The 51,483-nt window shown below is 30.5% G+C and carries 41 protein-coding genes, 1 other RNA gene and 1 pseudogene (1 of these 43 running past the window's edge); 19 read left to right on the forward strand and 24 right to left on the reverse strand.

Annotation, left to right across the window (positions count from 1 at the left end):
- From Q1A46_RS10740 to thrC, 12 genes are all read left to right on the forward strand, one after another.
- On the forward strand, positions 1-502 hold the 3' portion of the coding sequence (locus tag Q1A46_RS10740; protein ID WP_299677989.1) for a hypothetical protein. Its footprint begins 284 nt before the window's first position; 502 of the gene's 786 nt are visible here — the last part of the coding sequence; the start codon falls outside the window, past its left edge; it ends in the stop codon at positions 500-502.
- A 109-nt stretch (positions 503-611) separates the two neighbouring features.
- Positions 612-1,376 carry a hypothetical protein gene (locus Q1A46_RS10745; RefSeq protein ID WP_299677992.1) on the forward strand — a complete coding sequence of 255 codons (765 nt, stop codon included), beginning with the start codon at positions 612-614 and terminating at the stop codon, positions 1,374-1,376.
- A gap of 3 nt (positions 1,377-1,379) precedes the next feature.
- Positions 1,380-2,177: a hypothetical protein gene (locus Q1A46_RS10750; RefSeq protein ID WP_299677995.1), complete on the forward strand. Its 798-nt coding sequence runs from the start codon at positions 1,380-1,382 to the stop codon at positions 2,175-2,177.
- A gap of 89 nt (positions 2,178-2,266) precedes the next feature.
- Positions 2,267-3,058 carry a hypothetical protein gene (locus Q1A46_RS10755; protein ID WP_299677998.1) on the forward strand — a complete coding sequence of 264 codons (792 nt, stop codon included), beginning with the start codon at positions 2,267-2,269 and terminating at the stop codon, positions 3,056-3,058.
- 56 nt (positions 3,059-3,114) lie between these two features.
- Entirely contained in the window at positions 3,115-3,606 is a 492-nt protein-coding gene (locus Q1A46_RS10760) for a DUF6702 family protein (protein ID WP_299678001.1), read from the forward strand.
- A gap of 59 nt (positions 3,607-3,665) precedes the next feature.
- Positions 3,666-5,804, forward strand: a complete 2,139-nt coding sequence (locus Q1A46_RS10765) for a M1 family metallopeptidase (protein ID WP_299678004.1) — start codon at positions 3,666-3,668, stop codon at positions 5,802-5,804.
- A gap of 132 nt (positions 5,805-5,936) precedes the next feature.
- Positions 5,937-8,171 carry a M1 family metallopeptidase gene (locus Q1A46_RS10770; RefSeq protein WP_299678007.1) on the forward strand — a complete coding sequence of 745 codons (2,235 nt, stop codon included), beginning with the start codon at positions 5,937-5,939 and terminating at the stop codon, positions 8,169-8,171.
- Positions 8,172-8,245: 74 nt separating this feature from the next.
- Positions 8,246-8,812: a Crp/Fnr family transcriptional regulator gene (locus tag Q1A46_RS10775; RefSeq protein ID WP_299678010.1), complete on the forward strand. Its 567-nt coding sequence runs from the start codon at positions 8,246-8,248 to the stop codon at positions 8,810-8,812.
- A 57-nt stretch (positions 8,813-8,869) separates the two neighbouring features.
- On the forward strand, positions 8,870-9,868 hold the full coding sequence (locus Q1A46_RS10780) for an NAD-dependent epimerase/dehydratase family protein (protein WP_299678014.1): 999 nt from the start codon (positions 8,870-8,872) through the stop codon (positions 9,866-9,868).
- 413 nt (positions 9,869-10,281) lie between these two features.
- On the forward strand, positions 10,282-12,723 hold the full coding sequence (gene thrA, locus Q1A46_RS10785) for a bifunctional aspartate kinase/homoserine dehydrogenase I (RefSeq protein ID WP_299678017.1): 2,442 nt from the start codon (positions 10,282-10,284) through the stop codon (positions 12,721-12,723).
- Between the two features lie 52 nt (positions 12,724-12,775).
- Complete coding sequence (locus tag Q1A46_RS10790) at positions 12,776-13,705, forward strand: homoserine kinase (protein ID WP_299678020.1); 930 nt, start codon at positions 12,776-12,778, stop codon at positions 13,703-13,705.
- A 2-nt stretch (positions 13,706-13,707) separates the two neighbouring features.
- Positions 13,708-14,991: a threonine synthase gene (thrC, locus tag Q1A46_RS10795; RefSeq protein ID WP_299678023.1), complete on the forward strand. Its 1,284-nt coding sequence runs from the start codon at positions 13,708-13,710 to the stop codon at positions 14,989-14,991.
- A 56-nt stretch (positions 14,992-15,047) separates the two neighbouring features.
- On the opposite strand, the gene Q1A46_RS10800 is transcribed toward thrC, so the two are convergent.
- A complete protein-coding gene (locus Q1A46_RS10800) occupies positions 15,048-15,494 on the reverse strand; it encodes a hypothetical protein (protein ID WP_299678026.1) in 447 nt (148 codons plus the stop codon).
- Positions 15,495-15,601: 107 nt separating this feature from the next.
- Between Q1A46_RS10800 and Q1A46_RS10805 the strand changes: the two genes are divergently transcribed.
- Both Q1A46_RS10805 and Q1A46_RS10810 read left to right on the forward strand, forming a co-directional pair.
- Entirely contained in the window at positions 15,602-17,923 is a 2,322-nt protein-coding gene (locus tag Q1A46_RS10805; protein WP_299678029.1) for a type IA DNA topoisomerase, read from the forward strand.
- A 288-nt stretch (positions 17,924-18,211) separates the two neighbouring features.
- Positions 18,212-19,255 (forward strand): T9SS type A sorting domain-containing protein, encoded by a 1,044-nt coding sequence (locus tag Q1A46_RS10810; protein WP_299678032.1) that lies wholly within the window; start codon positions 18,212-18,214, stop codon positions 19,253-19,255.
- Positions 19,256-19,533: 278 nt separating this feature from the next.
- On the opposite strand, the gene Q1A46_RS10815 is transcribed toward Q1A46_RS10810, so the two are convergent.
- From Q1A46_RS10815 to Q1A46_RS10875, 13 genes are all read right to left on the reverse strand, one after another.
- Positions 19,534-20,202, reverse strand: a complete 669-nt coding sequence (locus Q1A46_RS10815; RefSeq protein WP_299678035.1) for a bifunctional 4-hydroxy-2-oxoglutarate aldolase/2-dehydro-3-deoxy-phosphogluconate aldolase — start codon at positions 20,200-20,202, stop codon at positions 19,534-19,536.
- A gap of 15 nt (positions 20,203-20,217) precedes the next feature.
- Positions 20,218-21,240: a sugar kinase gene (locus tag Q1A46_RS10820; RefSeq protein ID WP_299678038.1), complete on the reverse strand. Its 1,023-nt coding sequence runs from the start codon at positions 21,238-21,240 to the stop codon at positions 20,218-20,220.
- A 36-nt stretch (positions 21,241-21,276) separates the two neighbouring features.
- Entirely contained in the window at positions 21,277-22,029 is a 753-nt protein-coding gene (locus Q1A46_RS10825) for an SDR family NAD(P)-dependent oxidoreductase (protein ID WP_299678041.1), read from the reverse strand.
- Positions 22,030-22,071: 42 nt separating this feature from the next.
- Positions 22,072-23,373: an MFS transporter gene (locus tag Q1A46_RS10830; protein ID WP_299678044.1), complete on the reverse strand. Its 1,302-nt coding sequence runs from the start codon at positions 23,371-23,373 to the stop codon at positions 22,072-22,074.
- 178 nt (positions 23,374-23,551) lie between these two features.
- On the reverse strand, positions 23,552-24,265 hold the full coding sequence (locus tag Q1A46_RS10835) for a FadR/GntR family transcriptional regulator (protein WP_299678047.1): 714 nt from the start codon (positions 24,263-24,265) through the stop codon (positions 23,552-23,554).
- A 105-nt stretch (positions 24,266-24,370) separates the two neighbouring features.
- Positions 24,371-25,282: a polysaccharide lyase family 7 protein gene (locus Q1A46_RS10840; protein WP_299678050.1), complete on the reverse strand. Its 912-nt coding sequence runs from the start codon at positions 25,280-25,282 to the stop codon at positions 24,371-24,373.
- A 7-nt stretch (positions 25,283-25,289) separates the two neighbouring features.
- Positions 25,290-26,291, reverse strand: coding sequence for a PKD domain-containing protein (locus tag Q1A46_RS10845; RefSeq protein ID WP_299678053.1), 1,002 nt, complete (start codon positions 26,289-26,291; stop codon positions 25,290-25,292).
- A gap of 16 nt (positions 26,292-26,307) precedes the next feature.
- Positions 26,308-27,735 carry a RagB/SusD family nutrient uptake outer membrane protein gene (locus Q1A46_RS10850; protein ID WP_299678056.1) on the reverse strand — a complete coding sequence of 476 codons (1,428 nt, stop codon included), beginning with the start codon at positions 27,733-27,735 and terminating at the stop codon, positions 26,308-26,310.
- A 9-nt stretch (positions 27,736-27,744) separates the two neighbouring features.
- Positions 27,745-30,828 carry a TonB-dependent receptor gene (locus Q1A46_RS10855; RefSeq protein ID WP_299678059.1) on the reverse strand — a complete coding sequence of 1,028 codons (3,084 nt, stop codon included), beginning with the start codon at positions 30,826-30,828 and terminating at the stop codon, positions 27,745-27,747.
- Positions 30,829-31,078: 250 nt separating this feature from the next.
- Positions 31,079-31,438, reverse strand: a complete 360-nt coding sequence (locus tag Q1A46_RS10860) for a cupin domain-containing protein (protein WP_299678062.1) — start codon at positions 31,436-31,438, stop codon at positions 31,079-31,081.
- A gap of 11 nt (positions 31,439-31,449) precedes the next feature.
- Entirely contained in the window at positions 31,450-33,723 is a 2,274-nt protein-coding gene (locus Q1A46_RS10865) for a heparinase II/III family protein (RefSeq protein WP_299678065.1), read from the reverse strand.
- Positions 33,724-33,727: 4 nt separating this feature from the next.
- Complete coding sequence (locus Q1A46_RS10870; protein WP_299678068.1) at positions 33,728-36,049, reverse strand: chondroitinase-B domain-containing protein; 2,322 nt, start codon at positions 36,047-36,049, stop codon at positions 33,728-33,730.
- A 414-nt stretch (positions 36,050-36,463) separates the two neighbouring features.
- Complete coding sequence (locus Q1A46_RS10875; protein ID WP_299678071.1) at positions 36,464-37,132, reverse strand: RNA methyltransferase; 669 nt, start codon at positions 37,130-37,132, stop codon at positions 36,464-36,466.
- 34 nt (positions 37,133-37,166) lie between these two features.
- On the opposite strand from Q1A46_RS10875, the gene Q1A46_RS10880 reads away from it, so the two are divergent.
- Positions 37,167-37,859, forward strand: coding sequence for an NAD-dependent deacylase (locus Q1A46_RS10880; RefSeq protein WP_299678074.1), 693 nt, complete (start codon positions 37,167-37,169; stop codon positions 37,857-37,859).
- On the opposite strand, the gene Q1A46_RS10885 is transcribed toward Q1A46_RS10880, so the two are convergent.
- The 9 genes from Q1A46_RS10885 to Q1A46_RS10925 form a co-directional block, all read right to left on the reverse strand.
- A complete protein-coding gene (locus tag Q1A46_RS10885) occupies positions 37,836-38,213 on the reverse strand; it encodes a lipocalin family protein (protein WP_095072539.1) in 378 nt (125 codons plus the stop codon). The two genes, Q1A46_RS10880 and Q1A46_RS10885, sit on opposite strands and share 24 nt — an antisense overlap.
- A gap of 65 nt (positions 38,214-38,278) precedes the next feature.
- Positions 38,279-38,746 carry a DUF6495 family protein gene (locus Q1A46_RS10890; RefSeq protein WP_299678080.1) on the reverse strand — a complete coding sequence of 156 codons (468 nt, stop codon included), beginning with the start codon at positions 38,744-38,746 and terminating at the stop codon, positions 38,279-38,281.
- Entirely contained in the window at positions 38,736-39,419 is a 684-nt protein-coding gene (locus Q1A46_RS10895; RefSeq protein ID WP_299678083.1) for a peptidoglycan DD-metalloendopeptidase family protein, read from the reverse strand. Before Q1A46_RS10895 ends, Q1A46_RS10890 begins: the two co-directional genes overlap by 11 nt.
- 63 nt (positions 39,420-39,482) lie before the next feature.
- Positions 39,483-40,694: an anti-sigma factor gene (locus tag Q1A46_RS10900; RefSeq protein WP_299678086.1), complete on the reverse strand. Its 1,212-nt coding sequence runs from the start codon at positions 40,692-40,694 to the stop codon at positions 39,483-39,485.
- Positions 40,695-40,812: 118 nt separating this feature from the next.
- On the reverse strand, positions 40,813-43,080 hold the full coding sequence (locus Q1A46_RS10905; RefSeq protein WP_299678089.1) for an aconitate hydratase: 2,268 nt from the start codon (positions 43,078-43,080) through the stop codon (positions 40,813-40,815).
- 152 nt (positions 43,081-43,232) lie between these two features.
- A complete protein-coding gene (locus tag Q1A46_RS10910) occupies positions 43,233-46,007 on the reverse strand; it encodes a bifunctional aconitate hydratase 2/2-methylisocitrate dehydratase (protein ID WP_299678092.1) in 2,775 nt (924 codons plus the stop codon).
- A 412-nt stretch (positions 46,008-46,419) separates the two neighbouring features.
- An RNA gene (gene rnpB / locus Q1A46_RS10915) (RNase P RNA component class A) lies at positions 46,420-46,735 on the reverse strand.
- A gap of 160 nt (positions 46,736-46,895) precedes the next feature.
- Positions 46,896-48,020, reverse strand: a complete 1,125-nt coding sequence (gene dnaJ, locus Q1A46_RS10920) for a molecular chaperone DnaJ (protein ID WP_299678095.1) — start codon at positions 48,018-48,020, stop codon at positions 46,896-46,898.
- A 78-nt stretch (positions 48,021-48,098) separates the two neighbouring features.
- Positions 48,099-48,683, reverse strand: a complete 585-nt coding sequence (locus tag Q1A46_RS10925; protein WP_299678098.1) for a nucleotide exchange factor GrpE — start codon at positions 48,681-48,683, stop codon at positions 48,099-48,101.
- A gap of 155 nt (positions 48,684-48,838) precedes the next feature.
- Between Q1A46_RS10925 and Q1A46_RS10930 the strand changes: the two genes are divergently transcribed.
- Entirely contained in the window at positions 48,839-49,348 is a 510-nt protein-coding gene (locus tag Q1A46_RS10930) for a hypothetical protein (RefSeq protein WP_299678101.1), read from the forward strand.
- A 65-nt stretch (positions 49,349-49,413) separates the two neighbouring features.
- Here Q1A46_RS10930 and Q1A46_RS10935 read toward each other — a convergent pair whose 3' ends face one another.
- Complete coding sequence (locus tag Q1A46_RS10935) at positions 49,414-50,169, reverse strand: heat-shock protein Hsp90 (RefSeq protein WP_299678104.1); 756 nt, start codon at positions 50,167-50,169, stop codon at positions 49,414-49,416.
- Positions 50,170-50,327: 158 nt separating this feature from the next.
- On the opposite strand from Q1A46_RS10935, the gene Q1A46_RS10940 reads away from it, so the two are divergent.
- The 3 genes and pseudogenes from Q1A46_RS10940 to Q1A46_RS10950 all read left to right on the forward strand — a co-directional run.
- Positions 50,328-50,519, forward strand: coding sequence for a hypothetical protein (locus tag Q1A46_RS10940; protein ID WP_299678107.1), 192 nt, complete (start codon positions 50,328-50,330; stop codon positions 50,517-50,519).
- An 86-nt stretch (positions 50,520-50,605) separates the two neighbouring features.
- On the forward strand, positions 50,606-50,992 hold the full coding sequence (locus Q1A46_RS10945) for a helix-turn-helix domain-containing protein (protein ID WP_299678110.1): 387 nt from the start codon (positions 50,606-50,608) through the stop codon (positions 50,990-50,992).
- 8 nt (positions 50,993-51,000) lie between these two features.
- Positions 51,001-51,483: pseudogene (locus Q1A46_RS10950) on the forward strand (IS3 family transposase); the annotation flags it as partial.

The following is a 51,483-nucleotide window of genomic DNA, read 5'->3' on the forward strand; positions in this document are numbered from 1 at the left end:
TTTATTTCTTAAAGATTATCTCTTAGAAGAGGTTGAAGTAAAAAAGACTTACTTAAGCGGTCATCTTGGAACAGATTCTAAAGGAATAAAAAAGAGTGATAAGCAAGCTGTAATGGAAAATCTTGGTTTTAATCCGTTTCCTAAAAAACTATCTAGAATTGAACGAGAAATCAAAACAGCATATGCTGGTGGTATGCAGTTCGGTTTAGCAACAACAGTTTCTTTAGATTATATTATTAACTCTGCTTCTGGGAGAATAGATATGCTAGAACAACAAAAAGAACTTTTAGATAATGAAAGCAGATTGCAAGAGTTAAAAGCTACTTATAAAAACTACATTATTAATAATTTAAAAATAGATTCTACGCAACTTTCTAGATTTTTATACTTTTCTCATTTTGATAATGAGTTTAAAATAGTTTATAAAAAAGGAGGTGTAGAATTAATTGAGTTCTTAAAAAAACAAGCTCAATTATTTAAAGCTTTACAAGAAAAAAAATGATTAATCTTAAATTTCATTGAATTTAAAGCTTTCTATTTAACATATATTTACAGAGTCCTTAAAACTTTTTAAGAAGTTTAGTCCTTTAATTTGCATATCAACTAATTATATGCAAAAACTATTACTTTATCTCATTTTATTATCATCTCTATTATCATATTCTCAAAATAAAAGAATAGAGATTTCAGGTACACTTTCCGATAGCGCTGGAAAAGTTGTAAATGCACATATTATAAATACGACTTCTAAACAAGGAACGTTTTCTGATGAAGCTGGTAATTTTATTATCCCTGTTAAACTAGGAGACGAATTAAAAATTACTTCTATACAACACAAAGAAGAAAACTTAATAATTGCCAATGTTATTCTTAAAAACAAACGTTTAGATTTAACCTTATTTCTTAAAGATTACTTATTGGAAGAAGTAGAAGTGAAAAAAAACTATTTAAGCGGACAAATGGGAATTGACGCTAAGATTATTAAGAAAAGTGAAGAACAAAAATTAATGGAAAAACTTGGTTTTAATCCTTTTCCTAAGAAACTTTCGCAAATAGATCGTGAAATATATGCAGCTTCAAGTGGTGGAAGTTTAGTTCCTTTAGATTTAATTATAAATACACTTTCTGGTCGATTAAAAATGCTTAAAAAGAAAAGAGAATTACTTGAAAATGAAAAAAGAATGATTGCTGTAGAAGCTAAATACAAAGCAATGCTTATTAGTCAATTAAAAATAGATTCTACCGAAGTGTCTCGTTTTCTATACTTCTGTCATTTCGATAAAGACTTTAAAGAAGTTTATTATAAAAGTGAATTTGAAATGATTGAATTTCTTCAAAGACAAGCTAAATTATTCAAAAAATCTAAAGAAAAATAAATCGTGCGTACGCTATTAACCTTACTTTTTTTCATAATTCCCGCTATAACAATTGTAGCTCAAGAAACAATTACATTAGAAGGAATAATAAAAGATACTACAGGAACTATTCCTAATGCTCATATATTAAATAGAAATACAAAAAAAGGAACAATATCTGACGATAATGGTACATTCGAAATTGTAGTACAAGTAAATGATATTTTAGAAATTAGTACTATTCAACATTATAAAAGAATTATTACTATCACTACTGAAATTCTTAATTCTAAAAAGTTAGAGTGTGAAGTTTTTTTAAAAAGTAATCTATTAAACGAAGTTGAGGTAACTAACGGAGATTTATTTAGTGCTTTTCAAAAAACAATAGATCCTAAATTAGAAGAAATAGCACTTGTAAGTTCTAAAGGCGCATTAGACTTTTCTAATGTAAAACCTGAAGCAAATTTAGATTATAATAAAAACGATGATGTAAATAAACGTTTAAAGAACATTGTAGATCCTACAAAACGATTTGAAGGTGCTAGTTTTGGTTTTGCCTTACCTTTTTCTAGAATAAGTAAAGATAACAAACTAAAGAAAGAAATAGAATACAAAGAAAATTTCCCTAAACTTTTAAAAGCAAAATTAGGAGAAGATTTTTTCCATAAAAAATTAGGAATACCAAAAGACAACTATTATAATTTCCTTTTGTATTGTGAACCCTTAGGAATTGAGAGTTTATTTAAGAAAGGAGATATAATTGGTGTTATGGATATCTTTTTTAAAGAGTATAAAACTTACCTCAAGTTAATACATCAATAAATAATTTTTATAGACTCACTATTCTAAAAGAGTAATATTTTTTGTATTTTAAAGGTGATTATTTGTTTCACCTTTAGACGACTTTCACTATGAGAAAAATTACTTTACTTTTATTATTGATTTCTATACATTTTTATGCGCAAAGAACTCAAATAAACGGAACCATATCAGATAACTTAGGAATTGTAGATAATGCTCATGTAATTAACTTAACTTCTGCTGAAGGTACTTTTTCGGATGAAAAAGGTTATTTTTTAATCAATGCGCAATTAGGTGATGTTCTTCAAATTACTTCTATACAACATTATGGGCAAAAAATGAAGATATCTTCAATTACAATGGACCGCAAGAAGATTAATATTCTACTAGAAATTCAAGAACGTGTTTTAGACGAAATTGAAGTTAAAAAATCTGCTTTATTACAACAATTAACTTCTGATATTAAAAAAACACCAAAAGATAAAGGAGTAGAAAAATCAAAAAAGGCTACAAAATTCGAAGGAACTCAAGTTACAGATAATGTAATTTTAGCTAGTGCTATAGAAAAAAGTGAGTCTGAAATGAAATCAGATCCAATTTTAGCTTTTGAAGGATTAACATTAGTTCAATTTTCTCTATTCACTTCAAGCGAAGAAAAAAGATTAGAACAACGTATTAAAAAAGAGGTATTTCGTGATCATTTACCAGAAAGAATTATGAATATTGTTGGTAAACAAAACTTTACAGAAACAATTAAAATTCCAGAAGATCAAATACTTAATTTTATCAATTACAGTATCGATGATGAAATTACAATGAATGTACAACGAGAAGAACATTTTAAAGTGATTGAAAGCTTGAAAGAAAAAAGTGTTACATATTTGAAAGAATTAAAACAATAAACTTATCTTTTTATAAAAATCAGTAATTTGGCTCAGCTTTTGAAGCTTTACAAGTCATGAAAAAAATTCTAATTCTATTTATAGGGATTTCATTTTTATCCTTTACTGATCACAAATACTATATTGCATTAACAGAAATTGAACATAATCCTACAAACAATTCAGTAGAAATGATTATGAATGTTTTTGTTGATGATATAGAAAAAGCTATCAATACTGATTATGATACTGATCTACAACTAAACACAAAAAAGGAACATCAAAATACAAATTCTTACCTTACTAAATACTTAAAAAATCATTTTAAAATTTCTATAAATGAAAAACAAGTAGAGTATAATTTTATTGGTAAAGAATATGATGGAAATATCGTTTACTTCTATTTGGAAATTGAAAACATAAATGAAGTAAAAAGTATTGAAGTTAAAAATGATGTTTTAGTTCAATACTTCTCCGATCAACAAAACTTAATAAAAGCAAAAGTAAATGGAGATCGAAAAAGCCTTTTTCTAACCAAAAAAAATGATAAAGGTTTGTTAAAGTTTTAATCAATATATTTACTAAGCTTTAACTTTATCAAATCTTACATTCAAATTATAAACAGATAATGAAAAAAATTTTTTATTCATTTTTTCTAATCTGCTTTGCTATCACTATTTCTGTAGATGCACAAAGTAGAACTAGAAAAACGCAAAAAGGTCATACTAACGAAAATAAATTCAAACAATTAGAAGATCTTTTAGCGACTCCAAATGAGGTTCATACCGCTTCAGGTGCACCAGGAAAAAAATATACTCAACAAAAGGTTGATTATAAAATGGACATCTTTTTAGATGATGAGAAACAAAGAATAACTGGTAGTGAACAAATAGTATATCATAATAATTCAGAAGATGAACTTCCGTATTTATGGGTACAATTAGACCAAAATATGAGAGCTGCAGATTCTAAAACTCCGGATATTACTTCTGTTAAAGTTCCAAAAAACATTAGTAAACGTAACTTTAACCGTTTCTTTCCTGAAAAACCTTTTGATGGTGGTTTTAAAATTACTGAAGTTACCAATGCAGATGGTAGTGAATTATCTTACATTATTAATAGAACTATGATGCGTGTTAATTTACCTAAGCCATTAGCTGCAGGTGGTACTTTTAAATTTAATATTAAATGGTGGTACAACATAAACAATCACAGAACTCAAGGAGGTAGATCTGGTTATGAGCATTTCCCAAAAGATAACAATAATAACTATGTTATAGCACAGTTTTACCCAAGATTATGTGTGTATGATAACGTAGAAGGTTGGCAAAATGACCAATTTTGGGGACGAAGTGAATTTGCTTTAGAATTTGGTGATTTTGATGTGAACATTACTGTTCCTTCAGATCATATTTTAGGTGCAACTGGTGTTTTACAAAATGAAAGTGAAGTTTTAACTAAAAAGCAACAAGAGCGATTAGCTAAAGCAAGAAAAACTTACGATAATCCTGTTTTAATTGTTACTCAAAAAGAAGCAACTAAAACTGAAAAGAGTAAATCGAAGAAAACTAAAACATGGAAGTTTTCTGCTAAAAATGTAAGAGATTATGCTTTTGCTACTTCTAGAAAATTTATTTGGGATGCAATGGCTGTAGATATTAATGGTAAAAATGTAATGGCTTATTCATTATATTCTAAAGAAGCTAATCCTTTGTATGGAGATCATTCTACAAGAGCTGTTGCTCAAACTCTTAAAACATATTCTCGTTATACTTTCGATTATCCATACCACAAAGCAATTTCTGTAGATGGTCAAATGGGAATGGAATATCCTCAAATTTGTTTCAATCCTGGTCGTCCTAATCCTGATGGAACTTATTCAGATAGAACAAAATATTTAATGATCAAAGTTACTGTTCATGAAGTTGGACATAATTTCTTTCCTATGATTGTGAACTCAGACGAGAGAAAATGGACTTGGATGGATGAAGGATTAAATTCTTTCATGGAAATGCAAGCTGAATTAGACTATGATCCTAATTTCCCTATCGTAAGAGGATTACCTAAAAACATTATAAAATATATGGACGGTAATCAAGCTACAATTGCTCCAATTATGTCTAAAGGAGATAATGTATATAGTTTTGGAAACAATGCTTATGGTAAGCCTGCTACTGCTTTATACATACTTAGAAATACGGTTATGGGTCCAGAATTATTTGATTATGCTTTCCAAACATATTCTAAACGTTGGAAGTTTAAACACCCAACGCCAGCAGATTTCTTTAGAACTATGGAAGATGCTTCTGCAATGGATTTAGATTGGTTCTGGAGAGGTTGGTTTTATACAACGGATGTTACTGACATAGGAATTAAAGGTGTTAAAAAATTCTATACTCAACCTGGTAAAGGTGAAACTGTAGATTTTATTCAAGATAAAACTGAAGGTTTAGGTTTTGGAACTGCAAAAAATCCAAAGTCTAAATACCACTATGAAATTACATACAATAAACCTGGAGGATTAGTAATGCCTATTATTGTAGAGTTTACTTATTCAGATGGAACAAAAGAAAGAAAAAAGTATCCTGCACAAATTTGGAGACTTAACGATAATGAAGTTACTAAAGTTTTCTCTTCTGATAAGGAAATTAAAAATATTGAAATTGATCCAGATTTAGAAACTGCGGATGTAGATACAGAAAATAATAGTTGGCCAAGGAAACAAAACAATAAGTTTCAAAAATTCAAAAATAAGGTCAAAGGATAACAAAAAAAAGCCGATAGCAATGCTATCGGCTTTTTTTTAATAAAACTTTGTTAATTTTTATAACAAATTTTATCTTACGAATATAATTTCTTTAATTTCCGTAAATTATTTTAAAATCAACTAAATTTTATAATGAGAAAGTTATCAGCTTTACTACTTACTGTGATGTTAATCACTTCCTCAGTATATGCTCAAGAAGCTAAAAAAGATACTGAGAAAAAACCTCAAAAAGGTCATGTAGACAATAATAAGTTTCGTCAGTTAAAAGATGTTCTAGCGACTCCAAACTCGAATAGAACAGCTTCTGGTGCTCCAGGACACGAATATTCGCAACAAAAAGTTGACTATGTGATGAATCTTCGTATAGATGAAAAAAACAATAAATTATATGGAGACGAAACAATCACTTACTATAACAACTCTAAAGATCATTTGGAATATTTATGGTTACAATTAGATCAGAACATGCGTGCTCCTGATTCTAAAACTCCATTATCAAATTCTACACGTGCAAACTTATTTGAAACTCCAGAAGATTTTGTTGCTAAAAATATGGGAACAAAAAAAGATTTTGGTTTTAAAATCGAAGCTGTTAAATATGAAGATGGTAGAGATTTATCTCACACAATTAATCGTACAATGATGCGTATTAATTTACCAACTCCTTTAGCTCCTGGTGCTAGTTTCAAATTTAAAATAAAGTGGAACTATTTAATTAATAATTCAGTTACCGATGGTGGTAGATCTGGTTTTGAACAATTTAAAGATGGAAATAAAGCTTACACTATAGCTCAATTCTTTCCAAGATTATGTGTGTATAACAATGTTGAGGGATGGCAAAATATGCAATTCTGGGGTCGTAGTGAATTTGCTTTAGAATTCGGTGATTACGATGTAAAACTTACTGTTCCAGCTGATCATATTGTTGATGCTACAGGAGACCTTCAGAATGAAAAAGAAGTTCTTACTAAAGAGCAACGTAAAAGATTTGAAAAAGCTAAAAAATCTTTTAAAGACCCTGTATTCATTGTAACGCAAGCTGAAGCTGAAGAAAACGAGAAAAAAGGTACTGATAAAACTAAAACTTGGCACTTTAAAGCTAAAAACGTTCGTGATTATGCTTTCGCTACTTCTAGAAAGTATATCTGGGATGCAATGGCTGTTGATATTAACGGAAAAACTGTTATGGCAGTTTCTTTATATCCTAAAGAAGGAAATCCTTTATGGGAAGAGCATTCTACAAGAGTAGTTGCTAACACTTTAGAAGAATATTCTAAATTAACTTTTGATTATCCTTATTCTAAAGCAATTTCTGTTCATGCTGACAGACAAGGTATGGAATATCCTATGATTTGTTTCAATTATGGTCGTCCAAATCCTGACGGAACTTATTCTGACAGAACTAAAAATGGAATGATTGGTGTAATTACTCATGAGGTTGGACACAATTTCTTCCCTATGATTGTAAATTCAGATGAACGTCAATGGACATGGATGGATGAAGGTATTAACTCATTTGTTGAAATCTTAGCTGAATTAGATTATGATCCTAATTTCAATACAAATAACTTACCTAAAGATATTGTTCGTTACATGAGCTACGATCAAGAAAATTTATCTCCAATTATGTCTCAAGGAGATTACGTGAAAAATTTTGGTCCAAATGCTTATACAAAACCAGCTGCTGGTTTATACATGTTAAGACAAACAATTATGGGACCTGAATTATTCGATTATGCTTTTAGAACATATTCTCAACGTTGGATGTTTAAGCATCCAACTCCTGCTGATTTCTTTAGAACTATGGAAGATGCTTCAGGTATGGATTTAGATTGGTTTTGGAGAGGTTGGTTCTACACTACAGATTACTGTGACATAGGAATTAAAGAAGTTAAGCCTTTATACTTAACTAACAAACCTAACGAAAGAACTAAACAATTACAAAAACAATATCCAGGTTATTTTGCTTCATTAGGAAAGTTAATTCATGTAACTACTGAAAAAGCAGATGCTGATCCAAGCGAATTAGAGAGTTACATAAAAGGTTTACCAGCTGATGAAAAGGCTAAATTAAAAGAAATGCCTAAATATATGTATCAAGTTGAATTCGAAAAACCTGGAGGTTTAGTTTTACCTTTAATCGTAGAATTAACTTATGCTGATGGTACTAAAAAACGTGAACAATTCCCAGCTCAAATATGGAGAAGAGATGACACTAAAGCTTATAGAGTATTCACATCAACTAAAGAAGTTAAAAGTATTGTAGTAGATCCTGATTTAGAGACTGCAGATATTGATACTTCTAACAATAGCTGGCCTAAGAAAACTGAAAGTAAATTCGATAAGTTTAAAAATACTAAAAAGTAATTTTTACTTTTAAAAAACAAAAAACCGCAATTTACATTGCGGTTTTTTTAGTAGTAATTAATTTAAATCTATAAATGATACAGCTAAAAAACTATATTAATAGCTATGCAAAATTAAGCAATTCTGATCTATATTATATAGAAAATAGCTTCATTTATGAAAAATTTAGTAAAGGAGAATTAATTATTACTTCCCAAAAGAGAGTGAATTACGTATTTTTTCTAATAAAAGGGATCGTAAAAGGTTTTGAATATGAAAAAGAAAAAATCGTTATTCAGCACCTTATAGAACCAAATAACTTTTTTACAGACTTTGATAGTTTTATGAGTAAAGAAAATACTAATGAAAATTATCAAGCTATAACAGAAGTAGAAGTATTAAAAATAGGTTATAAAGATTTTCAAGTATTTAAAAATAAATCTCTAACATTTCAAACTGCTTTAAATAAAATTCTTCAAGAATCTTTATCCTGCAAAATGGAACGCTTACAAGATTTTCAAACATTAAATGCTAAAGAGCGCTATTTAAAACTTCTAAACAACTCCCCTACCTTGATTCAAGAAGTATCTATAAGTGATTTATCTTCTTTCCTAGGTATAGAACCATCTTCATTAAGTAGAATACGAAAACAAGTTTTCTAACATTTGTCATTTTTTTCATCATTTTAAAAGGTCAATTTTGATACAAACTTTAAAATAATGAATGAAATTTCTTTAGTAACTGGTGCTAACGGACATTTAGGCTATAATCTTTGCAAATTACTTATAGATAAAGGTGAGAAAGTTATAGCCACATATAGAAATCCTAAAAATCGAAAAATTTTATCTGAATTAGGATGCGAAACTTTACCAGTTGACATTATGGATAAAAACGCTATGATAAAAGCATTTCATGGAGTAACAAATGTATATGCTGTAGCTGCGTCTTTTAAAATGTGGTCGAAGAATCCTAAAAAAGATATCTATGACAACAATGTAGAAGGCACAAGAAAATTGTTTGAAGCAGCTAATGAAAGCTGTGTAAAAAATATTGTTTATGTGAGTTCTGTAGCTTCATTAGACTTTACTAAACTTCCAGCAAAAGAGATTAACGGTTACAATACTGATCGAAGAAATTGGTATTACAATTCTAAAAATGATTCGGATAAATTAGCTTTAGAGTTGGGTAAAGAATTTAATATTAGAACTGTACTTATTTTACCATCAGCTATGATTGGTAGTAAAGCTCATCAACTAAGCTACTCTAATCGATTAGTGAAACAGATTTTAGATGGTGAAATGATCGCTGATACAAATATTACATTAAATTGGATTGATGTTAAAGATGTTGCATTAGGAGCTTACTCAGCTATGAAAAAAGGAAGAAATGGTGAACGTTATATTTTGGCGAATGAAAAACATACTTCTATTCAAGAAAGTGTAGCTATAGCTGCTAAAATATTTCCTGAATTAAAATTAAAAACTCCTCCTAAAATACCTAAATCTTTACTGTATATAATTGCTTTTTTTATGAAAACAGGAAGTTTAATAACTGGAAAAGAACCACTATTACAAAAAGAATATATTGATATGTTTTATGGTTTAAAACAAGATTATGACATCAATAAAGCCAAATCTGAATTAAATTTCAGTCCTAAATCGAGTAAAAAAGCTCTAGTTGAAGCTCTTAATTATATCAAAAATGAATGGAAACACTAATTTTTTTTTAAAAAACATCATTTTTATGATATTAAAAATAACTTAGAATCTAAATCGATATAGAATTAACAAATACACACCTTAAACCTTATTAAATTATCAAATTAACACTAAACAGAATAATGCTTTTTATTATTCTCATGTTTAACCCTATTTTTTTGTCGTCTAAAAAGTACTATTATTTTTTTATTTGAAAATTAATAGTACTTTTATCGACGTGAAAGCGAATAAAAAAAATACATCTTTTCTTAAAAACGTAACTACTACGTTAATATTCGCTTACACAATTATTTCTACAATTATTACGACCCTTTAGGGGTTGTTTTTCTACATATAATTCTCGATATAGGTCTTTTTTAAAAGACTAAAAATTAAATCACAAATAGTAATCATTCTACCTTAATTCACATAAAATGAAAGTCCTAAAATTCGGAGGTTCATCAGTTAAAGATTATCAAAACATACAAAAAGTTTTGAATATCATTGAAGAAAAATCAAAAGAAGATCAATTAGCAGTAGTAGTTTCTGCTTTTGGTAAAACTACAGATACTTTATTAAAAAGTGCACAATTAGCAAAAAATAAAGACGAAAGTTATTTGACCTTAATCAATGAAGTTGAACAACATCATTTTGAAACTATTGAAAATTTAATTAGCAATAATTCTAACAACGTAATAGAACGAACGAATGAATTATTCAATCAATTAAAAACCTTATATAAAGGTTGTTACTTATTAGAAGAACTTTCTCCTAAAGCTAAAGCTATTATTAGTAGTTTCGGTGAACGTTTATCTTCTTACATTATTTCTGAAGCTGCCAAAGAACGTTTAAATGCAACGTTTAAAGACAGTCAAGAGTTAATTATTACTGACAATAATTATTTAAAAGCTCAGGTAGATTTTGAAACAACATATAGCAACTGCTCTTCTTATTTTAACGAAAATAATTTTCAGGTAGTGGTTTTACCTGGATTTATTGCAAAATGTTATAACGGACAAACAACAACATTAGGACGAGGTGGTTCAGATTATACTGCATCTATTTATGCGGCGGCTGTTCATGCGGAAGAATTACAAATATGGACAGATGTTAGTGGTATGTTTACTGCGAATCCGACTATAGTAAAACAAGCTGAACCTATCCGTCATATTTCTTATCAGGAAGCCATGGAGATGTCTCATTTTGGAGCAAAAGTAATCTACCCTCCTACTATTCAACCTGTAAGAGAAATGAGAATTCCATTAGTAATTAAAAATACTAATGCACCTAATGATGAAGGTACATTCATCACCCTAAATACTGATAAAAGTTCTTCTGTTAAAGGAATTAGTTATATAGAAAATATCGCTTTACTAACTATTGAAGGTAGTGGAATGGTTGGTATCTCTGGAGTTTCTAAACGTTTATTTGAAGCTTTATCGGATGATGATATTAATGTAATTTTAATAACTCAAGCTTCTTCCGAACATACTATTTGTGTTGGTGTATTAGAAGAAGACGCAGAAAAAGCAGTTAACAGCATTACTAAAAAGTTTGAAATAGAGATCAATCAAAAGAAGATAGATCCTATTCATACAGAAAAAGACCTAAGTATATTAGCTTTAGTTGGTGATAACATGAAAAATCATCAAGGTTTAAGCGGAAAAATGTTTAGTGCATTAGGAAAAAACAATGTAAATATTAGAGCAATAGCTCAAGGTGCTTCTGAAAAAAATATTTCTGCAGTAATTAAGCATTCTGATGCAAAAAAAGCTTTAAATACTTTACATGAGCAATTCTTTGGAGAGCAAACAAAGCAGTTAAATTTATTTGTTACTGGAGTAGGAAATGTTGGAAATCGTTTTCTCGCACAATTACAACAACAGAAAGAATATTTACAAGAACAGCTTAAACTTAATGTACGAGTTGTAGGACTTTCAAACTCAAAAAAAATGTACTTCGATGAACAAGGAATCGATTTACAAAACTGGAAAGATTTACTATTAAACAAAGGAGAAACTACAGGTTTAGATCTTTTTCATGCTAAAGCTAAAGCTTTAAACTTAAGAAATAGTGTATTTATTGATAATACAGCCAACGAGCATGTTTCTAAAATGTACCAACAGTATTTAGAAAATAATATTGCTGTAGTAACTTGTAATAAAATTGCTTGTGCATCAGAATTAAATAATTACAAAACACTGAAAAAAGTTTCTAAACAATTTAACGCTCCTTTTTTATTTGAAACTAATGTAGGAGCTGGTTTACCTATTATCGATACTTTAAAAAACCTTATCGCTTCTGGTGATCGCGTTCATAAAATACAAGCAGTTTTATCTGGTAGTTTAAACTTTGTTTTCAACAATTTTAATAATACTAATACTTTTCATGATATTGTAGAACAAGCTCAGCATGAAGGATACACTGAACCAGATCCTAAAATTGATTTAAGCGGTGTTGATGTTGCTAGAAAAATTCTAATTTTAGCTAGAGAAAGTGGTTATGAACTGGAATTATCAGATATAGAAAATCAATCATTTTTACCACAAGAAAGCTTAGATACGTCAAACAATAAAGATTTTTATGAAAGCTTAACAAAATTTGAATCTCATTTTCAAGAGATTTATGCTAAAGCAAATAATGAAAACTGTAAATTGAAATATGTTGCAGAATTTGTAGATGGAAAAGCAAAGGTTGGTTTACAACATATTCCTCAAGATCATCCTTTTTATAACTTAGAAGGGAGCGATAACATTGTATTATTCTTTACAGATCGATATCAATTACAACCGTTACAAATTAAAGGTGCAGGAGCTGGTGCTGATGTTACTGCTTCTGGTATTTTTGCAGATGTGATAAGAGTTGCTAATAACTAAGTTTCATGATAAAATAACTAGCAACAAACATATATTAACAGAAATGTAAATAATGAATAAAATAAAGATATTTTCACCAGCTACAGTAGCTAATGTTTCATGTGGTTTCGATTGTTTAGGTTTTGCTGTAAACGACCTTGGAGATACAATGTCATTCACAAAAACAAAAGAAAAAGGAGTTAAAATCTCTAAAATTTCAGGTGCAAATTTACCTTACGAAAGTGATAAAAATGCTGCTAGTGCAGTAGCGTTGGCTATGTTAGAAAAACATCCAGCAGATTTTGGATTAGAGATTGAAATTCATAAAGGATATGCTCCTGGAAGCGGATTAGGTAGTAGTGCAGCTAGTTCAGCAGGTGCTGCTTTTGCTGTAAATGAATTACTTGGCAAACCTTTCTCTCAATTAGAGTTAACTAAGTTTGCAATGTTTGGTGAACAAATAGCCTGTGGTTCTCCTATTGCTGATAATGTAGCTGCTGCAATTTATGGTGGTTTTATTTTAGTACAACAGTACTCGCCTTTAAACGTAATTAAAATTCCTGTTCCTTCTGAATTAATGCTTGTCGCTATTCATCCACAGGTACAAGTGAAAACTAAAGACGCAAGAGATGTACTTCCAGAAGAAATTCCTTTAAAAGATGCTGTCACACAATGGGCAAATGTTGGAGGATTAATTAGTGGTTTATATGCTAATAATTATGAAACTATAGCTAATTCACTTAAAGATATTATTGTTGAACCAGCAAGAAAACATTTAATTCCTCATTTTGATGAAGTAAAACAAACTGCTTTAGATTATGGTGCTTTAAGCGCTGGTATTTCTGGATCCGGTCCAACAATTTTTGCGCTTTGTAAAGGGAAAGAAACCGCTAAAAAAGTACATCAACAAATAGATGAATTATATCAAAAAACTGGCATCGATTATACCATGGTATTATCAAAAATAAACACACAAGGAGTAACCATATTAGAATCTAATTAATCATGAAATACTATAGTTTAAATAATAATGCTAAACCTGTTTCTTTTAGTGAAGCTGTAATACAAGGATTAGCTCCTGATAGAGGTTTATATTTCCCTGAAGAAATTCAACCTTTACCTAAAGAATTCATTGCTAATATTGATCAATATTCTAATGAAGAAATTGCTTTTGAAGCAATTAAACAATTTGTTGGTAATGAAATTCCAAAAGAAACTTTACAAAAAATCGTTTCTGAAACTATTAATTTTGATTTTCCTGTGGTTTCTTTAGAAGAAAACATTGGAACTCTAGAATTATTTCATGGTCCTACTCTAGCCTTTAAAGATGTTGGAGCTAGATTTATGGCTAGATGTTTAGGTTACTTTAATTCTCAAAACCCAGATAAAGTAACTGTTTTAGTTGCAACATCTGGTGATACTGGAGGTGCAGTTGCTAATGGTTTTTTAGGTGTTAATGGTGTTGATGTTGTCATACTGTACCCGAGTGGTAAAGTGAGTGATATTCAAGAAAAACAATTAACTACTTTAGGTAAAAACATCACTGCTTTAGAAGTTCATGGGGTTTTTGATGACTGTCAAGATATGGTTAAATCTGCTTTCTTAGACGAAGGGATTTCAAGACAATTAACTTCTGCAAACTCTATAAATGTAGCACGCTGGTTACCGCAAATGTTCTATTATTTCTTTGCTTACAAACAACTATACAAACAACATTCTGATATTGTTTTCTCTGTGCCAAGTGGAAATTTTGGAAATATTTGTGCTGGAATGATGGCACAAAAATTAGGTTTACCCATTAAACATTTTGTTGCTGCTACAAATGTAAATGACACTGTTCCTCAATTTATGAAAGCAGGGAAATACGAACCTAAAGCTTCTAAAGCTACAATATCTAATGCAATGGATGTTGGAAATCCGAGTAATTTTATTAGAATTCAAAAGTTATTTAACAACGATTTTCAAGATTTAAAAACTAGATTTTCTTCTTTTTCTTTTTCAGATCATCTTACTAAAGATGCAATGAAAAGAATTTACAACACATCTAATTACGTAGCAGATCCTCATGGTGCAGTTGGTTATTTAGGTTTAGAAACTTATGGTTTACAGGAGAAAGAGTTTGGTGTATTTTTAGAAACTGCACATCCTGTAAAATTTTTAGATGTGGTTGAGGAAACATTATCTCAAAAAATTCCTATTCCAGAAGAAATTCAAGAAATCATTACCAAAAAGAAAGAATCAATTCAAATTAGTACTTACGACGAATTAAAGTCTTTTTTGAATTCATAAATAAAAAAAGCGTTTCTAAAATTAGAAACGCTTTTTTTATGTTGTTAAGTTGTTACTTACTTCTTGAATAATTTTGTTACATCTTCAGCAGTTAATAATCTAGATACTTTTACATTTTCTTCAACATCTACAGGATTGTCTCCACTAGTCATTTGAATTTGTAAAAAAGCCTCACCATCTTCTCTAGAATACTTTAACCAAACAATTTGTCCGTTTGCTTTCATTTTTAACGGATCTCTTGGTACATTTTGAAAACCTCCCATTAATCCGTTATATAATTTATCTAAATCGTTATCTAAGTTTTTAAAACTAAAGCTTACATATTCATGTCCGATTGCATTAATGTTTTTAAAGAAGAAGTTGTAATCATTCTCACCAACCTTTTCTAAATACACATAACTAATTTTTCCTACAACCTCGCTTTGGCTTGTTTCAATAAATTCGATTTGCGAATACACAGATCCTGAAACAACTAACAATAATAACAATAAAGCTTTTCTCATAATTCTTCTAATTTTAGGGATTCGTATTTTTATTAATTACTTTAATAACGCCTAAAAATAGAATTATTATATCAATTTTACTATTTTTCGGCGATTAAAAATGAATAATGAAAGTTTGTATCGCTGAGAAACCTAGTGTGGCAAGAGAAATCGCTAACATTTTGGGAGCCAACACCAAACATGATGGATATTTTGAAGGAAACGGTTATGCCGTTACTTATACTTTTGGTCATTTGTGTACACTTTTAGAACCAAAAGACTACAAACCTCACTGGAAAAGCTGGGATTTGAACAATTTACCAATGCTTCCAGAGAAATTTGGGACTAAAGTTACAGCCGATTCTGGAATTCAAAAACAATTCAATATTGTAAAGTCATTATTCCAAAAAGCCGATGTAGTTATCAACTGTGGGGATGCCGGACAAGAAGGAGAATTAATACAACGTTGGGTAATTAATCAAGCTGATTATAAAGGAAAAGTACAGCGTTTATGGATTTCTTCATTAACTGAAGAAGCTATAAAAGATGGATTTAGTAATCTTAAAGAAGAAGAAGATTATAATAATTTATACTACGCTGGTTATTCTAGAGCAATCGGAGATTGGTTATTAGGTTTAAACGCTACACGTTTATATACTGTAAAGTTTGGTGGTTACAAACAGGTACTTTCTATTGGTAGAGTTCAAACACCAACACTAGCGATGTTAGTAAATCGTTATTTAGAAATTCAAAATTTTAAACCTCAACCTTACTGGGAGCTACAAACTACTTACAGAAATACACTTTTTAATTGTGAAGAAGGTCGTTTTCTAAAAAAAGAAGATGGACAAAAATTCGCAGATAAAGTAAAAGAATCAGATTTTGAAATTGTTTCTGTAAAAAAGAAAAAAGGAAAAGATTATGCTCCTAAACTTTTCGATTTAACAGGATTACAAGTATACTGTAACAATAAATTTGGATTTTCAGCTGATGAAACCTTAAAAATTGTTCAGAAACTATATGAAATGAAAGTAGTTACTTATCCAAGGGTTGATACTACTTTCTTACCAAATGATATATACCCTAAAGTTGCTGGTATTCTTAAAAATTTAACTAATTATGCTGAAATAGCTCAGCCTTTATTAGGTAAGAAAATTAAAAAATCGTCTCGTGTTTTTAATGATAAAAAGGTCACCGATCACCACGCTATAATTCCTACTGGAGTTCAAACGAATTTACAATACAATCAGCAACAAGTTTATGATATTATTGTTCGTCGTTTTATTGCTGTTTTTTATCCTGATAGTGATATTGCTAATACAGCAGTTATTGGAAAAGCTGATGATGTATCTTTTAAAACTACCGGAAAAGAGATTTTAACCAAAGGATGGCGAGTAGTTTTTGAATACAATGAAGAACCTAAAAAAGTAACTTCAGACCAAAGTTTACTACCTAATTTTGAAGAAGGAGAAAAAGGTCCACATGAACCAAGTTTCTTAGAAAAAGAAACTAAACCTCCAAGAAATTATACAGAAGCAAGCTTATTACGTGCTATGGAAACTGCAGGTAAACAAGTAGATGATGATGAAATGCGAGAGCTAATGAAAGAAAATGGAATTGGTCGTCCATCTACACGTGCAAGTATTATAGAAACACTTTTTAAACGTAAATATATTGAACGTCAGAAAAAATTAATTCTACCAACTAAAACAGGTATAGATTTAATTCAATTAATTGACAATGAACTTTTAAAATCTGCTGAGCTTACTGGACTTTGGGAAAAACGTTTAAAGGAAATTGAACGCGGAGATTATCATGCAAGTACTTTCATTAAACAAATGAAACAAATGGTAGATCAATTGGTTTATGAAGTTCGATCTAGTAAAAAAACGGTTCGTCTTTCTGCAGAAAATAATACCGAAAATACTACTGCAAAAAAAACGAAAAAGAAAACAACGAGTAAAAAGACAGTAGTTGGAAAGGAGTGTCCGAAATGTAAAAAAGGAAACTTACTAAAAGGTAGTACTGCTTACGGATGTTCGAATTATAAAAACGGTTGTGATTTTAAACTTCCCTTCTCTTTCTTAGAGAAAAAGATTTCTGAAAGTCAATTAATTCGATTATTAGATAAAGGATGTACTACGAATTTAAAAGGTTGGAAAACTGAACAAGGAAAAGTAGAAGGTTTAGTTCGCTTTGATGATCATTTCAATTTAAAGTTAGAACCTAAACAAGGAGGTGCGGAAAAAGCAAAAGCTGTTCCTGATAAAATTATCTGTCCAAAATGTAAAAAAGGGACTATTTTAAAAGGTAAATCTGCTTATGGATGCTCAGAATATAGTAATGGTTGTACTTATGTTTTTCCTTTTGCTAAAATTAAAGAATTAGCTAATGGAAAAGATATTACCAAAGCAATGGTATATGATTTTTTGACAACTAAATTTGAGTAATCTATAAAACTAAAAAAATTATACGCTTTTTAAATTTAGTATTTTAAAACAAAATTGTTTTCTTAAAAATGAAACTTTGAAAATTAATTCATAACATTTTTTTATTTAACCATACAAGTTTCTATTAAACTAAATAAGAACCTATTTTCTTATAAAGTTTATTACAGATATAATATTTATATTTGCGCCGCTTAAAATTTAATATTGCTATGATTAATTTTTACTAAGCCATATTTTCCCTGTATTTAAGCCTTTTTAAAATTAAACAATTAAACAAAACTGAATGTTATGAGAAAAAACTACGTTTTACACATTATTCTTTTTATTATTTATCTTAATTCAAATGCACAGGCAAACTTTTTTATTTCAACCGGCTTCGAAAGTACTCCTGTTGGGTTATTAGTTAAAGGAGATGATTTATTAATAGGATCAGTTGGAAAACAAAAAATTTACAGAGTAAATTTAAAAGAACCAACTCCAACACTAAATGAATTTATTAATGATATAAGTTTCCCTGGCTTCTTTAAAAATGTTGGTAATACTCTTTATGTACCGGGAGTTAATACTTTCACTATATTTGATATAACCAATAATACTCCTACTAAATTAAAAGAAATAGCCTCTGATACATTTTTAGTTAGTACTGCTATATATAATAATGATTTGTATGCTGCTTATTTCAATGGTGGTAAAATTATTAAGTATAATTTATTAGACTTAGATGCTCCTCCAGTTGAAGTGTTAAGCGGTTTAGGTAATTTAGTTGATCTCAAAATTCATAATAATGAATTGTACTTTGTTCAAGCAACTAATAGAAAAATATCAAAAATAGATCTTACTGTTTCTAATCCTACTATAAATGAAGTAATTGCTGTTAGAGGAGTTTTAGGACTATTATTTGTTGGAGATGATTTGTATTTTTCAACAAATCATAATGGTAATAAAGTTTCAAAAATAAATATAAATGACATTAATCCTATTCCTGAAGTAATTGTTGACAATCTTGCTAATCCTGTTTGGGGATTAGAATTTCATGATAATTATTTATACATGGCTCAACAATTTGGTTATGGCGTATGGAGAGTTAACTTAAATAGACTTAATACTGATAAGTTTACTAAAGATACAAGTATTTTATATCCTAATCCTACAAAGGATATCATTAATGTATCTAGTGATAAACACGAAAAATATATTATTAATGATATAAATGGTAAGATCGTTTTAAAAGGAAATATTTCAAATCAAAAGATTGATATTAGTAAACTAAATACAGGTATGTACTTTTTATCTATTGATGGAAAAAAATCAAAAAAAATAATAAAGCGATAGTCTTATATTTAAATTTTGAATATTTGAAACACTTATGAAAAAAGTATTCATTATAGTTTTTCTATTATTTTAAAACCTAGTTTTTTCCCAATCGATTAAAACTGAAAATTTAGTTAGAAAAACTTTTGGTAACTATAATTTTGAAAAGTTAAGTTGAACATACTCTTTTTATCAATAATAAAATTTACAGCTAAAGAAACCTGTAAAGCCAATTTAAATAGTGTTTAAAAAAATTATTAAAAATTAAAAACAAAAAAAATATAAATCCTGATTTAAAATCAGGATTTATATTTTTTAATTAAAGCTAAAGAAGTTTCTGTAAGTTCTTCGATTCTTTCATAATCAAACTCTCCTTCAGAGTTTCTAATAATTAATTTAGATCCCATACCTACGCAAACTGCTCCTGCTTCAATCCATGATTTTATATTTTTCTCATTAGGTGAAACTCCACCAGTTGGCATAATACTTGTCCATGGACTTGGTCCTTTAACTGCTTTAATAAACTCTGGTCCGTAAACACTTCCTGGAAATAACTTTACCACTTCACAGCCAAAAGCTTCTGCTTTTGAAATTTCAGTTAAAGATCCACATCCAGGAGACCATAAAACTTTTTTCTTATTGCATGCAATAGCTATTTCTTCTTGAAAAGCTGGAGTTACAACAAAATTTGCTCCTAATTGCATAAAAAGAGAGGCTTCTGCTGCACTTGTTAAAGAACCTACTCCTAAAATCATATCATGATACTGAGTATTACAATATTTAGAAAGTTTACCAAAAACTTCATGAGAAAAATCTCCTCGAGCAGTAAACTCTAGTAATCGAGCACCACCTTTGTATAATGCATCTACTATTTTTTTACATACTTCTATATCTTCATGATAAAAAAGAGGAACTAATCCTGTTCTTTCCATTGCTATAATCACTTGAATACGTGAAAATTTAGCCATAATCTATTGTTTAAATCATCTAGAAACCTTACCAGATGTATTTCCTTCAACCATCTGTAAAACTTCTTCTTTAGTTGTTAAATTAAAATCTCCAGAAATTGTATGCTTTAAACAACACGCAGCTACTGCAAAATTCAATGTTTTTTGTAAATTAAATTCAGGATTTATTAACCCGTATAACAAACCTCCCATAAAAGCATCACCACTTCCTACTCTATCTACTACAGGTGTAACATCTCTAGTTTGAGCATTTAAAATTTTAGATTTATCATATAAAATTCCTCCAATTTTTTGATGTGATGCACTTATAGAATAACGTAAAGTTGTTGCCATTACATCTAAATTAGGACAGTCTTGTACTATAATGTCATATAGTTTAGGTAAAGATTCTAAATCCTCATAATTGGGTGTTACTTTTGACTTACCTAGCATAAAAAGTGCAGTATCGATGTCTCCTAATATTATGTTACTGTACTTTAATAACTCTGGCATGATATCTTTAGGATCTTTACCATATTTCCACAACTTAGATCTATAATTTAAATCTGAAGAAATAATAATGCCTTTTTCGTGAGCCTTTTTAATTGCTCTTAAGCATTCTTCTGCTGCATTTTGAGAAATAGCTGGTGTTACACCACTCCAATGAAAATGGGTTGCATTTTTTAATACAATATCCCAATTTATTTGACCTTCTTTAACATTAGCAATCGCACTATCTTCTCTATCATAAATTACTTTACTTCCACGAGTTCCTGCTCCAGTTTCTAAAAAATAAATACCTATTCTTTTTCCATCTAGAACAATATGATTAGCACCTACATTACGTTGTCTTATCTTTTCTATAGCACATTGCCCGATATCATTATTAGGCAAACAAGTAATAAAATCTGAAGTAACACCATAATTTGCTAAAGATACAGCTACATTAAATTCTCCACCTCCATAGGTTACATCAAAAAAATTTGCTTGAGAAAAGCGAAGATGTCTTTCTGTAGCTAATCGCATTAAAATTTCACCAAAAGCAACAACTTTACTCATTTATTAAATATTTTTTATAATCAGATAATAGCTTAATTAAATACCTAAAGCTTGCCCTCCTCCAATTTGTATTGTCTCTGCTGTGATAAATGCAGCATCTTTACTTGCTAAGAAAGAAACTACACCTGCTACATCTTCTGGCTGTCCTAATCTACCTAACATAATATTTTTTGCCCATGAAGCAAATACTTCTGGCTTTGTAGATTTAATTTGTTTGTGGAAATCTGTATCGATTGTACCAGGAGAAACTGCATTTGCTCGAATACCATATTCTGCTAAATCTTTCGCTAATGCTCTAGTTAAAGTATGAACTGCGGCCTTTGAAGTTCCATAAATTCCAGCTCCAGGACCACCTGCATTCCAACCTGCATTTGATGTATAGTTTATAATTGATGGATTATCACTTTTTTTCAAATAAGGAATTGCTGCACGAGAAGCAAAAAAAGCTGAATCTAAATTTAAAGCCATTACAAAACGATAAAAATCAGTTGTCATTTCTTCAAAACGTTGACGACCACCTAGACCACCTGCATTATTTATAAGTGTGTCTATTTTTCCATACTTCTCTCCTATTTTAGTGATATTTTCAGTAACTGCTTCTTCTTTAGTAACATCAAATCCGTAGTATTCTGCTGTTATACCTTCAGCTGTTAACTCTTCAACTCTTTTAGCTCCCATATCATCTTCAATACCATTTAAAATCACAGTATATCCATCTAATCCTAACCTTTTTGCAACAGCAAAACCAATTCCTCCTGTTGCTCCTGTAATTACAGCTATTTTGCTCATTTTAATTTTTGTTTTTTTGTTAATTGTTTCTTATTTATGTTTCTAGTTTTTCGCTTGAAGACGTTCTATTTTTGGACATAAAATCCAAACACTTACTAAAGCTATTGTTGCTAAAATTGCTCCAATAACAAATACTGGTGTATAATTACCTCCTTTAGTTAGCCAAGGCACAAAGAATGTTAATCCAGCTGCAGCTAGTTTTGCTGCCATACCTGAAAAACCTGCTAATGTCCCTACTGTTTTTCCACTAAATAAATCACTTGGTAAAGTTTGTATATTTCCAATTGCAGTTTGAAATCCAAATAGAATTACAGCCATAATTAGTACTGCAGTAGTCGGCCCTCCTGGATTTGCAAGTGCCAATAATGCCGGTAACATAATTAAACAACCTAATGTAATAACCATCTTTCTTGTTTTATCAATACTCCATCCTACTTTTAATCTATTGTGAGCTAATAAACCTCCAAACCAAGCTCCTATCATTGCTCCTAAATAAGGTACCCAACCGTATAAACCAATTCCTTTTACATCCATTCCATAAACTTCAAATAAGTAAATTGGAATCCATGACACAAACAACCACCAAATTGGATCAATTGCTGCTGAAGAAATAATTACTCCCCAACTTTGTTTATGCGATAATAATTTTGAAGTATTGGGCGTATAATCTTCCTCTAAAGATTCATCATTTTTTTCAGTTTTTTTCTTTTGACCTTTTAGAATATAATTTCTTTCCTCATCAGTTATCCAAGGATGTTTTTTTGGTGGAGCTTTCACTATTATAATCCAAGGAATTAACCATAATAAACCTAATAAACCGACAAGTATAAAAATAGTTTGCCAGCTAAAATGACCTGCCAAATATGCTATTAATGGAATTGCTATGGTACCTCCAATAGCTGCACCAGAATTAAATAAACCTTGTGCAAAAGCTCTCTCTTTTGTAGGGAACCATTCTGCATTTCCTTTTGACGCTCCAGGCCAGTTTCCTGCTTCAGAAATACCTAAAAGAGATCTGAATAACGCAAAACTTGTAAATGAATTTGCTAAAGCATGTAAGGCAGTAGCAACAGACCAAACTCCTATAGAAAGAATAAAACCTAATCGAGTACCAATCCAATCGAAAATTTTTCCGAAAATAGCTTGCCCAAAAGCATAAGAAAACATGAATACAATTGTTATCCAAGAATAAATCTCTTTTCTTTGATCTGCATTCTTATTTGGATATAATTCCTCTGCAATATCTGGCCATAAAACAATTAATGTTTGCCTATCAATATAGTTGATAATAGCTGCTAGTGCAATTAAACCTATTACCCACCATCTAAGTCCTTTAATTTTCATTTTTACTTTAGTTTACAACGTATTTGGTCTGGGCTCATAAAATTGACTTTATGAACCTTGTTAATAATTCAAGATATATCTATTAGGTTTTCAGATGATTAAAATCTAAACCTTAAGAATTAATATGTAATTTGTTTGTTTTCGCTTATTTAATTAAAAAGCTGTTTTAAGTTCTACTCTATATTTCTTTGTCTGAGTTATAACAATACTGATATAATACACTAAAATGATCTTTCATTTTTTGTTTAGCTAATTGGGGATTTTGATCTTTTATCGCTTCATATATATCATAATGTTCTTGTATACCTTTTTGTGCTAAACCTTTATCACATACATGGTATTTTTCAAAATTGGTAATAATACCTGGCGTAATCATTAACATAAAAGTATTAATTGTACTATTACCACTGGCTTTTGCTATTGCTAAATGAAATAATAAATCTTCTTGAACAGCATCTTCACCTTTATTTACCTTTTCAGTATAAGCTTCTAAAGTTTGAGCCATAGCTTTTAAATCTTCATCAGTACGTCTTAAAGCTGCTAATCTCGCAGTTTTGAGCTCTAATAAAATTCTGGTTTCAACCAAAGATTTAAAACTAGGATCTTCTAATCTTAGAATATCTTCAATCATACCATTAAGAGCAATTACACCAATATTAGCTACAAAAGTTCCACTTTGAGGAATTGATTTCAGTAATCCATAAAACTCAAGTTTTTGAATAGCTTCTCTTATATTTCCTCTTGAGACACCAAACTTTTCAGACAACATTCGCTCTGAAGGAAGCTTATCTCCTGGTTCTAAGTTCTTAAAGTTTATCAATTCTCTAATTTGAGCAATGATTTTCTTTTGAACATTTTCGCTGTCATTTGTTGTTAAAATATCTAATTTCATGTACTTTTTGTATAATTGGTTAACCAGTTCCGATTTACGAATTTAATAAATTACATCTGTTAAAGTTTATATTTATCTGCTATTTTTTGAAAAATAAACTGCTAATTAATGTGATACTTCTAGCTTATAAAATCGAACTCTAGCAAATGCATCTTTATCTCTGGTTTGAAAATAGTTACCTGCTTTAAAATAGTTTTCGAAAATACCCCATCTTTTCATATGTATATTCTCATATACCTTAAATTCATTATTGTTTAAAATTACTACCATTTTTCCATCGGATACTTTTACTTCGAGTGTAAATTTTTTAAAACCTACTTTTTGTTTAAAAGTATAACCTTCATCATCATCCCAAGCGTCTTTATGCAACAATTCTTTATATGTTGCTGTCTTACTTTTTAGGACTTTAGTCTTAACTCTTACTTTACCGTTCTTCCAATATATTTTTAAAATTGGAGGAGCATTATTATCTTTTTGACCTATTAACTCTTTTTGTTCATTTGTTAATCTCCCATGAATTTGCATGATAATGGTCTTATGATATTCTCCTTTCTTATTCCTAGAGATTTCATCAATAGCTAATTGTCCCTTCATTCTACCACCTTGTTTGAAGGTCCAGTTTACGTTATTATCTCCTGGCTTCATTTGTTCACGTAGTTCAGAACGAGAATATTTTGTATTTGCTGTAGTAATATTTGGTTCTGCATAAAACACTAAAGCTCCTTTAGCAGAATCGTTATACATGTACTTTTTTAATACATCATTATTAGCATAATCAAAAATTTCTGGTGGACTTACCTCATAAGGTTTTCCTTTATCATTTCCTTCCGGGATGGTAACTTTCCAATGTGTAAGATCTATTTTAGGAAGTTTAAATCTCTTTTTTCGTTTCTTCCTTTTTTTCTCGATCTTATTTTTCTTACCTGAAACGCTACTTTTTTGCGCCACACACGTAGCGTTTACAGATAAGAATATCAATACAAAAAGCGCTACTATGTTCTTTAGAATGCTTTTCATTAAATTTTTATAGATTGATTGCTGTTATAGTTATTGCATCTACACGAATTTCTTCATCTCCACTATTATAACCAAAATCTCCACCGCCACCTCCTGTAGCTGGTCCACCGATACCTCTAATAAATAAGGCTACACTATTATTTGCTCCTGAATTAAAAGTATAAGTATATGTGATATAACTATCATCACTTGGATTAGCTATTGTTTCTGCTAGAAGATTATTTGCTACATCTTCAACTTGAGATATCGAAGTATAACCCCAATTTTCCTGTGGAAAAGCTGTTGTTTCTGTAAAATACATAGGCGTGTAACCACTTACATATCCTGAACCTGCTAAAGCTCTAACTTCTAACATACTTGGAAAAGAACCTCCTGTTAAATCTTTAAAGGAAGCAACAACTTCAATTGTATAGTCTGCGTTTGGAGTAACTTCAAACTCTTGATAAATATGATCTGGTTCATTATTATCAAACTTTAAAACATTATCTGATCCACCATTACCTGAACTAGATTCACCTTGATCACCTAAATCTTTGTTTATCCAAGCAGAACATGTACAATCTGAACCTGATGATTTCGGTAATTTTGTAAAATCTGCATTTACTAAAACAGGATCCGGTACATCTGGTTCTTCTGGTTCAATTACTTCTATAGTTTTAGAAATAGTACTTTCAACACCAAGTGCATCTGAAACTGTTAAAGTTACAGTATAACTTCCTTCACCTGGATATTCATTAACACCATCTTTATCTGTAGATGTATTTCCATCACCAAAATTCCAACTAAAACTTGTCGCACTAGTAGACAAATTAGCGAAGTTGTATAATTTAAAATTCTCTGCACTTTGATTAAATTCAAAAGCTGCTGAAGGAGGAGTTAAATCTTCAACTGAACCTTCTTCAGGAAGTTCAAATTCGAAGTCGCAAGACGCAAATATTAATATACCTACAAAAACTAAAATTTTTGTTAGATATTTCTTCTGAAATGTGAATTTATTTATTTTTTTCATTTGTAAGCTCTTTAAATTAATAACCAGGATTTTGCTCTAAAATTCCACCTCCTAAATTCACTTCTCTTTGTGGAATAGGTAATAATAAATCTGTAGCACTAAAACTAGCTCCAATGTTAGTAGAAAATGTTGCTAATGTTTCTTGCGCTTTATTAAATCTTAACAAATCGAAAAGACGATGATTTTCGAAAGCTAATTCTACTCTTCTTTCTAACAATAAATCATCTTTAGTTATGTTAGTTACTGTGGTTGGTAATCCTGCTCTATCACGAATAGCTTGAAAAGAAGCTAAAGCTGCAGGAACACTTGTTTCATTAGAAGTTCCCATGATAGCTTCTACATGTAATAAAAGTACATCCGCATAACGCAAAACAATCCAATCGTTACCTGCTTGAGTTGGATTACTAGAAGTAGGATCTATCCCTAAAGTTGCATCTCCATCTGGAATATATTTTACAACTTGAAATCTAGTTGGCTGAGCTTGATCTACTCTATAAGAAAACTGTGTTCTATCTCCTCCAAAATTGTCTAGAGCATCTTTAGCATCAGGAGTTACATAATTTACTCCACTTGTTCTTCCCACAGCATTTAACCATTCTGCTGAAAAATTCTGACTATTTTGTGCATCATCTCCTAAGTATCCTATTGAAAATATAACTTCATTATTTCCTTCATTAAAGTATATATCTTTAAAATTAGTTTCTAAAGAAAAACCAGAGTTCATAACACTTTCACATAATTGTTGTGCTTCTAAATAGCGTTTATTTTCTGTAGTCATATACACTTTAGCTAATAACGTCTGTGCTGCTGCTCTAGAAGCTCTGTTTTTAGAACCGTTAGTTAATGTTTCTATAGCTCTATTTAAATCGGATTCAATTAAAGTATATACCTCATCTTTTGATTTTCTAGTAAATTGAATTTCTTTGTCTGCTGGTGCAATAACTCGATCTATTAGTGGAATGTCTCCAAATAATCTTACTAAGTTAAAATATGCATAAGCTCTAACAAATTTTGCTTCACCTTCGAATCTTGAGCGATTAGCTGCTGTAGCATTATTTAAATTTTCTAAAACAATATTTGCTCTAAAAATCACATTATAAAAACTACGATAATAATCTGCTACAATACCGTTATTTGCTTCTATTGTATAGTTTTCGAATTGAGCTGCTTCACCTTCACTACTTTTTGTTTGTGTGTTATCACTTCTCATTTCAGTAACGTAAAACTCAACTTGAATTCCATGATTGTCATTTGAACTTGTTGAATTAATTCCTTGAATTCCGTCGTACATATTAATAACTCCTAATTCAAGTTCATCATCATTTGAGTAAAATGTTTCACCATTTGGAGTTCCAATAGGTGCTGGCTCTAAGAAATTATCACTACATGAATACGATATAAAAATGATAATTAATATTGCGTAAATATTTTTTATTTGTTTCATGGTGTTGTTTTAAAATTCTAAGTTTAATCCTAATGAAATGGTTCTAGCAATTGGCGAACCTGCTCTTTGATAACCAAAAGTTAATGGACCTGTATTCTCTACGAATTCTGGATTAAAACCTGTATAATTATCTGCTGTGAAATACAATAAATTTTGGCCAGTTATATAAACTCTCGCTTTAGAGAAAAACTCGAAAGTTTCTGGTAAATCATTAGAGAAATTATATCCAATATTTACATTTCTTAAAGCAATGTAAGATGCATCTTGTATGATAGAATTTGTAAATATTTTTTGTTTAATAAACTCTTGATCTGGCGTTGTTGCAGTATTAAAATCTTGTGAGCTATTAAAGTGATTGAATAAATACTGATCTCCCATATTTCTTACTTCTGCACCATGACTTCCTTGCCACATAAAACTTAAATCTAAGTTCTTATATCTAAAACTATTTGAAAAACTCCAAACTAAATCTGGATAAGGATCTCCTAATATTGTTTTATCATCATCATCGATTAATCCATCTCCATTTAAATCTTTTACATAAACATCTTGAGCTTCTGCTCCAACAGGATGAAAAGGATCATTGATAAACTCTAAAGGAATTTCTCTATCGACTACCCAACCGTAAAAAGAAGCTACCGGATTTCCTACTGAATTAATCCATTCTGCTGCTCTTTTTGAATCTACATTAAGAATTTGACCATCAGAATCTCCAAAATTGATTAATTCATTTTCGTTCATTGAAGCTAACATTGTTGATGACCAACTAAAATCTTCAGTAACAATGTTACGTGTTTGTAATTCTAGTTCAATTCCTTTGTTTTCAACTTCTCCTAAATTAACTAAAGCTTGAGCAAATCCGGTAGTTACTGAAACTGGGTTAAATAATAGTTGCTTGTCGTTGTTTCTCTTATATACGTCTATTCCACCACTAATTCTGTTATTAAACAATCCAAAATCTAAACCTAAATTGATTTCTCTAGATTGTTCCCATTGTAAATCTGGATTAGGAAGATTTAAAGGATCGAAAGCAGAAACTACATTATTATCAATAATTGTTGATGTAGCTTGAAGTAAAGCTATTGAAGGATAAGTATTAATTAATACATCTCCTGTATTTAATCTGTTATTACCACTTAAACCGTAACTTGCTCTAAGTTTTAAGTTAGAAATAACATTACTTTCTTCTAAGAACTTTTCATTACTTGCTATCCAACCAACAGAAGCTGCTGGGAAATTTCCGAATTTAGAATCTGGTCCGAAAATAGAACTACCATCTCTTCTAAAACTTAAAGAAACTAAATACTTATCATCAAATGCGTAATTTAATCTTCCAAAGAAAGACATAAATGTTGTCTCGTATTGTAAAGAAGATTTATTCGAAATATTAGTTGCCGCATCTAAAGTCTGAGAAATATCTGATGTAAATCCTGTTCCTGTAACAGATTGAGTTCTTGTATCGAATGTTTCTGTAGAAAAACCTGCTACAGCATTTACATTGTGTTTTTCATTAAACACATGATTGTATGTAAAATAATTATCAGAAACTAAGTGAATTCTATTTAAATTTGAAGTTGTTAAAAAAGCTGCATCTGCTCCATTTCTATTCGCTAAAACTCCAGAATAACGGAATCCATTTCTTTGTTCAAAATCACCTGAAAAAGAAGTTCTAAACTCTAAATCATCTGTAACTTTATAATTCACATAAATAGAACCAAATAACCTGAACCTTTCTTCTGTTCTATTTCTTTCTAAAACTTTAGCTGCTGGGTTTGTATTTGAAGAGTTACTAATATCAGTTCCTCCTGTAGCAATAGGCTGGCCAGTAACTAAATCGTAATCATCGAACATACGTTGCACTGCATAATCACCAATTTGAACATTTGCCCATCTTCCATTATCTCTTAATCGATTTACGAACTGAATATTATTTTCATCTATGTATAATGGTAGCCAAGATGGTTGTCTTAAAATATCATGAGCAGAACCATCAAAACGTCTTCTATCAGTAAATGTAGGCGTTAAGCTAATTCCTACTTTAAACTTATCTGACAACTTAGTATCTACTTTAAGTTTTAAGTTATATTTTTTAAAATCATCTGTAATTAAAACACCTTCATCATGAACATATCCTAAGTTAGCACTAAACTTAGTCTTTTTAGTTCCTCCTCTAACACTAAATGAATGATTCGTAATTGTACCTCCATCGAAAATAACATCTTGCCAGCTTCTGTCTGTACCAATTAACTGTTTATATCTTGTTCTATCTGATAAAGCTCCATTTAAAGCTAATTCAGCTTGAGCAGTTCTAGCCAAACTAAATGTATAAGCATCTGATCTTCTTGCTTCTTTCAATCCAGTAAAAGTATTGTACGAAAATTTTGTTTTCCCCTCTTTTCCAGATTTAGTAATGATTTGAATTACACCATTACTACCTCTAGATCCATAAATAGCCGTTGAAGCAGCATCTTTTAGTACATCAAAAGAAGCAACATCATTCATATCTAAAGAACCTAAAAACTCATTGTCTACTACTAATCCATCAACAACAATTAATGGATCTGAAACTCCTGAAATTGATCCTGTTCCTCTAATTCTAATCGTTGGTGCAGAACCTGCTTCTCCTTCAGTAGTTTGAATATTAACCCCAGAAACCTGTCCTACTAAAGCATCATCGACACGAGCAACACCAATTTGCTCTAAATCCTTATTAACAAGTTTTGAAACAGCTCCTGTTACATTTGATTTCTTTTGAGAACCATAACCTACAACAACAACCTCATTAAGTACATTAGATTCGGGCTGTAAGACAATAGTTAGTTCTTTGTTATTTTGAATTGTGATCACTCTATCTTTAAAACCTATACTTGAGATTTGTAAAACTTCTCCTTTCTTCACTTTTAAAGAAAATTTACCATCAAAATCTGTAGAAACACCTTTAATTGTACCAAAAATGATCACATTGGCACCAGGTATAGGTTGATTGTCTTCTTGGGCAAGTACTGTACCACTCACCGTGAAGGTTTCTTGAGCTGATATAGCAATCCAACAGAAGAGCATTGCTATAAAAGTTAATCTGGTTTGTAATTTCATAATTTGTTTGTTGTTTTTTTGTGTCATTTCGATCTTACTCAAGTTCAAAATCTAAAACCAGATTTTGGCAATTCTTATATCTTTAGTATTTTTGCCTTGTCGATTGCTTTTGCACTTGATATTACTTCGGTTCCAAAAGAAGTATATAAAAAGGATAGGACCTTAAACTATCCTTTTTTTTTTAGATCAAAACAAATTGGTTTACCAGTTTGGTTAACCAAATATAAATTATTTTTTGATTTATAAAAAATTATTTGTCAGTATTTTGCATAAAATCTTCACGAATAGGACTAAATACATCAATTAAAACTCCTGCTTCTCTACAAATGGCTCCGTGCATTACGTGTGGTGGAATGTAAAAACAATCTCCTCCCTTAAGCATTTTAGTTTCTTTTCCTATAGTTAATTCGAAAGTTCCACTTTCGACATAAGTAACTTGAGAATGATAATGCTCGTGCATTGGTCCTACTCCACCAACTTCAAAGTGTACTTTAACCAACATGATTTTATCATCATATCCCATAATTTTACGTTTAACTCCTTCCCCAACTACTTCCCATTCAATTTCATCTCCAAAGAGAAATTCTTTACTCGCTTCAAATGTTTTCATTTCTATTTTATTTAATTATTGAAATAGTAAGCACCCTGCCATTTGTAATGCTTATCTTTTATAGTTAATTCGTGTTTAGTATTTTCTGAAGGATTTGTATTTGAAATTATAAATACGCGTTGTTCTTTATTAGTAAATACAATTTTTACAGCGGTGTAATCTTTATCATCATAAATTACGCTAGTATTTTCTATAGTACTTTTTGATTGCTTTGCTAATTCAAGTACAGCATTATAACTTCCGTGAGATTCTATCACATTTACAAATAATGTATTAGACTTATTTTGTTTACGGTGAATAAAAACCGGATCTCTTCTTAAATTAAAATTAGGATCATTTGCACCTATTCTTCCTAAAATGTAATCTTCATTTGTTTCAGATACAGAAGATATCGAATAGAATTTATTATGATTTAACCATGTAAAATGTGTGAATTGATTTAAAGGTTTTGCTTCAGCTTCTTTCCATAAATGTTGATACCCATTTGTATCACCCAAAGTATTTAATTGAGAAGAAGTTTCTAACTTTAAATTCGTTCCAATTACTTGTCCGAAATAATAAAAAGGCAAATCATAAGTGTTGTTATTTTTAGATTTTACTTTATTGATATCTAAAACAAAAGGAGCTGCTAAATTAGTATCTGTTACCAAAACCATTGTTCTTTGAAGTCCAACATTATTATATGCATTATTTTCTATAGCGCTTACAACTTGTACTTTCTTATCGGAGCTGTTAAACAAATACTTCTCTGAATGATTTTTACTACTCTCTTTAAACTTTCCTTTGTATTGAGAGGTTTGATTTACCGTAATGGTATTATGTGCAATAGTTTGTTTTGCCCAGGTTTTGTTCTCTTTTAAATACCCACCACCATTTTTTTGTTCAACATTTACGAATCTTGATAATCCATAATCTTGAATTACTTCTTCACCATTTTCATACAATGAAAAAGAAAGTTTATCGAAATGTCCATGACTTAAACCATGAGCAGAATACTTCATTACTAAAGTCAATTTTTGATTCTTATAAGTTCCTCTTAAAATACCAATGGCTCCTTTATCACCATTAGCTCCATCTGTTAATTCAATTGAACTTTTCTCAAAAGGTTCTGCTACCCCCTCTTTTATATCTAAAGAGACAGCCATACCGGTTTCATCTAATTGAACCTTATTTTGGGCTTTTGCTATTGATAATAGTTGCTTATTTTGATTTCCATAGAAGTACGCGATATCGACTGCAGAAATTAGAGAAGAATTGTAGTATGACATTCCTTTTTGTCCGTCATTTAAAGGAAAGAAATCACCATCTTCATCTGTTAGATTTAAAATCGCATCTACAGACTTTAGTAAAACACCATTCTTGTATTCAAAAATTTTAAGTTCTGGTTTTTTGTTTTGAAGTGCTTGAGCAAAAATTAAAAAAGGATACAATGCATATCTGTGATAATACGGTCCTTCTGTATAATATCCATCAGGAGAAAATGGGCTATCTAAATTTGCTAGAAATCCTGCTTTTCCATCTTTAGACTTAATTAAACCACCGTCATTATCTAAAGCTTCATTTGAAATCCCATCTTTTTTTATACCATATAAAGCTCTATTTACCAATTCATCATCGTTCATAACCAAACCAATCATACCAACTGCAACACAGCCCCAAGTACTATGGTTATGAATACGATTAAAAAATTGAGGAGTTTCTACTGATAAGAAATCAGCAAAGGGTCTGAATAGATTTTCTTCTAAATGACTTCTATCTTCCTTCGATAACCAATTGTAAATACAATCGTAAGCCTGACTTGTATACACTAACCAATTTGCATCGTTTAAACATTGCCAAAATATTTTACCTCTTGCATATGATCTTGTTTCGGGATGACGATCTAATTTTGGATATAAATCGGCATATCCCATTAACATTTCTTTTATGTAAGCTGCATATTTTTCATCACCTAAAATTTGAAATAAAAGTCCTGCTTTTTGCATTACCGCATAATTTATTTTATGCTGAGTATGAGGATAACCTCCAGCCATATCTTTTGGAATAGGAATATCAATTCCTTTGGCTATTTGCGCATCTACTTCATTTTGGGTTTGTTCTAATGTTTGATCGAATAAAGGTGTCGTTTTTAAATTCTTTTTGATGCTATTTACGCCATCTATAGTTAACATCAAGTTAGGATGAGCTGTTGTGTTCTTATCTGTTTTTGTTTGACTCTCATTTGTTTTACATGAAAGAAACGAAAGCAATAAAAGAATCGGAATAATTTGAATTGTTCTTAACATGGGATTAGTAGATTAATTTTAGCGCTAAGTTTTCTTCTACTTTCAATATTCCAGAGTTTTGAATTGTATTATTCACTCCTTTTTGACCTTTTGCTCCCCACAAAATAGCGATATAATCTACTGCATTATTTGTAAATGTATTGTCTTCAAAAACCATATTTACAATTCCTCTTGTTTTAATTAAAATCTCATTTTTAGTTCCTCTTCCGCTGTTAATGAATTTTGAGTTTTTTAATATCAAATTCCCTCCTATTGTAGATTCATCATATCCACCTCTATAATAATCAACTACATTGTTTTTTATCTTATTAAAAGTAGTATTCTCTATTCTTAAAAACTCTGCATTATAATCTCCCTTATCATTAGTTTCTTTATTTAAAAGAATTCCATTTTCACAGTTCGTAAATTGTGTGTTTTTAATACTAATTTCATCTGCAAATGATCCTTTAGAAACTTCTAAAATTGTTTGAAAATCTTCTACACTTATATCGTTTACAACTAAATTGTATGGCGAATGCATAAACTCTTTTAAAGTAGTAAATGCCTTATTCTTTCTGTTTCCTTTCAGATTTAACCCTGATATTTCTAAGTTAGAATTTGGATGTAAAACAAACGCTAAAGCTGAAGATGTGAAGATGAAATTTATTTTTTCGTTTGAGTCTTTTGGAGTAATTTTTATCTTCTTTTTAATATCAAGAGAAGTTTCGAACTCATAATCATTCCCTGTTAAGTAAATAACTGCTTTCTCCTTAGTTTTTTCAATAGCAGCTTTTAATTCCATAGCATTACTTGCTGTAAACTCTTCTTCAGTTACTTTTTTATCATTTGGATGAAACCAATCTGTTCCGTATTGATTTGTTTTTATTTCTTTACTAATATTTTTACCATCAATTTGAATGGCTCCGATAGTATTATTTACTCTTTTATTCCCGAATAGATCAGCAGTAATTCGATCTTTAAATTCAAATCCATTATAAGGAATAACATTTATCGTTGTTGGAATTTGCAACCAACTTGACTCTGTTTTCAATTCAAACTTTTGAGTTAAAATCCCTTCAGTTTGAACCTTACTTTTATTTAAATTATTAGTCAGGTTTTTATAAAATGTAATCCCATCAACTTTGTCATAAGTAACAATCGGAATATCTTCTTTTGTTTGATTAAATAAAATATTATTTGCTATAATAACTCTTTCTGGTCTTGCTGATCTAATTTCAGAAGGCGGTAAAACATCTCTTTGCTCTAAATTTGCTCCTACACCAATATGAAATGGCGATTTACAATTCACCCAACTATTATTAGCAACTACAACATCTGTTACTTGATTATATCTATTTAAAGGAGATTTAGGTATACCATTCATTACAGCTAATGGCGCTCTAAACTCTTTTCCTTTTAAATTATAGAAATAGTTATTGGTAATCCAATGACCAGTATTTATAACTCTAATTCCTCCAATGAATTCAGAACTATCACTACCTATAAAAATGTTTCCATTTATTCTATTATAATTTCCATGTCTTAGTACCAAAGAGCCTTCACATTGATAAAAAATATTATGGTTAAACTCATTAAAATTAGACTTACTTGAAATAATTTCTACTTCTCCATTACACTTTTCAAAATAATTATTTTCTACTTTAACATAAGCTGGAGTCATTGAAGTATAACTATCACCTATTTGCATAGTTTCAGCTCTAGGACCTCCTTTTCTTGGTCTAGGTCCAAAATGATTAGCGAAAATTTTATGATAAGTATTTATGTTTTCATTTCCTTTTAAGAAAACTCTAAGTGTTGGTCCTTGATTACCTTTTCCTGTTATATAACAATGATCTAACTGATTTTTCTGTCCCCAAAATTCAACCCAATGATCTTTTTTATTTCTATCTGGTTGAGTAAAATTCTCAATTACACAATTAGAAACTGTACAATTTTTTGCGATTTTGTTATTATCTATCTTAAAACGAATTACAGCTTTATCAGTTGTATATCCATCTTTAAAATGTAAATCTTTAATTTTTAAATATTCTCCTCCAATTTTCAAATAAGACTTACCTGTAATAAACACTTTTCCTTTTTCCTGTGCCTTAAGTACAATTGGAGCATTTTCTGTTCCTACTGCATAAAACTTTAATTCAAGATCTTTCCACTCACCATTCGATAGCAAAATAACATCTCCTGGTTTTGAATTATGAATAGCTTCTTTCAAAGCTTTTTTATTTTCTACTAAAATCTCATTTTTAGCAACTTTATTACAACTGAAAGATATTGCAATAACAATTAAACATAAAATAAACTTTCTTACTTTTAGGATAATTTTCCCCATTATACTGTAGCTATTAAATTTTCTGGTTACATAAACATAACATTTTAATAGTTTTAAAATAGTATGCTCTTAACTGGTTTACCAGATTGGTTGACCAAACTTAAAAAAAAATTAATACTCTACAAAAAATAACATGATTATTTTAAGTTATTATTAAAATTTAAGCCAATAAATTGTAAGAAATAAAGTATAAGCAATTAAGTGTGAAATATTTTTTACTTGTGTTTAAGGTCTTTGTTTTATCTTTTTTTATAAACAGACAGAAATATTAATGAAGAAATAAAAAACAGAGGTAATAATAAAACTATTATCATTCCTCTTTCACCTGTTTTGTTGGTAAAAATCAATAAGACTAAACAAATTATAGAAATCAGTAAACTTAAAGTTCTAATTAACTTTAAAAGGAAATTCATACTATTTATTGTCTTCGTAAAACTTTTTGAATTTATCTACGTTTTTAATAGACTTTTCAATCCACTCTGAATAAATCGTTAACTGTTCTTCTTTCGTTAATTGCCAACTTACATCAGATTTTCTTAAACGAGTCGTAACATCTTGAAGTATAATAGCAGCAGCAACGGAAATATTTAAACTTTCTGTAAAACCTACCATTGGAATTTTCAAATAACCGTCTGCATTTTCCATCATAAATTCAGAAACTCCTTCTCTTTCTACTCCAAAAACAAAAGCAGATTTTTTAGTGATATCAAAATCAGATAAATAACAAGAATCGTTATGTGGTGTTGTAGCTATAATTTGATATCCTTTATTCTTTAAATCTTCAAAACATTCTTGAGTATTATTGTTTTGAGATTTAAATCGATGAAAATCTAACCATTTTTGACTTCCTTTAGCTATTTTTCTTGAAACCTTGTTGACATAACTATTCTCTACAGTATATACATCTTGAATTCCGAAAATATCACAACTTCTTACTACAGCACTCGCATTATGTGGTTGAAATACATTCTCTAAAACTACAGTAAAATGCTTAGTTCTATTAGCTAGTACCTCTTTAAATGTTTGCTTTCTATTGTCTGTAACGTAACCTTCTAAATATTGTAATAATTCTTCATCTATCATACCACAAACTTATAAAAATTATTACTTTAGAAACATGAAAAAATTAGTTGTACTTACAGGAGCTGGAATTAGCGCAGAAAGTGGAATAAATACTTTTAGAGATGCTGATGGATTATGGGAAGGTCATGATATTATGGAAGTAGCTTCTCCACAAGGTTTTAGGAATAATCCTGAATTGGTTTTAGATTTTTACAATCAAAGAAGAAAACAACTATTTGACGTTTCTCCTAATGAAGCTCACTATAATCTGAAAAAGTTAGAAGATGAATTTGAAGTACATATCATTACACAAAATGTTGATGATTTACATGAACGAGCTAAAAGTTCACATATTATTCATTTGCATGGAGAGCTTTTAAAAGCAAAAAGTTCGATTTCAGATGATTTTATTTGTGAATGGACTAAAGATATAAATATTGGTGACAAAGCTAAAGATGGCTCTCAATTACGTCCTTACATCGTATGGTTTGGTGAAGATGTACCTATGATACCAAAAGCTGTTGAAATTGTTGAACAAGCAGATGTTTTAGTTATCATTGGAACCTCAATGCAAGTTTATCCTGCAGCTAGTTTAATCAATTTTATTAAGGAAGAAACACCAATATATTTTATTGATCCTAAACCTATGGTAAATAAAAACGCCTTTAACAATTTAACAATTATTAAAGACGTAGCTTCTTTGGGGACAAAAAAATTATTAGAATTACTTGATGTAAGTAATCATTAAATTGTCGTCTGAGTTCTCAAGATCTTCTACTAACTCGATGATAAGTTTACTTTCAGAAATTTCAATAACTCTATGGAAAATTGTTTCATCTCCAGAAAGTTTAATCATTTTCTTACTCTTATCGTAAGTCCATGAAAAGGTTTTAGAATCACCAAAGTGATTCTCTTCAACTTTTCCATCTTTAGAAAATACTAACCATTCATCGGTTTTATTCGATGCTAATTCAGGTTCTTCACCTTTTTCTTGAATAGATTCTATGAACCATTTTCCAGAAGTTAAGATTGTTTCCACTTCTTGTGCCTTAACAGTGAAAGTTAATAAACCTAAAAATAATGCTAATACTAATTTCTTCATTTTGATAGATTGTGTTTTTACTCAAAAATAAACAAAAGTTAGACCAAAATTGTAATTGTTGATAATTAACTTATAATTTTTTTAAAAAAATTATATAAATCACCTTTACTTATGGCGCTTCCCTTTTCTATTAAATCAAATATTTCTATGTTCCTCTCTGAAGAATATGTTTTTGTTCCGTTAAGTAACTCCACTTCTTCAGTATCATAATTTTCCAGTAACCAATTATAATCATTTTGTGCCAATAAATCAACTTCTTTATGAACTTTAATTACTATTCTTGAAATTTTATCTTCTTTACATTCAAAGAGATTTATCGTATTTTTAGAAAAATGTTCTAGATATTTAGTTCTATTTAATACATTTTCCCAAACAATATCACTAAATAAATTCAATTCATTTTCTGCTAAAGAAGGTTGGTTTTCTTTAATTTTTTTCCACTCATTAAAATCTACTCCCTGTGTTGCTAAAAACTTTGAAAATTCTTCATGCAAACTTTCGAACTGTTCTTTTGTTAGCTGTCTATATTTCATTCGGCAATTTTAATAGTAAATTTGGATTTGGACAATTTTGTTGATAAAAATCTACATCTTCTTTTGAACAAACCCCTGGATAATCTCCTTTCTTACCTTGCATATCTATAATTAATTGAAAATGTAAATGTGGTGCATAATCTCCATTTACAGTATTTTCTCCTAAACATCCAATAACTTCTTCCTGAGTTACTTTTTGTCCAACTTCAATATTCTCCAATGAATCTAAGGACAAATGACCATATAAACTATAAAACTCAATATCTTCTACTTGATGTTTGATAATTATTGTTGGTCCATAATCTCCATGATTCAAGTTATTTTTAAAACTGTGTATTTCTCCGTCTAAAACTGCAAGGACTTTTGTTCCTGCATCACACCATAAATCAATTCCTAAATGAATATTTCGCTCATTTTCTTCTGAAGAATTAAAGTAAGTACTTCTTTTATAAATGTCTCTTTTTTCAATATACCCTCCAAAAGCTACTTTAGCATTTTTCTCTTTTAAAAACTTCTTTAAATATAAAGACCATTCTTCTGAAGAACTTACATCAAAAGTATTTAAATCTTCGTTTTTCGTTGATATAGAAATAGGTGTATAATTATTAATAGCTAAATTAGTATCTATAACTTTTAAACTAGTTTTTGCTATTGAATTTAATATTTCTTTCATGTTATAAAAATAAAAAAGTGCAGTTAAAACTGCACTTCTAATTCATTATAATTTAATGATATTTTATCTTGTTACTGTACCTGAAATCACTTGAACTGGTCCTGCTCCAATATTTAATACTGAATGGTCCATAGCCATTGCAGGAATACCTTGTGCTAAAGGCTTTAACGTAAATGGCGCTGGACTGTTATCTGGACTTGGTTCAACAGAAATCACTACTGTACTTCCTCTTAAATCTAAAGGAAAAGCAATGCTTCCAACACTTCCCATAACATAATCTTCACCAGGATATCCAGGTCCGTTACTTGTAGTTCCTTTAAATGGTGAAGTAGATGCATTATCATCTGCCGCTCCTGGGTCTGTAAATGTACCTGTACTAATTGGTGTTCCATTTACTACTACCCAACCTTCGTATTTCCATCCAGCAGATAAAGTTGGTAAATCTAATCCAGCTATAGCAGGCATTACAGAATTATCTAAAAACCAAATTCCACTGTATTCATTAGTGTCATCCATATCTGTTGGAGTTGCTAAGATATACTTACCACTTGAGGCACTAAAATCAGCTACAATACCTGTAGAAGAAACACTAGCAGAACTACCAGAAAAATCTCCTGACAATAATTTAGTATCAGCTGGAGCCGGATCTGGATCAACAGCAGGCTCAATTGATAATACAAATGCAGTTGCAGCATCTAAATCAGCTTTTTCTACATAAAACTCAGTTTGAGATAAAACTCCTGAATCATCAACTGTAAAAACACCTGTAGTAACTGGAGCTCCATCTACAATTACCCAACCTTCGTATTTATAATCAGCTCCTAAATTTTCTAAACCAGTAAAATTAAGTGTTAAACTAGCTCCTTGAATTCTATCAACTTCAATGTTATTAGATAGATCATAATTTCCTGAAAGACTATTGGCATTTTTTCCCATTTCTAATCCTTCTAGTCCATTTTCGTAGGCAATGTACCATATGAAACATTTTCCTGCTCCAGCAGCATCAAAATTTACTCCTTCTAAAGCAGCAATATCCCCTGGTAAACCTAAAATCATTCCAGCTTCATCTGTAATGATAAAAGATGTGTTTGTTCCTATAACATTTCCCCCTACAGAAATACCAGATACATTATCTGCTACACCATCTACTAAAAAAAAAAATGGTCCACCAGACAAAGTTCCTGCTTCTGTAATTGTAACGTCTTCATCATCGTTACATCCTGTAAATGTTAATGTAAAAGCTAAAGCGAGTGCTCCTAAAATTAGTTTTTTCATTATAAATTAGATTTTAGTTAATTATAGCGCTTTAGTCGCTAATCTTTTTATTACTTACAAAAAAACTCCTGATTTTTTACTCAGGAGTTAATTTATCATCATTTTTTGTGATTTTTATTTAAGCATTCTGCTTTTTTATTAGGTTTAATGCAGAACCTTCATTATACCATTCTATTTGACCCTCATTATAAGTATGATTCACTTTAATTTGATCATTAGAACCATCAGCATGAACAACTTCTATAGTTAATTGTTTTCCAGGAGCAAACTCATTTAAATCTAAAAAGTTGAATGTATCATCTTCTTGAATTAAATCATAATCTGATTCATTAACAAAAGTTAAACCTAACATTCCTTGTTTCTTCAAATTTGTTTCATGAATACGAGCAAAAGACTTAACAATTACTGCTACAACTCCTAAATGACGTGGCTCCATTGCAGCATGTTCACGAGAAGAACCTTCCCCATAATTGTGATCTCCAACAACTACGGTTGGAATACCAGCTGCTTTGTAAGCTCTTTGTGTTGCTGGAACAGCATCATATTCTCCATTTATTTGACTTTTTACAAAATTTGTTTGCTTATTGTACGCATTTACAGCTCCAATCAAACAGTTGTTTGAAATGTTATCTAAATGTCCTCTATAACGTAACCAAGGTCCAGCCATAGAAATGTGATCAGTCGTACATTTACCAAAAGCTTTAATTAAAAGTTTAGCTCCTTTGATTTCGTTTCCGATAGGTGTAAACGGTGTTAATAATTCTAAACGTTCAGAATTTGGATTTACAACTACTTCTACTCCACTTCCATCTGCAACTGGTTCTAAATATCCATTCTCTTTAACTTCAAAACCTTTTGGAGGCAATTCCCATCCTGTTGGTTCATCAAGCTTAACTTCTTCTCCATTTTCATTAATTAATGTATCTGTAATTGGATTAAAGTCTAATCTTCCAGCAATTGCAATTGCGGCTACTAATTCTGGTGAAGCTACAAAAGCATGTGTGTTTGGATTTCCATCTGCACGCTTAGCAAAATTTCTATTGAAAGAATGTACGATACTATTCTTAGGTGCATTCTTAGGATCTTCATAACGCCCCCACTGTCCAATACATGGTCCACAAGCATTAGTGAAAATTTTAGCATCAAGCTTTTCAAAAACCTGAAGAATACCATCTCGTTCAGCGGTATAACGAACTTGTTCTGAACCAGGATTAATTCCGAATTCTGCTTTTGTTTTTAATCCTTTATCTAAAGCCTGTTGTGCGATTGAAGAAGCTCGAGATAAATCTTCATAAGACGAATTTGTACAAGAACCTATTAATCCCCACTCAACTTTTAAAGGCCAATCATTTGCATTTGCTTTTTCTGTCATTTCAGGTCCAGCTGGCGTAGATAAATCAGGTGTAAAAGGTCCATTTAATAATGGTTGTAATTCTGATAAGTTGATTTCAATTACTTGATCGAAATATTGTTCAGGATTTGCATAAACTTCAGCATCAGCAGTTAAATAATCTTTTATTTCATTTGCTGCATCAGCAACATCAGCTCTATCTGTAGCACGTAAATAACGCTCCATTGAATCGTCGTAACCAAAAGTAGAAGTTGTCGCTCCAATTTCTGCTCCCATGTTACAAATTGTTCCTTTTCCTGTACAAGACATTCCTGTTGCTCCAGGTCCAAAATATTCAACAATAGCACCTGTTCCACCTTTTACAGTTAAAATTTCTGCTACTTTTAAAATCACATCTTTTGGAGCAGTCCAACCCGATAATTTTCCAGTTAATTTTACTCCGATTAATTTAGGAAACTTTAATTCCCAAGGCATACCTGCCATAACATCAACGGCGTCAGCTCCACCAACTCCAATAGCAACCATTCCTAATCCACCAGCATTCACCGTATGAGAATCTGTACCAATCATCATTCCTCCAGGAAAAGCATAATTTTCTAAAACTACCTGATGAATAATTCCTGCTCCAGGTTTCCAGAAACCAATTCCGTATTTATTTGAAACTGATTCTAAGAAATTAAACACTTCATTACTTATGTTTAATGCATTTTGTAAATCTGTGCTTGCTCCTTCTTTTGCTTGAATTAAATGATCACAGTGTACAGTGGTTGGAACAGCTACTTTATCTTTACCTGCTTGCATGAATTGTAGTAACGCCATTTGAGCTGTTGCATCTTGACAAGCAACTCTATCTGGCGCAAAATCTACATAATCTTTACCTCTTTGAAAAGCTTTAGATGGATTACCATCCCAAAGGTGTGTGTATAATATTTTTTCTGCTAATGTTAACGGTTTACCAGTAATCTTTCGAGCAGAATCTACTCTTTCAACTACTTTAGCATAAACCTCTTTTATCATATCAATATCGAAAGCCATGAACTATAAGTTTTAGTTTGTAGACTAATTTACCAAAAAAACGTAATAGAAATTCGTAACTTATTTTAATTATAACGAGTTTAAATAAGGTGTTGAAATAAAAAAGCCCAAGTAAAAACTTGGACTCTATAATATGATATAAAAGTTGCTAATTAAACAACTAATAGCTTTTGCGATGGTTTGAATTTAGTTAATACAATACCTTCAACAGCTGCTTGATATTCTTCTAATGTTGGAGTCCTTCCTAAGATTGATGATAATACAACTACAGGAGTTGATGATAATAATGATTCTCCTTTTTTCTCTTTAGAGTCTCTTACGACACGACCTTGGAATAAACGAGTAGAAGTTGCCATTACAGTATCTCCTGGCTCAGCCTTTTCTTGGTTACCCATACATAAGTTACATCCTGGACGCTCTAAATATAATACATTTTCATATTTAGTACGCGCTGCTCCTTTTGGTGCATCATCATCAAATACAAAACCTGAATATTTAGCTAAAACATCCCAATCACCTTCTGCTTTTAACTCGTCAACAATGTTATATGTTGGTGGTGCTACAACTAATGGAGCATTAAATTTAACTTCACCTTGTTGAGCTTCAATGTTCTTTAACATTTGAGCTAAAATCTTCATATCTCCTTTGTGAATCATACATGATCCAACAAATCCTAAATCAACTTTCTTAGTTCCTCCGTAAAAAGATAAAGGTTGAATATTATCATGAGTATAACGTTTAGAAACATCTTCGTTATTTACATCTGGATCAGCAATCATTGGCTCAACAATCTTGTCTAAGTCAATAACAACTTCTGCATAATATTTAGCATCAGCATCTGGTCTTAAAGCAGGTCTACTTCCTGACTCTAATTCAGCAATACGATTATTAGCTTTATCAACTAAACCTTGTAAAACTTGTTTCTCATTGTCCATTCCTTTATCAATCATAATTTGAATACGATCTCTTGAAATTACTAATGATTCGATTAATGTTTCATCTTCTGAAATACAGATAGAAGCTTTAGCTTTCATTTCAGCTGTCCAATCCGTAAATGTAAATGCCTGATCAGAAGTTAATGTACCAATGTGTACTTCGATAATTCTTCCTTGGAATACATTCTCTCCTTCAAACTGATCTAACATTTGTTGTTGTGTAGCGTGAACTACATCACGGAAATCCATGTAAGGAACCATATCTCCTTTGAAAGTTACTTTAACTGACTCAGGAATTGGCATTGTCGCTTCACCTGTTGCCAATGCTAAAGCTACTGTTCCAGAATCCGCTCCGAAAGCAACACCTTTTGCCATTCTCGTGTGAGAATCTCCACCGATAATAACATCCCAATCATCAACAGCAATGTCGTTTAATACTTTGTGAATTACATCAGTCATTGCGTGATAAACTCCTTTAGGATCACGACCAGTAATTAATCCGAAGTCATTCATAAACTTCATTAATCTTGGAATGTTCGCTTTAGACTTGTCATCCCATACAGAAGCTGTGTGGCATCCTGATTGATATCCAGCATCTACGATTGGAGAAATAACAGTTGCTGCCATCATTTCTAACTCTTGAGAAGTCATTAATCCTGTAGTGTCCTGAGATCCAACAATATTTACTTCTACACGAGTATTTGATCCTGCATGTAATGTAACTCCTGGAGTATTTCCCACAGCATTTCTATTGAAAATTTTCTCTACTGCAGTTAAACCTTGACCTTCAATAGAAATTTCTTTAGAAGGAGCATATACTTGAGGTACATCAATACCTAAAGCTTTACATGCAAAAGTTTGTAATTTCTTACCGAAAACTACTGCGTAAGAACCTCCTGCTTTAATAAACTCCATCTTTTGAGGAGTTAATGCAGTTGAGATATCTTTTAATTCAGTGTCTCCGTTATATAATTTCTTTTCTTTAGTATTGATTGTTAAAACTGTACCTGTTTTAACTGAATAAACTTCTTTTAAAATTGGATCACCATCTTCATCTACGATAGTATTTCCATTTTCATCTTTTTGCTTCACCCAGTTTTTAAGATCGATACCAATACCTCCTGTAACACCAACTGTAGTTAAGAAAATTGGAGCAATACCATTAGTACCTGCAATTACTGGTGCAATATTGATAAAAGGCACATATGGACTAGAAGGAATACCCGTCCATAAAGCCACGTTATTTACACCTGACATTCTTGATGAACCAACTCCCATTGTTCCTTTTTCTGCTATTAACATTACACGCTTGTCTGGGTGCTGCTTTTGTAATGCTAATAATTCGTTCTGCATATCTTTATTATGCTCGAACATAGATTGACCATGTAATTCACGATCTGATCTTGAATGTGCATCTGCACCTGGAGAAAGTAAATCTGTAGAGATATCTCCAACTCCTGCCACATAAGTTACAACTTCAATTTCTTCATCAACTTCTGGTAACTCAGTAAAGAATTCAGCTTTAGCATAGCTTTCGATAATACCTTTAGCTAAGTTATTACCATCTTTCATCGCATTTTCTAAACGCTCAGTATCTGCTTCATATAAGAATACTTGTGTTTTTAAAACTTTAGCAGCTTCTTCAGCAATGCTTGAATCGTTTCCTAATGCTAAATCTAAAAGTACTTCAACTGAAGGACCTCCTTTCATATGTGATAACTGCTCAAAAGCAAAAGTAGGTGTAATCTCCTCTACTACAGATTCTCCTAGGATAATCTCTTTTAAAAACTTTGCTTTTACACCTGCTGCACTTGTTGTACCTGGTAATGTATTATAAATAAAGAAATTAAGAGACTCTTTTCTGTACTCGTTATTTACATCTTTAATTTGCGAGATAATTTCACTAAGTAATTCGTTGCCATCAATTGGCTTAGGATGTAAACCTAGCTTTTTCCTTTCTTCAATCTCTTTTAAGTAATCTTGGTAGTTCATAATAGAAAAATCTTTTCAATGTTAAAGGCAATTTTATCAATTAGTTGTTTACACCTAATCTTACTTTGCCATAGTTAATTGTAACAATGTCGTTTGTATAGTTGCATATCATCTGCAAGACTATTCTAGTTTAATTGTCCTATGTAAGTTCTATTAAATAAGACTCAATTTTTATGAGTTGCTTACAAACAAAAATCACACAGTAAAATGTTTATAATTTTAAGTCTGGCGAATTTACTAATTTTCGTTCATATTTGAAAATAATATAACGTTTTCGATCAAACATTAAATATTATCTAACAAAAAACATCTTAAGAAGATGTTTTTTATTAATTCACTAAAAAACAAATCTTAAATTATCAAATTCATAATTTTGAATATGCGATTTTGAGATATTAAAAAATAATTTAGAGGAAAAAGCAGACCAATAAGCCGGATTCTGTTACTTTTTAATGAAAAAAAGTCCTTATCATTTATCTAGTTAGTGCATTACTGCAAAAATCTATCTGCCTACCCCTTAGAATCGTGCGAGTAACACTCGAGCTCTAATATACGTGGCATTGCACCGCATAGAGTTTACCTGATTTCACTACAGCATTACCTGTACATTCTTTCTGTTGCACTTGTCCTCAGTTTACACTGGACGGATGTTATCCGCTATGCTTACTCTTCGGTGTCCGGACTTTCCTCTAAGAGATAAACTCCTAGCGATAAGGCTGGTCTGCTAATTTATTTTTTTACTTGATAGCTTTCATAAAAAAACCCACTCAAAGATTGAGTGGGAAAATTGCTATGAAAAAGAAAAAGTATCTGGAACGTCTTCCAGACACTACAAATATATAACTTTTTTTAACTTCCTACAAAAAAAAGTAAAAAAAATTATTCTTTTTATGAAAACATATCTTTTACCCTATCAAAAAATGATTTATCTGATTTTTGTGGGTTTGGTGAAAAGTTATCATCTACTAACATAGATTCGAAGAACTTACGTTGCTCTTTGGTTAATTCTTGTGGTGTCCATACATTAATATGTATTAAGAAATCACCTGTACCATATCTTTCTATACTAGGTAAACCTTTACCTTTAAGTCTCAAGATTTTGCCAGATTGAGTACCAGCATCAACTTTAATTTTAACTTTTCCTGTAACTGTTTCAATCTCTTTTGAAGTTCCTAATACAGCTTCAGAAAAATTTATATATAAATCGTAATGTAAATTACTTCCTTCTCTTTTGATTGTTTCGTGCTGTACTTCTTCAATTAACACTAATAAATCACCTGGAATAGAATTTTTACCTGGAGCTTCATTTCCTTTACCTCCTACTTTTAACTGGACTCCTTCTGTTACCCCTTCAGGAATATTAATTGTAACTGTTTCTTCTTTTACGATCATTCCTTGAGCATCTGCATCACTAGGACGCTTATCGATCATCTCTCCTGCTCCTTGACATGTTGAACAAGTAGTTGCTGTTTGCATTCTACCTAAAATAGTGTTCGTAACACGCATAATTTGCCCTGTACCATTACATGTAGTACATGTTTTGTAGGTTACTCCATCTGCTTGTACTTTTCTACGTACTTTAACCTTTTTCTCTACACCATTAGCTATCTCTTCTAAAGTAAGTTTAACACGAATACGAAGATTTCCTCCTTTTACTCTAGCTCTTCCACGACTGCCTCCACCGAAGCCTCCGAAACCACCACCAAAGGCACCTCCAAAAATGTCTCCGAATTGACTAAAGATATCATCCATGTTCATTCCGCCACCGCCGAAACCTCCAGCTCCTCCTTCAAATGCTGAATGGCCAAATTGATCGTAACGTGCTTTCTTTTGTTCGTCACTTAGAACTTCATAAGCTTCTGCACATAACTTAAATTTTTCTTCTGCCTCTTTATTATCTGGGTTTTTATCTGGATGATATTTGATAGCCATCTTACGATAAGCTTTCTTTATCTCTGCTTGAGTAGCTGATTTAGCTACACCTAATACTTCGTAATAATCTTGCTTTGCCATGTTTTTTCAATTATCAATGAACAAAATAATCAGTAATGAAATTATTTTACATTAACTGATCTTTAGTTTGTTCAATGTTTATGCTTGTCCTACAACAACTTTCGGGTGACGAATGATTTTATCTCCAAGTTTATAACCTTTTTCTACACAATCTATAATCTTTCCTTTAAGGTCATCTGATGGTGCAGGAATCTGTGTGATAGCTTCATGTGTATCTGCATTGAACACATCACCTTGATTTACCTCTATAGCTGATAATCCTTTTTGTTCTAAAGTTTTAAGTAATTTTTGATAAATTAATAACACACCTTTTCTTAATTCTTCAGCTTCTTTATCATCTTCAATATGTGTTAAAGCTCTTTCGAAATCATCCAAAATTGGCAGTAAAACTGTCATTAGTTCCTGATTTGCTGTTTTAAAAAGCTCAATTCTTTCTCGAGAAGTACGTTTTTTATAATTTTCAAACTCTGCAAAAAGGCGTAAATATTTATCTTTTTCAGCCTGTAATAAATCTTCTGAAGATGGTTTTCCTTCCTCATCTTTTACAGTCTCCTCTGTATTTTCCTCCTCATTTCCATTAGGTTTCTTCTCCTCTTGTTTAAATTCAGCATTTTTAATTGCATCATTTAACTCATCTTCTTTAGTATATTGATCTTTACTCATTGTAAATCGTTTCTTTAATTTTAGTTTGCTAATTAAAAGCAAGAATACTGCCAATACTAAAAAAATGTCATAATGACATTTTGATAACATTCGAAAAAATCTATTTACTTTATTTATACTATATTTATACCTAAATAATCCCAAAATACCCAATTATGAAATTTTTATCGAAATCGATGTTAGTATGTTTAGCATTAACAGTTATTTCATGTAAGAAAAATCCTGCTGAAAGTCCAGAGCATAAAGCTTTAGTTGCAGAACATGAAGTAATGATGAAAACGCATGACGAGATTGAAAAGAAACATAGTACAATGAATGACGATCATAGCGCAATGCTTACATCGCATAAAGATTTAGAAAATGATTCTTTACATGTTGTTAATGAAAAAGCACACGCTGCTATTTTAGGTTCTCACACTTCATTAGTTGAAAAACATAAAAAATTAATCTCGGAACACAAAACTTTAGAAGAAAAACATTTAACTGGAGAAATTTCTTTAGAGCAAATGGTTAAAGATCATGAAGAATTAAAAAAACAACATCAACAAATGCTTGATGAGCATAACAAAATGGTTAAAGATCACGAAAAAGTAAAAGTTGAAGATGCTAAAATGGTTTCTGAAGATAAAACCAAAGAAGAAGAAAAAACTGAAGAAAAGAAATAGCATTTATTTCAAATTATATATAAAACTACCGTTATATAAGTAACGGTAGTTTTTTTATGCCATTTTTATTTAGGAGCATTAATTATTTCACTTTCTTTAGGAATAGTAAAACTAACTATATCTGGGAAAGTAATATTTGATAAATTAACTTCTCCAATTTGGTTCGTATACCCTTTCTTTAAAGTCCATAAATGAAATGTCCAATTCGTAGAAAAAGGAATTCCACTTACTATTTTATAATTGTTATACTTAATTGCATGAGGTTCTTTTTCTGCTGCTTCTTTTCCTTTTCCGAAACTCACTATATAAGCAGCTCCCTCCAGAACATTTTCTTTTGATTTGTATACAACATACCAATCGTCTGGCGCATCACCTATTCCTGACTGGAATGCTAACTTACCTGAATCTAATTTACCTCCTCCCCAAGTATTCATTTCAAAATTCGACCAAATGGTACCTGAATCATTTAGTTTATATGGTAAACCTAAAAAATAAGACCATGTAAAAATATCGAAACGTGCACCAGCTTTAGCTTTTGCTGAAATTCCTTTTCCATAAACATTGGTTCCATCAAAAATAATTACTGATCCATCTTCTTTAGTAATTTTTATTTTTCCTCCACCAGTTTCTTGAACAATAGTACCTTTCATATAATGTTTACCTCCAAACTGGATATTAATATCATATGAGATATATTTTTTATTCAAAAAGTCAGTTTTCTTATGCTTACTTTCGATACTTCTTGTAAAGTTATTTTTCTGGTCTTGAGCAAACATTGTTATAGTCAAGCTTAAAAACAACGTAAAAAAGATTTTTTTCATTTTATAGTATTTGCTAATCATTAATTATGTGAGTTAAGTCGTATTAATGATATAAACTTACTTTTTTAACATTTTAAAAAGTTATTAATTTTTTCATTAACAAGAAAACTTTTTAAATTTAGAAACGAATTTATTAACCTTATAAAATCAAGCTTATTATGAAAAACTTATTAAATGTTAACGGTGTATCTGTATTAACAAAAAAAGATCAAAAAACTTTAAATGGTGGAATCATTTTAATCGATCCTAAATATTGTGGATGTGATTGTGCTGGAAGAGTCACTGGACCAAAATATTGTGAACAAGTTATAGCTTGTCCACAAGAATATACTTGTGATCAAGAAATGTAAAATAAAGAAAGCGACTTAAATAAGTCGCTTTTTTTATTTTATACAATGTCTCGTCCTGAAATAGCGTTACACAATTATGTAACATTATGAACAACAATACTTACCGCAAACGTACTCAGAAAGATTATACGATGAGTTTTAAACTTTCCGTTGTATCTGAAGTAGAAAAAGGCGAACTCACTTACAAACAGGCTCAACTTAAATATGGAATTCAAGGTCGCAGCACTGTTTTAGTATGGTTACGGAAATATGGTAACTTTGATTGGGATCATCAAACACCATCTACTATGCCAAAATCACCAGAACAAAAACTATTAGAATTAGAGCAAAAATTACGTCAATTAGAAAAGCAAAATAATCGTTTAAAAGCTCAAGCATCAGCAGCAGAGAAGAAAGCGATACTGTTTGACATGATGATTGATTTAGCAGAGAAAGAGTATAATATTCCTATCAGAAAAAACTCCAAAACCTAGTAATTGATATGTTTATTTTACAAAACAAAGAAAGTATTTCTTCTACCTGTAAATTACTCGGGTTTAGTAGACAGGTGTATTATAGAGCTAATTATAGAGTTAAGAAAGCTCAATCAATAGCCTATAAGGTTGTTGAATTGGTTAAGGGTGTAAGAATGGAACAGCCAAGAATTGGAACAAAAAAACTGTATTATATTCTTTCAGAAGAATTAGCTAGTTTAGGTGTTGGAAGAGATCGATTATTTGATATTTTACGTGCTAATAAACTATTGATAAAACGACAAAAGAGTTATCATATCACAACCAACTCTCATCATCGTTTTAGAAAACATGCGAATCTTATTGAAAATTTAGAAGTAACTAGACCAGAACAAGTATGGGTGGCAGATATCACCTATCTAGGAAATCGTAAAAACCCTATGCACCTATCATTAGTTACAGATGCATATTCTAAGAAAATTATCGGTTATCATTTGGATAATACCTTAGAA

It is taken from the genome of uncultured Tenacibaculum sp., from assembly GCF_947502995.1.
GTDB lineage: Bacteria > Bacteroidota > Bacteroidia > Flavobacteriales > Flavobacteriaceae > Polaribacter.

Excerpts from the sequence above, each read along its gene's own strand:
- Q1A46_RS10745 (WP_299677992.1), top strand. The coding sequence starts at position 612 with ATGCAAAAACTATTACTTTATCTCATTTTATTATCATCTCTATTATCA.
- Q1A46_RS10755 (WP_299677998.1), top strand. The coding sequence starts at position 2,267 with ATGAGAAAAATTACTTTACTTTTATTATTGATTTCTATACATTTTTAT.
- Q1A46_RS10760 (WP_299678001.1), top strand. The coding sequence starts at position 3,115 with ATGAAAAAAATTCTAATTCTATTTATAGGGATTTCATTTTTATCCTTT.
- Q1A46_RS10765 (WP_299678004.1), top strand. The coding sequence starts at position 3,666 with ATGAAAAAAATTTTTTATTCATTTTTTCTAATCTGCTTTGCTATCACT.
- Q1A46_RS10770 (WP_299678007.1), top strand. The coding sequence starts at position 5,937 with ATGAGAAAGTTATCAGCTTTACTACTTACTGTGATGTTAATCACTTCC.
- Q1A46_RS10775 (WP_299678010.1), top strand. The coding sequence starts at position 8,246 with ATGATACAGCTAAAAAACTATATTAATAGCTATGCAAAATTAAGCAAT.
- Q1A46_RS10780 (WP_299678014.1), top strand. The coding sequence starts at position 8,870 with ATGAATGAAATTTCTTTAGTAACTGGTGCTAACGGACATTTAGGCTAT.
- thrA (WP_299678017.1), top strand. The coding sequence starts at position 10,282 with ATGAAAGTCCTAAAATTCGGAGGTTCATCAGTTAAAGATTATCAAAAC.
- Q1A46_RS10790 (WP_299678020.1), top strand. The coding sequence starts at position 12,776 with ATGAATAAAATAAAGATATTTTCACCAGCTACAGTAGCTAATGTTTCA.
- thrC (WP_299678023.1), top strand. The coding sequence starts at position 13,708 with ATGAAATACTATAGTTTAAATAATAATGCTAAACCTGTTTCTTTTAGT.
- Q1A46_RS10800 (WP_299678026.1), bottom strand. The coding sequence starts at position 15,494 with ATGAGAAAAGCTTTATTGTTATTATTGTTAGTTGTTTCAGGATCTGTG.
- Q1A46_RS10805 (WP_299678029.1), top strand. The coding sequence starts at position 15,602 with ATGAAAGTTTGTATCGCTGAGAAACCTAGTGTGGCAAGAGAAATCGCT.
- Q1A46_RS10810 (WP_299678032.1), top strand. The coding sequence starts at position 18,212 with ATGAGAAAAAACTACGTTTTACACATTATTCTTTTTATTATTTATCTT.
- Q1A46_RS10815 (WP_299678035.1), bottom strand. The coding sequence starts at position 20,202 with ATGGCTAAATTTTCACGTATTCAAGTGATTATAGCAATGGAAAGAACA.
- Q1A46_RS10820 (WP_299678038.1), bottom strand. The coding sequence starts at position 21,240 with ATGAGTAAAGTTGTTGCTTTTGGTGAAATTTTAATGCGATTAGCTACA.
- Q1A46_RS10825 (WP_299678041.1), bottom strand. The coding sequence starts at position 22,029 with ATGAGCAAAATAGCTGTAATTACAGGAGCAACAGGAGGAATTGGTTTT.
- Q1A46_RS10830 (WP_299678044.1), bottom strand. The coding sequence starts at position 23,373 with ATGAAAATTAAAGGACTTAGATGGTGGGTAATAGGTTTAATTGCACTA.
- Q1A46_RS10835 (WP_299678047.1), bottom strand. The coding sequence starts at position 24,265 with ATGAAATTAGATATTTTAACAACAAATGACAGCGAAAATGTTCAAAAG.
- Q1A46_RS10840 (WP_299678050.1), bottom strand. The coding sequence starts at position 25,282 with ATGAAAAGCATTCTAAAGAACATAGTAGCGCTTTTTGTATTGATATTC.
- Q1A46_RS10845 (WP_299678053.1), bottom strand. The coding sequence starts at position 26,291 with ATGAAAAAAATAAATAAATTCACATTTCAGAAGAAATATCTAACAAAA.
- Q1A46_RS10850 (WP_299678056.1), bottom strand. The coding sequence starts at position 27,735 with ATGAAACAAATAAAAAATATTTACGCAATATTAATTATCATTTTTATA.
- Q1A46_RS10855 (WP_299678059.1), bottom strand. The coding sequence starts at position 30,828 with ATGAAATTACAAACCAGATTAACTTTTATAGCAATGCTCTTCTGTTGG.
- Q1A46_RS10860 (WP_299678062.1), bottom strand. The coding sequence starts at position 31,438 with ATGAAAACATTTGAAGCGAGTAAAGAATTTCTCTTTGGAGATGAAATT.
- Q1A46_RS10865 (WP_299678065.1), bottom strand. The coding sequence starts at position 33,723 with ATGTTAAGAACAATTCAAATTATTCCGATTCTTTTATTGCTTTCGTTT.
- Q1A46_RS10870 (WP_299678068.1), bottom strand. The coding sequence starts at position 36,049 with ATGGGGAAAATTATCCTAAAAGTAAGAAAGTTTATTTTATGTTTAATT.
- Q1A46_RS10875 (WP_299678071.1), bottom strand. The coding sequence starts at position 37,132 with ATGATAGATGAAGAATTATTACAATATTTAGAAGGTTACGTTACAGAC.
- Q1A46_RS10880 (WP_299678074.1), top strand. The coding sequence starts at position 37,167 with ATGAAAAAATTAGTTGTACTTACAGGAGCTGGAATTAGCGCAGAAAGT.
- Q1A46_RS10885 (WP_095072539.1), bottom strand. The coding sequence starts at position 38,213 with ATGAAGAAATTAGTATTAGCATTATTTTTAGGTTTATTAACTTTCACT.
- Q1A46_RS10890 (WP_299678080.1), bottom strand. The coding sequence starts at position 38,746 with ATGAAATATAGACAGCTAACAAAAGAACAGTTCGAAAGTTTGCATGAA.
- Q1A46_RS10895 (WP_299678083.1), bottom strand. The coding sequence starts at position 39,419 with ATGAAAGAAATATTAAATTCAATAGCAAAAACTAGTTTAAAAGTTATA.
- Q1A46_RS10900 (WP_299678086.1), bottom strand. The coding sequence starts at position 40,694 with ATGAAAAAACTAATTTTAGGAGCACTCGCTTTAGCTTTTACATTAACA.
- Q1A46_RS10905 (WP_299678089.1), bottom strand. The coding sequence starts at position 43,080 with ATGGCTTTCGATATTGATATGATAAAAGAGGTTTATGCTAAAGTAGTT.
- Q1A46_RS10910 (WP_299678092.1), bottom strand. The coding sequence starts at position 46,007 with ATGAACTACCAAGATTACTTAAAAGAGATTGAAGAAAGGAAAAAGCTA.
- dnaJ (WP_299678095.1), bottom strand. The coding sequence starts at position 48,020 with ATGGCAAAGCAAGATTATTACGAAGTATTAGGTGTAGCTAAATCAGCT.
- Q1A46_RS10925 (WP_299678098.1), bottom strand. The coding sequence starts at position 48,683 with ATGAGTAAAGATCAATATACTAAAGAAGATGAGTTAAATGATGCAATT.
- Q1A46_RS10930 (WP_299678101.1), top strand. The coding sequence starts at position 48,839 with ATGAAATTTTTATCGAAATCGATGTTAGTATGTTTAGCATTAACAGTT.
- Q1A46_RS10935 (WP_299678104.1), bottom strand. The coding sequence starts at position 50,169 with ATGAAAAAAATCTTTTTTACGTTGTTTTTAAGCTTGACTATAACAATG.
- Q1A46_RS10940 (WP_299678107.1), top strand. The coding sequence starts at position 50,328 with ATGAAAAACTTATTAAATGTTAACGGTGTATCTGTATTAACAAAAAAA.
- Q1A46_RS10945 (WP_299678110.1), top strand. The coding sequence starts at position 50,606 with ATGAACAACAATACTTACCGCAAACGTACTCAGAAAGATTATACGATG.